Here is a 55,366-nt window from a genome sequence, read left to right on the forward strand (position 1 = left end):
CCGAGTGCGTACGCCCGCGCCGCCTCGACCGCCTCGCGCGGACGGCCGTCACCCGGCGCCATCGCCTCGAACAGCGGCAGCGCCCGCTCCGCGCAGTCGGCCGCCCACCGCGTGAGCAGGCGGCGCTCGTCGTCGCCCAGTTCCACTTCCCGGGGTTCGCTCCCTATCACCCACCACCCCCAGCTCGGATTGAGACCGGCCAGGGCGGCCGTCGTGGAGCCCTGAAAACCATGAGTCATGGGATTCAAGCGTATCCCTGAAAGTCCGGTTGAGACCTTCCGCTCGGTAGAGGTCCCCTTTCGCGGACGAGTCTCAAAGCGGGGTACCGATCAGCCGGTGCCCGTCCCCTGTTCCCGGACCCACAGCGCCAGCCGGGTCCGGTCCCGCAGCCCGAGCTTGCGCAGGATGTTCGTGACGTGGTTGCGCGTGGTGCCGTCCGTGATGAACAGCCCCCGCGCGATCTCCCGGTTGGTGGCCCCCGCGCCGACCATCCGCGCCACCTCCCACTCCCGTTCCGACAGTGGGGACTCCGGCCGAGGCTCCGCCGGTTCCCCCGCATCCGGCGCCCCGGCCGCGGCGGGTTCCGGGCCCCCGCCGCCCAGGGACGCCACCAGCCGCTCCGCGGCCGCCGACCCCAGCACCGTCTCCCCGCGCACCACCCGCTGCAACGCCGACACCAGCTCCTCCGGCGGCACGTCCTTGAGCAGGTGGCCGCGAGCCCCCGCCCGCAGGCACCCGAAGATGATGTCGTCGTCGTCGAACGTCGTGAGCACGATCGCGGGTACGTCCGGGTACTCCGCCCGCATCCGCTCGATCAGCGCCGACCCGTCCATCCGCGGCATGCGCGCGTCCACCAGCGCCACGTCCGGTAACCCGTCGGCCTCCGCCAGGAACTCCAACGCCTCCAGCCCGTCCCCGACGTCCCCCGCGACCTCGATCCCGTCCTCGAACTCCAGCAACTTGCGCAGCCCGTGCCGCAGCAGCACCTGGTCGTCCACGATGAGCACCCGCATCAGGCACCGCCCTTCCCGGCCGTACCGCTGGCCCCAACCGGAACCTCCACCCGTAACCGGAACCCCTGCTCCACGTTCCCCGCCGCGAACTCCCCGCCCACGTGCTCCACCCGCTCCGCCAGTCCCCGCAGCCCGAACCCGCCGCGCACCGCCTCCACCGGCGCCCCGCCCCCGTCGTCGGTCACCGACACCGCCACCGCCTTCGCCCCCACCTCGACCTCCACCAGCACGGTCTCACCGCCGGAGTGCCGCATCGCGTTCGTCAGCCCCTCCTGCACCGCCCGGTAGCACACCAACTCCGCCTCCTCCGGCAGTGTCGGCCACTGCCCGCCCCGCTGCTCGAACCCGATCCGCACACCCCCGCCCTGGAACGACTCCGCCAGCGACCGCATCGCGTTCGCCCCGGCCCGCCCCTCCAGGGCAAGCGGCCGCAGCGCCCGCACCCAGCGGCGGGTGTCGGTCAGCGCGTCCCCGGCCAGCGCCCGCGCCTGCCCGACCTCCTCCCACGCCTCCGCAGGCCTTCCGGCCTCCCGGAACCGCAGCGCGTTCGCCAGGCACAGCGACAGCGCGGTCAGATGGTGCCCGGTGCTGTCGTGCATCTCCCGGGACATGCGGGCGCGCTCCTCGGAGACGGTCAGCTCCCTGATCCGGCCCGTGCTGCGCCGCAGCTCCTCGTGCGCCGCCGCCAGCTCCCCGTGGGTGTGCTCCAGCTCCTCCAGCAACTCCCGGGTGCGCTCGGCCCGCTGCGCCGACACCAGCAGCCCCACCGATACCAGTCCCGACGCCACCACGATGAACAGCAGGCTCACCGCCATGATCACCCCGGCCAGGAAGGGGGTCCCCGGTACGAGCAGGGTCAGCAGCAGACTGAATCCGACGACGAGCGCGCCGTAGACGGCTCCCCCGGGGACCCCGAACACGATCACCGCGTTCACGGTTCCCACGCACAGCAAAAGGAACAATGTGTGATTGCTGGTGACGAAGGACAGCAGAGTGGCGACCAGGAAAATGCCACTGGCCATTCTGCGCGGCCACGGAGAATACGGCGACCAGGCCAGGAACGGCCACAGCGCCGCGCACGCGACCAGGGCCCCGATCCCCGTGGCGGCCAGGAAGAGGGTCGCGGGATCATCGATCCCCTCGCCGGTCACGGGGATCATCCCGGTCAGGAACACGGCGTAGACGGCCAGCGTGGTCAGCAGGGAGCCCCAGAACAGCAGGCCCACCACGCGCGGCGGCCGGCCGTCGGCCAGGCTGACCCAGCGGGACAGGTCGGGAAGGGGGGAAGGCGCTCTCATCGCCCGGATACTATCCCCCCACCTCCGGGAAAGGGGATTCCTGCCTGTCATGAATTCCCTGGAGCGCGACCATGACGCCGGTCATGTGAGGGTCTCCGGAAATCCCGTGATACCGGCATGACCGTAGGTCGATGTGAACTCCGCAGGCGTTTTCCTAATGTTCTTTCCAGAGGACGGCGAGAAACAGGGAGAAACCCATGGAGAACACGATCGACCGCCCGGCCCCCGTCGAGGAGCCGCGCCCGCCGGTCATCGGCCTGGTCGTCGCGGGCCTCGCGATCGCGGGAATGGCCGCGGTCTCCTGGATCGCCTGGCCCCACCTCGCGGAAACGGTGCACGGCGGGCGCTACGACCTCGACGGCAGTCCGAACATGGTGCCCCGGTGGCTGTTGGCGGCGGCGGTGCCGACCATCGCGGGGCTCATCTCGGCGCTGCTGGCCACGGCCCCGTTCCTGGAGGTCCGGATCAACCGGGCCTTCGACCTCCCGGTCCGCCGCCCACTGCGCGATGTGACCCGGGCGATGAACGCTACCATCGCCCTCATCGCCCTGTTCATGGTGGTGGTCCACATCCTCGCGGTGGCGAACGCCGTGGGCCTGGCGGTCCCGACGACCCAGGTGGTCGGGGTGTCCGTCGGAGTGTTCCTCATCGGGATCGCCCTGGTGGTCCCGGTGGTGCGCTCCGACTCCGGCCCGTTCGGGCTCTCCGCCGACCTGGTCCGCCTGTGGCACCGCGCCCGGTGGCCGGTCGCGGTCGCGGTGATCGCCGTGGGCGTCGTGCAGATCGCGGTCGCGCTGCTGGTCTCCGACGTCGTCGTGGTCTCGTCGGTCGCGCTGCTGCTCATCCCGGCGATGGCCTGCGGCCTGGCCGCCCCCCTCCTGTGGGACCGCCTCCGGGGCTGACCGGGGCCGACGAACCGCCCGAACCGGGTGGACGAACACATGAACGGCGGAGGTCCTCTGTGGCCCCCCGCCGTTCACTTCACATTCGTGGCATATCGGCCATGCCATTGCCTGATGGCCACTTCGCCGTCCGGATCAGATCCTCTCGGCGTTCACGACGATGCCGTCCTCGTCGCTGTACAGCCACTCCCCGGGGACGAACGTGACGTCCCCGAAGGTCACCGGTGCGTCCAGCCGCCCGGCGGCGTCCTTGGCGGACTTGCGCGGGTTGGAGCCCAGCGCCTTGACGCCCAGCTCCAGCTTCCCGAGCGCGACCGTGTCCCGCACCGCCCCGTGGACGACCACCCCGGCCCAGCCGTTGGCCACCGCGGCCTCGGCGATCATGTCGCCCATCAGGGCCGAACGCAGCGAGCCGCCGCCGTCCACCACCAGTACGGCGCCCTCGCCGGGGGTGTTGAGCACCTGCTTGACCAGGCCGTTGTCCTCGTGGCACTTGACGGTGCGGATCGGGCCCGAGAACACGGACCTACCGCCGTACTGCCGGAACTGCGCGGAGCAGCTGCGCAGGGTGTCGCCGTGGTCGTCGATGAGGTCCGCCGTGGTGAAGGCCGCGGTGTGGTGCTCGGTCATGTCGGCTCCGGTCTGAGGTGAAGCGGGTGGACGCCACTCAAGCTACCCAGGAGTAGTCCCCCGCCTCCGCCCGGCACCCCGGATGCGCGTCCGCGGTGCCCCCGGCGGCGCCGCGGGCCCCTTTCGGCGGGCTCCCCCTTCGTCCGCCCACCCCTTCGTGGCGGTCCGTTCCTCTCCCGTTCACTCTTTCGTGGAGGACGCCCGTCTCTTTCGTCGATCCCGGCCCTCTGCGGGCCTTTCGGTCCCCGATCCGGTGCCAGGATGGGGATCGCGGACGTCACCGAAACGTTTGAATCACGTCACCTTTCGGTCGATCGACCCCGCGTCGCGAACCCTTCCCCCACGCTCGCGCGACCCTCCCCGACGACACCCCTGGAGAGAGATGGTCTCCGAGATATTCGACATCAGCGCCGCCTGGTCCCGGGCCGTGATCGAGTTCGCCGCCGGACTCGACCCCCGGGTGCAGGAGGCCGCCCACATCGGCACCGACCTGTTCCTCGTCGCCTTCGCCGTCCTGTTCCTGGCCGCCTGGTGGCGCGCCCGCTCCGTCGACTCGCGGCTGGTGGGCCTGGCGCTGTTCGCGCCGGTCGCCACCGTCATCGCCTACGGCGTCAGCCGCACCGTCAAGTCGTTCGTCGAGCAGCTGCGGCCCTGCCAGGCCATGACCGACCTGACCACCATCGCCACCTGCGATCCCGTCGGCGACTGGTCCTTCCCGAGCAACCACGCCGCGATCGCTGGCGCGGCCGCTGCGGCGGTCGTCATCGCCTGGAGGCGCGTGGCCCCGATCGCCGCGGCCTTCGCGGTCCTGGAGGCGTTCTCCCGCGTCCTCGTCGGCGCCCACTACCCGCACGACGTCACCGTCGGCCTGCTGCTCGGCGCGGCCGTCGCCACCGCGGTCTCCCTGGCGGTGGCCCGCCCGCTGGCCGCCCTGGTCGACAAGATGGCGGAGAACGACCTCCTGCGGCCCCTGGTCCGCTCCGCCTCCGCCCCCGCCTCCGCCTCCGCCTCCGCCGGCGCCCCGCCCCTGCCCGCCGGACCGCGCGCACCCCGCGCCCGCAGCGGCCCGGACGACGAGAACAGCTCCACCGGCCCCCGCCCCTACGCCGACGTCTGACCCGGGTCCACCCCGACCCCCGCGCGACCAACGCCCCGGCCAGGACGGCCGGGGCGTTCGCCATGGCGCGTGTTCGCGTTCGCGGGTCCGTTGCGGGGGCGGGACCGAGAAGGGTTGCTTCGACCCCCTCAACCGGCACCCGGACGTCCGGGTGCACGCCGTTCGCACTCGCAAGGCCGAGCACCCCGGCGCGAGACCGTGTTCACGGTCGCCACCAGCGTGCTCGGGGACGAGTGCATCCGGGTGTGGGCCGTCTTCGGCGCCGGCGGCGTGGGATGTGCGCGATCTCGTCTCCCGTGCCCGCCGGGACGGAGTGGAGCCCGTCCCCTCCACTTCCGCCTTCGAGACCCGGCTCATCCTCCACCTCGACGACCACCGTGCCCCGCTCCTCTCCGGGGCCAAGGCCGAAAAGAGGTTCAAGGCACTCCTGCCCCGCTGGAGCAAGGGCGCGACCGACTTCACAGACTTCGCCGACGGCCTCGACCACGCCCGCACCCGGGCCGAGAAGCCTCCGGAAGGCTGTGATCCCTCCACCTCCGTGCACCGCCTGCTCCGGGCCGCCCGATCCCGTCGATCCGGCCGTCGGACGGGCGCCGCCCACCGTGCCGTGCGGGGCGGGTCACGGTCCCGCGGCGGGACACAGCTGACACACTGGTGAGGTGGGTACTCAACAGACTTCAGCAGAGCTCTTCGAGCGGGCCGCCGCCGTCGTCCCCGGCGGGGTCAACTCCCCGGTGCGCGCCTTCGGCGCGGTCGGCGGGACCCCGCCGTTCTTCGTCAAGGGCGAGGGCCCCTACCTCATCGACGCGGAGGGCCGGCGCTACGTCGACCTCGTCTGCTCGTGGGGGCCGCTCATCCTCGGCCACGCGCACCCCGACGTCGTGGCCGCGCTGCACGGCGCGGTGGACGCGGGCACCTCCTACGGCGCCCCCACCCCCGGTGAGGTCGAGCTCGCCGAGCTGATCGTCGAGCGCACCCCCGTGGAGAAGGTCCGCCTGGTCAACTCCGGCACCGAGGCGACGATGTCCGCGATCCGCCTGGCCCGCGGGTTCACCGGGCGCAGCAAGATCATCAAGTTCGCGGGCAACTACCACGGCCACGTCGACGCCCTGCTGGCCGCCGCCGGGTCGGGCCTGGCCACGTTCGCGCTGCCCGACTCCCCGGGCGTCACCGGCGCCAGCGCCGCCGACACCCTGGTGCTGCCCTACAACGACGTCGAGGCCGTCGAGCGGGCCTTCGCCGAGCACGGCGAGGACATCGCCTGCGTCATCGCCGAGGCCTGCCCCGCCAACATGGGCGTCGTCCCGCCGCGGGCCGGGTTCAACGAGCAGCTCAAGGGCATCGCCCACTCCTACGGCGCGCTGCTCATCCTCGACGAGGTCCTCACCGGCTTCCGGGTCGGCCCCTCCGGCTGGTACGGCCTGGAGGGGGTCGCCCCCGACCTCATGACCTTCGGCAAGGTCATGGGCGGCGGCCTGCCCGCCGCCGCGTTCGGCGGCCGCGCCGAGATCATGGACCGCCTCGCCCCCAACGGCCCCGTCTACCAGGCGGGTACCCTGTCCGGGAACCCGCTGGCCACCGCCGCCGGGCTCGCCACCCTGCGCGGGGCCACTCCGGAGGTCTACGCGCACATCGACCGGGTGTCCGCCCAGGTCGAGTCCGAGGTCTCCAAGGCCCTGAGCGCCGCCGGGGTGGAGCACCGGGTCCAGGGCGGCGGCAACCTGTTCACGGTGTTCTTCACCGACGCCGACATCGTGGACTTCGACACCGCGCGCACCACCGACACCGAGGCCTTCGCGGCCTTCTTCCACGCCATGCTCGACCAGGGCGTCTACCTGCCGCCCGCGGCCTTCGAAGCGTGGTTCTTCTCGTCCGCCCACGACGAGGCGGCGATCGGTAGGGTCCTGGAGGCCCTGCCCGCCGCCGCGCAGGCCGCGGCGCAGGCCCAGGGCTGACCCGCCGGGTCCGCACCGACACGTCCGGCGCCGCCCCGCACACCGGCCCGCCGGGCCCCACCACAATCCCCGAAGGAAAGACACGCGACCATGACGACGACCACCGTCGTGCACCTGCTCAGGCACGGCGAGGTGTACAACCCGGACAAGGTGCTGTACGGCAGGCTCCCGGACTTCCACCTCAGCGAGCGCGGGCAGCAGATGGCCGAGATGGCCGCCGAGTGGTTCGAGGGCCACGACATCGCCGCTCTGTACTCCTCGCCGCTGGACCGGACCCAGGAGACCGCGGTCCCGCTCCAGAAGATGTTCGACCTGCCGGTCACCCTGGACGACCGCCTCATCGAGGCCTCCAACAAACTCCAGGGCCTGTCGCTGTCCCGCAGCTCGGTGCGCGACCCGCGGGTGGTCAGCCGGATGTACAACCCGTTCCTGCCCTCCTGGGGGGAGCCGTACAAGCAGATCCTCGCGCGCATGGTCTCGGCCATCAAGGTCGCCCGCCGGGCCGCCTGGGGCCGGGAGGCGGTGTGCGTCAGCCACCAGCTGCCCATCTGGACGGCGCGTCGCGCCGCCGAGGGAAAGCGCTTGTGGCACCGCCCCGACCTGCGCGAATGCAATCTCGCCAGTGTCACCTCACTGACCTTCGTCGATGAGCGCCTGGCCAGTGTCAGCTACGGGGAGCCCGCGGCGTCCCTGTACGTCGACGGGCCCTCCGTCCCCGGGGCCTGACCCGGAGCGCGCACCCGGAGCGGTAAGCTGGGCCTTCGGGTGCGGTGGGTGTACGCCCATCGACGGCCGTTCCAGGACGGGCCCCGACCCCGCGGTCCGCGCACGGCGCACGACCCCGGGGCCTGCGCACCCGAACCCCTTGCCGGAACCGCCACGGCGGTGCGGCATGCTCTGTATCCATCGTCAGCGAGAGGGTGATCCCTGATGGGTTCCGTCATCAAGAAGCGTCGCAAGCGCATGGCGAAGAAGAAGCACCGCAAGCTGCTCAAGCGCACGCGTATCGCGCGTCGCAACAAGAAGTAGTACCGTCGCGGCGATCGTCGTCTCTCCGCGGGCGTGGGCGTGCTCCGGCATGTCCCGGACGCGGAGATATTCCCTATTTCGGCGATGCCTCGACCAACGTGACGGAATTTTCCGGTCGGGACATCGTTGTGTCTCACGGGTCGCGGCCACCGCTTCACCCCCGGGGGTGAACGGTCCGCGCACCGTCACTCATCGTCTCCTTCCAAGGAACGTGTCGCCATGGCTCGTGTCGTACTCGTCACCGGGGTGTCCAGCCCCCTGGCCGCCAGGGTCGCGCAGGCCCTGGGCGCGGAGCCCGGTGTACGCCGGGTGATCGGCGTCGATTCGGCGCCGCCCGCCGCCACGACGGGCTTCGACTACACACATGTCGACCTGCACGACGAAAGCCTGGGACAGATCGTCGCCGACTCCGGTGCCGATCTCGTCCTGCATCTGGGGCTGGACACCGCGCACAGCGCCAACCGCGAGGACAACGTCCTGGGGACGATGCGCGTGCTGACCGCGGCGCAGCGCTCCACGACCGTCCGCCGCCTGGTGGTCCGCTCCAGCGCCACCCTGGACGCCGACGACGCGGCGGAGGTCGAGCGGCACACCCGCGGCCTACAGCGCCGCCGCCCCGACCTGGAGGTGGCGGTCCTGCGGTTCGCCAACCTCATCGGGCCGGGTGTGGACACCCCGCTCACCCGATACCTCGACTCACGGGTCGTGCCCACGGTGCTGGGCAGCGACCCGCAGGTGCGCTTCCTGCACGAGGACGACGGTGTCGAGGCCCTGGTGCGCATGGCGGTCAGCGACGGCACCGGGTTCTTCGACGTGGCGGGCAAGGACAGCGTCCCGCTCTCGCAGTGCCTGCGCCGTATCGGCGGCCACCGGTTCCCGGTCCCGGCCTCCGGGCTGCGCGTGCTGCGCGGTGTGGCCCGCCGCGGTCGCATCGACTACGCGACCGCCAGCACCGCCCGCGCCGTGAGCGCGGGCCTGGCCGCCTCCCTGAACACCGGTGAACTGGAGCGGGTCCTGGAGTGGATCCCGGCGCACAGCTCGGTGGAGGCGTTCGAGTCCTACGCCGACGCCCGCGGCCCCCGCCGCCGCGACGGCCGCGGCCGCCCGCAGAGCTCCCGCCTGCGCCCGGTCCACGTGCTCGCCCTGGCCAAGGCCACTCTGGGACGCTGAGCCGGGTTCCGTACCCGATGGTGCCCCGCCGGGTGGTGTGACTCTTCCGGCCCCGTTCCCACGGATACGCGCGTCGGCGGCGCCGACCGGATCGGTGCGCCCCCGCCTTCGGCGACGCTCCGGGTCACCGTGCCGACAGGGCGCGATGACCGTCCGGCACCGGCCGACCATCGCGGCGACCCGCAAGGACGCACCCGCGCGAAAGCCACACCGCTCCAGGGGACATGACCCCGTACCCCGCGTCCCGTCGTCCCGCCCCCTCGCATCGCGCCGGGGCCTGCCCGCCTCCGGTCGGCGGCCGCCCCGGTCGGCGCCCCGTCACCGTGGCCGGGTTTCGGTCGCACGCGGGTGTTTCGGTCCGGCGGCGGTTTCCGAGGTTTCCCCGATTCGTCTCCGAGAGGCCCCTGAGCCTTCTCCGGATCTTCCACGGGCCCTCCGCCGGGCCCCGCCGCCCTACGCGTCCCAGAGGCCGCTCAGGCCCCCGGGACGGCTCTGCGCTGGCGGGCGGCGCGGATGGCGACGGCGCCCACCGCGGCGCCCACCGCCGCCGCGGGGACGGCCACCTTCAGCGCCCGGCGGTGCGTGCGGAAGTCGTGCACCGGCCACCCGTGGGTGCGCGCGTACCGGCGCAGGTCCCCGTCCGGGTTGACCGCGTTCGGGTCGCCCACCAGCGACAGCAGCGGCAGGTCGTTGGAGGAGTCGCTGTAGGCCGAGCAGTTCGCCAGGTCCCAGCCGTGCTTGACGGCCAGCTCCCGCACCGCCACCGCCTTGGCCGGGCCGTGCAGCAGGTCCCCGTTGAGCCGCCCGGTGTACACCCCGTCCACGCTCTCCGCCTCCGTGCCCAGCGCCCCGGTCAGCCCGAGCCGGCGGCGGATGATCTGGGCCAGCTCCACCGGGGTCGCCGTGACCAGCCACACCGGCTGCCCGGCGCTCAGGTGCCGCTGCACCAGGGCGCGGGTGCCCTCCCAGATGCGGTCGGCCATGGTCTCGTCGTAGATCTCCTCGCACAGGCCCACGAGGTCGTCGACGTCGTGTCCGGCGACGAACGCCAGCGCCGCCTCCCGGGCGGCGTTGATGTGGTCCGGCTGCTCGCTGCCGGTCACCCGGAACACGGTCTGGCCCCACGCGAAGCGCAGGAGGTCGCGGGTGGTGAACAGATCCCGCGCGGCCAGGCCGCGGGCGAAGTGGTAGATCGACGCTCCCCGCATCAGGGTGTTGTCCACATCGAAGAAGGCGGCCCCCGCCGGAGTCGGGGACACGACGTCGTGTGACACGGTTCTCTCCTGGCTCGGGTGGGGAGTCGGCGGCACCGTCCTCGACGGCCTGCTCCCCGTATGAATGCGAGCCTACGACCCCCGGTGGGCAGGACGGAGCCTCTGGGACACGGCGGTAATTCGCGTGATGAAGGTCACAGTAGGGAAAGCGGTTTTGCCCGTCATTCTGCGGGATCTTCCCTGAAAAGGTCCTCCCGTACCGGTAAGGAGTGCACACCCACCCGTTCACGTGCATCATCATTGTCGGGATGGTGATCGTAGGACTCGCATTCATGAGCGCGTTGGTGGGCTGGAGTGCCACCGCCGCGCTCGCCGCCTACGCCCAGCGGCGCCCCGGAGTGACCGTCATCGCGTGGCTCGTCGCGTCCCTGGGGATGACCGTGGGCCTGAGCGCGGCCGTGGTCGGCGTGCTGTTCGACTTCAACAACGCGACCTTCCGCCTGCTCCACATCGGTATCAGCCTGCTGGGCCCCCTCTACATGGCCTGGGGCGCCCTGGAGTACGGCGTCCGCTCCGCACAGGGGCGCTTCGCCTCGCGCCTGGTCCTGACCGCCTTCACCATCGTCCCCCTCGTGATCCTGAGCATGGACCGCATCAGCGGCCGGTTCGGTGACACCTTCCCGGCGCTGGGCGATCACTACGACCTCATCCCGCGTTCACTCGTCAACGTCGCACAGGTCGTCGTCGCGGTCCTCCTCATCACGGCCCTCATCGCCGTCGCCCGCCGCCCCGCAGGCCGCAACCTCCACCTGGGGATCCTCGGCCTGGTCTCACTGGCGGCGCTCCTGTCGGTCCTGGTGGGCCGGCTGGGCCTGGGCTTCGCGGGGCCGCTGCTCATGCTCGGCGCGGTCGCCGCGCTCTGGGGCGCCGCCGCGCTGGCGGCGCGCCCGCGGCGCGACCCCTACGACGAGGACGACGACTACTACGACGACGATTACTACGACGACGCCGACGGGGATCCCGAAGACGAACTCCTGGAGGAGCCCGTGCGCCGTAAGCGTCGCCACGCCGACCCGTACGACGACTACTACGACGGCCCGCCGGTGCGCCAGGCGCCGCCCGCCAAGCTGCGCGGCGTCATCACCATCTACACCCTCGCCGACGGGCAGGGCGCCGGCTTCGACCGGATCGTCGACGCCGTCGTCGGCGAGGTCTCCGCGCGTGAGCCCGACACCCTGCTGTTCGCCTGCCACACGGTGCCCAGCGCGCCGTTGCAGCGCATCGTCTACGCGATCTACCGCGACGACCTGGCCAAGGAGGAGCACGAGCAGCAGCCGCACGTGATCGAGTTCGGCCGCCGTGCGGGCGCCCACGTGGTCGCCACGAACGTGATCGAGCTCGCCCTCTCCGGCGCGGCCGCCAGCGACGGCCTGGCCGCCCTGCTGATGCCGCGCTGACCTCGGATATTTCAGAGGAACCCGCCCCGGACGAGAACCATTGCACTCTCCGGGGCGTCCAACGGTCGGTGAAGTAACCTTCCCTACAGGTTCCCCATGAACGGTGTCCCCCGGGCGCCGATGGCGTGTGACGATGACCGGCCGGTGCCACGGGCCGAGAGCCGCGCCGGAGCGAAAGAAAGTGTGCTGGGATTCCAGATGCGTAAGTTTCTTGTCGTCCTCCTCATCCTCCTGGTGGGCCTCGTCGTGGGCGCCGACATCGGAGGGCGCTCGCTGGCGCAGAACATGATCGCGGGCCAGGTGCGGGAGCAGTTCCAGATGGAGCAGGAGCCCACGGTCCGGATCGAGGGCTGGGCCTTCCTGCCGCAGGCCTTCGGCGGCACCTACGAGGAGATCGTCATCTCCGCCCCCTCCGCCACGTTCGGCGAGTACCCGGTGGAGCAGATCGAGGTCCACGCCATGGACGTCGACGCCCCGCTGTCGGAGCTCCTGTCGGACCCTCAGGTGACGGCCGGCCGGATCGACGGCTCGGCGGTCCTGCCCTACTCGATCCTCAACCCCTTCCTGCCCGAGGGCATCACGGTCTCCACCGAGGGCGGCAGGCCCTACGCCAGCGGCGAGCTGGCCGTGGTCGACCTGGGCATCAGTGTTCCGGTGTCCGCCGCCCTGGACATCTCCGTCCAGGACGGGGTCGTCTCGGCCACCCCCACCGACATCCAGGTGGAGGGCGCCCCCACCGACATCAGCGGGCTGGTCTCCGGCATGATGACCGTGTCCTTCCCGGTGCCGCAGATGCCCTTCGGGATGACCGTCACCGACGCCGAGGCCGTCTCCGGCGGCCTGCGGGTCGACGGCACCGCCGAGAACGTTCCGCTGATGGGCGCCGAGGCCGCCTGATGGACCCCGTCGGCCCGACCGTCCTCGCCGCCACCCTGGCCACGGCCACCGTGCTGGGGCTGCTGTGGCGGCGGGGACAGGGGCGCTTCCGTGAGCAGGGGCGGCCCGCCGCCCCCGCCGCGGCGGCGGCCACCGCGGCGGCCGCGGACACCGGTACGGCAGGGAAGGGAGCGGCCATGGCGGCCGACACCGACGGTTCCACCGTCCTGGGCGCCCGGGACATCGGCGCCGGACTGGGGGAGCGGGCCACGCTCGTGCAGTTCTCCAGCGCCTTCTGCCAGCCCTGCCGGGCCACCCGCCGCGTTCTGGAGGAGGTCTCCGGGATGGTCGAGGGCGTCGCGCACGTCGAGATCGACGCCGAGGCCCACCTGGACCTGGTGCGCCGGCTGAACATCATGCGCACCCCGACCGTCCTGGTCCTGGACGGGCGGGGCGCCGTGGTGCGCCGCGCGAGCGGCCAGCCCCGCAAGGCCGATGTGATCGCCGCCATCGGCGCGGCGGTCGCCTGACCCCGGAGATGGAACCCTCCGACCCTATTCCCGACTGGATGACCAGGGAATACGCCGGTTCCGGTGCGTGCGGCGGTTTCCCGGGCGGGGGCCGCACCCGTTCCCACCGGCCCGAATGCACCCCTGTGTGATCCAGGCCACCCGTGACAAACACGTTAAGGGGCCTGTAGCGTCAAGGACGTGACTTCCTTGACGAGCGCGTATCTCACGAAGCGACGGGCGGTGGACTTCTGCCGCGTCGCCGCCGCGCTCTGTCCGTGTCCCTAGGGCGCTCGGGCCGTACCGCGGCCCCCCGCCCCCTCGCGCGACCGACCCTCCTTCTCGTGCACGCAGGGACCATCAGTCATGCAGGTCGATCCTCGCGGACAGCGCTTCGCCGCCGCCCTGACCGTCCTCGTCCTGGCCGCCGCCCTCGCCCTCGCCCAACCCTGGATCCTCGGATTCCAGGCCGCGGTGTTCGCGACCGGCGTCCTGGCGGGGGTCCGCAACTCGCCCTACGCCCTGTTGTTCTCCGCCGTCGTACGGCCCCGGCTCGGACCGCCCTCTGAGACGGAGGACGCCCGGCCGCCCCGGTTCGCGCAAGGGGTGGGACTCGCCTTCGCCGCCCTCGGACTCATCGGATACCTGGTGGGCCCCGAATGGCTCGGCGTGGCCGCGACCGCCCTCGCCCTCACCGCCGCCTTCCTCAACGCAGCCTTCGGCTTCTGCGCCGGATGCGAGATGTACCTCCTCGGCCGCCGCCTCGCGGTGGCGGGGAAGTCGGCCTGAAATCCCCCGCCCCCGGACTCCGCGATCCGGCGGGCACAGCACACGCGACACCGCACGCAGCAGAAAAACAATCAGGAGGTTCCCCATGAGCCGCTCCGACGTCCTTGTGGACGCCGACTGGGTGGAGGCTCACCTGGACGACGACAACGTCGTTCTCGTGGAGGTCGACGAGGACACGTCCGCCTACGACAAGGGACACATCCCCGGCGCCGTCAAGATCGACTGGAAGACGGACCTCCAGGACCCGGTCCGCCGCGACTTCGTGGACAAGACCGGGTTCGAGAAGCTGTTGTCCGCCAAGGGCATCGGCAACGACGACCTCGTCGTCCTCTACGGCGGCAACAACAACTGGTTCGCGGCCTACGCGTACTGGTACTTCAAGCTCTACGGCCACGAGGGCGTCCGCCTGCTCGACGGCGGCCGCAAGAAGTGGGAGCTGGACTCCCGCGAGCTCGTCGAGGAGGTCCCCGAGCGGGCCGCCACCGAGTACCGGGCCCAGGACCAGGACCTGGCCATCCGCGCGTTCCGCGACGAGGTCGTCGAGGCCATCGGTACCAAGGACCTCGTGGACGTGCGCTCGCCCGACGAGTTCGTCGGCAAGCTGCTCGCCCCCGCGCACCTGCCGCAGGAGGCCTCGCAGCGCCCGGGCCACATCCCGACCGCGCGCAACATCCCGTGGGCCAAGACGGCCAACGAGGACGGCACCTTCAAGACCGCCGAGGAGCTCCGCGAGCTCTACACCCAGGCCGGTGTCGACCTGGAGAAGGACATCATCGCCTACTGCCGGATCGGCGAGCGCTCCTCGCACACGTGGTTCGCGCTGCACGAGATCGTCGGCCTGGAGAACGTCAAGAACTACGACGGCTCGTGGACCGAGTACGGCTCCCTGGTGGGCGTGCCGATCGAGCTGGGAGAGGCGGAGGCCAAGTGAGCGACAGCTGCGGAGCACCGGTCGGCGGGGTCGCCCTCGCCGACGTCGATGCCGGAAACCAGGCGGTCATCCAGGGCACGGTGACCCGGGACGGACAGCCGCTGCGCGGGGCGTACGCGCGCCTGCTCAACGCCTCCGACGACTTCGTCGGCGAGGTCGCCACCGGTGACGAGGGGACCTTCCGGTTCTTCGCCGCCGACGGCGACTGGAAGGTGCGGGTCCTGGCCTCCAAGGGCTTCACCGGCGAGTACCCGGTGACGGCCGAGGTCGGCAAGGTCATCGACCTCCAGGTCCAGGCCTGACCGTCAGGTAGGCGCACGGCGACACGGGGCGCCGGAGGGAACGGTTCGTTCCCTCCGGCGCCCCGTCGTGTTCTCCTTGTGGCATACGGCACGTTCCGTCGGTGGACGACCGCGAAACCGCCATGCCGGGCGTTTCGTCCCATCCCCCGTAGCAGGGCAGGGGACGCGGCGACGGGGCCGCGCGGAAAAGGGGAGCCGACAGGTGCGTTACACAGGGGTATGGGGACTCGCGGGAGCGATGGTCCTCCTGGTCACGGGGTGTACGGGGTTCCTCCCGGAACAGGCGCCGCAGGACCCGGGCGGCACGGCCGCGATCGACTGGGAACCCTGCCACTCCGAGGACGGGGAGGGAGCGCTCCCCGAGGACGGCGACCCCGAATGGACCGCCGCCCTGGAGTGCGGCACCCTGTCGGTGCCGCTCGACCACGACGACCCCGACGGGGAGACCATCGACATCGCACTGGCCCGGGTGCCCGCCTCCGGCGGCTCCGGAGAGCGGATCGGCTCGCTGGTGCTCAACCCGGGCGGGCCCGGCGAGTCCGGGGTGGAGATGCTGGCCTACCCGCAGTTCTCCGACGGGATCCGCGACGCCTTCGACCTGGTGGCCTTCGACCCGCGCGGGGTCGGCGACAGCGGCGGGTTCGCCTGCGGGAACTGGGACGGGTTCGCCGAGGCCCAGATGCGGGTGCAGGACCCCACCGCCGTCACCGACGCCGAACTGGAACGCCTGGCGGCGTCCGCCCGGTCCTACGCCGAGGACTGCACCGAGACCGTGGGCGCCGAGTTCCTCGCCGAGATCGGCACCGTCAACGTGGTCCGCGACCTGGACATGATCCGCGAGGCGCTGGGCGACGACGCGCTGAGCTACGTGGGCTACTCCTACGGCACCTACATCGGCGCCCTGTACGCGGAGATGTACCCCGCCTCCACCCGCGCCCTCGTCCTGGACGGCGCCGTGGAGACCGAACGGCCCAACCTGGAGGTCGCCGAGGACCAGGCCGCCGCGTTCCAGGAGACCTGGGAGCTGTTCGTCGCCGACTGCGCCGCCGCCGGGACCTGCCCGTTCAGCGGGCCCGTGGCCGCCGACACCGAGATGACACGGATCCTGGACCGGCTCGACGCCGACCCGCCCACCACCCGCGGCATGCCCGTGGACGGCCCCGCGCTGCTGGGGATGGTGGGTCTGGCGCTGTACGACGAGACCTCCTGGCCCGAGCTGGCCCGCACCCTGACCGCACTGGCCGAGGGCTCCGACGAGTCCGGCGAGCTGCTGGACGCGCTCTACGACACCACCTACGGGATCGGGGAGGAAGAGGCCGGGGAAGAAGAAGAGGACGGTACGGCCGGGGAGGCGGGGGAGCAACAGGACGTCCTGTACGCGGACGCCGAGGCCGCGCTCACCGCCGTCAACTGCGCCGACCGGGTGGACCCGACCGACGCCGAGGCGTACCGGGAGGCGGCCGAGGCGGTCGCCGCCGACACCCCGTTCTTCGGCCCGGACCTGGTGTGGGGCCAGTTGCCCTGCGCCTACTGGACCGAGACCGAGACCGCCCCGACCGGGTTCACCGCCCCCGACGCACCGCCGCTCGTGGTGGTCGGCACCGTCGGCGACCCGGCCACCCCGTACGGCTGGGCGCAGGAACTGGCCGACCAGCTGGCGACCGCGACCCTGGTCACCTACGAGGGTTCGGGCCACACGGTGTACGGCTACGGCCTGCCCTGCGTGGACGACCCGATCGACACCTACCTGCTGACCGGCCGGGCCCCCGACCCCGGTCTCAGCTGCCCCGCTTTCTAGCCGCCGCGGGCGGCCGCCCGCCCCGGTCGGCGGGCGGCCCCGGCTCCCGCCGACGGCCGACCGGCAGGTCGGGCCGGGGCCGCCGGGATCCACCGGACGCGGCGGGGCCGTCCACAGGCGGCGGGTCAGGCGGTGACAAGGCGGCCCGGCGGTGACACCATCGTCCACAAAGCGCGAGGCCCCGACCCCGTGCGATTTCCGAGTGATCCCGACCCCGGCCGTCCCTGCGGGCGGTCGCCCAGGAGGTGTTCGGACGGTGCCCCCCACCCCGCGGCCGGACGGCGCGGCCGCGCGCACCTATGTCGGCTGGCGGTACGCGGTGCTGCTGCCCCCACCCGGGCCGCCGCCGCGCCGACCGACGCCGGAGGAGGCCGCCGACCCCGCCGCGGAGGCGGAGGAGGCCCGGCGCGGGGCCGCGGACCGCACCGACCGCCCCCTCTACATCGCACTGGTCGGGCTCGGCACGTTCGCCCTGCTGTGCCTGGTGCTGTGGCCGCTGCGGGTGCTGCCCGCCACCCTCGCCGTCGGCGGCGTGCTGGCCTGCGCCGCCATCACCGTTCCGCTCGTCACCGCCCTGGTGCAGAGCCGCCGGGTCGCCGCCCAGCGGCTGGAGCTGGTCCGGGAGCGGCTGGCGGCCGAGCGCGCGGCCCGCGAACGCGAGCTGCACGACCGCCTGGACGGGCACGCCCGCGCGCACACCGCCTGGCAGGCGGCCTGCCGGGCGTTCGAGGCCCAGCCGCTCTGGCACGGGGTCACCGCCCCGCCCGACACCGACGCCGTCCTCGTCGTCGGCGGGGCCGACGCCGGCTGGTCGGCGCTGCTCACCACCATCGGGGTGTCCCGGCTGCGCGAGGGCGGCGACCTCACCGTCGTCGACCTCACCGGCCACTCCGTCACCCGCGACCTGGTCCGGCTGGCCCGGCGCTGCGCCGTGGCCCCGCGCCGCTGGGTGCTCCCCGCCGACCTGCCGAGCATGACCCTGGGCACCGACCTGGACGCCGGGCAGCGCGCCCGTATCCTCTCGGCCGTCGCCGCCGCCTCCGGGGGCGCCGACGACCCCGACGCCGACGAGACCCTGCTGCTGCGGCTCATGGAGGTGCTCGGCCCCCGCGCCGGGATCGCCGAGCTGATCGGCGGGCTGCGCGCCCTCATCACCCCCGAGGACGACGCCGCCGAGGACGACACGGCGCTCGCCCTGCTCACCCCCGACCAGCGCGCCCGGGTCCGCGAACGCTGCGCGGACGACCCCTGGGAGCGGGCCTGGGAGCTGGAGCGCCGCCTCTCCCCGTTCGAGGCGGTCGGCACCCGCGCGGAGGAGGGCGAGTACGCCCAGGTCAAGATCATCTCCACGGACCGGGCCTCGGGCGAGGTCGCCGCCCGGGTGTACGGCACCTACGCGGTGGCGGCGCTCAGCGAGCTGCTGGAGGTGCCCGGCGGGCCGGGGGCCTCCCGGCGACCGCGCGGCCCGCGCGGGCGCACCGTGGTGGTGTGCGGGGCCGAGACCCTGCCGGAGGGCGAGCTCGACCAGGTGCTGTCGGCGGCCGGGGTCGGCGGTGTGGAGGTCGTCCTCATGTTCCGCGACGCCGTGCCCGCCGCCCTGGACCGGTTCGCCTCCCCGGGCCGACTGCCCGTGGTGATGCGCCAGGAGACCCGGGGCGGGGCCGCCGCCGCGGCCACCGTGATCGCCGCGGCCGAAGCCGGCGACCTGGCCCTGCACCGGCTCACCGAGACGGTCGCGGAGGAGGTGGGGGACACCGCCATCACCCCGGAGGAGGACCCCGGCGCCGAGGTGGTCGCCGACGACCGCTACTTCGCCTCCCCGCACACCGAATCGGGAGCGGTCATCCGCAACGCGGCCGCCGCCGTCACCCCGCTGGACCTGGTCCGCCATGTGAGATCGGCCACGGTGTGGGGGGAGGCGACCTCGTCCCAGGAGTGGGCCGCCACCCCGCTGGACGCGGAGGGCGACGCCGACCGCCACACCCGCCCGATCGTCCCCGACGCTGAGACGCTGCTCGCCCTTCCGGCCACCGCGGCCGTGGTCCTGGGCCCCGACGGGCCTGTCCTCACCGACACCAATCCGGGTATTCTCACCCTGTCCACAGCAACACTGGCCACAGTGGACGACTCCCGGACCAGCGGTGACGAAAGCGACGGCGCGCCCGGACAGGCCGTGGGGGATCGTGACCGGCCGGAGCCGGTCCGGCCCCGTCTCCTCCCGCCCGCCGCCGTCCCCGACACGCCCGCCGGGACCGCCCCGGCACCCGCGGGGAGCGACGGCGCACCGGGCCGTGTACCGCCCAACCTCGGGCCACCGCCGGAGCGGCTGGACTGGCGGGTCCGATAGCCGATGGACAATAGTCTTGGCCCGACACATCGCCCGCCGCCGCAACGCATCGGCGCAGGTGATCAAGCGATCGTGGAGAACAAATGAGCGAGCTTCCCTTGCGCGCCCAACTGGCATCGGTACTGGGGAGGAGTGCGGCCGGCCTGTCCCGTGCCACGGGCCGCGGTGACGGCTCCGTGATCGGCGGCAAGATCGCGCTCAAGGTCGAACCCGACCTGCTCGCCAAACTCTCCAGGGGCCGCAGGCTCGCCCTGGTCAGTGCCACCAACGGCAAGACCACCACCACCCGGCTCATCTCCCACGCGCTGCGCGAGCTCGGCGACGTCGCCACCAACGAGCACGGCGCCAACATGCCGACCGGGCACATCACCGCGCTGTCCAACAACCGGGCCGCCGTCAACGGCGTCTTGGAGGTGGACGAGAAGTACCTGCCGCAGGTCCTGGTCGCCACCCGGCCCGCGTTCGTGGTCCTGATGAACCTCAGCCGGGACCAGATGGACCGCGCCTCGGAGATCAACCTCCTCGCCAAGCGCTGGCGCACCGCCCTGGGCAAGAGCGACACCCACGTCATCGCCAACGCCGACGACCCGCTCGTCGCCTGGGCGGGCATGGGCGCCCCGCAGGCCACCTGGGTCTCCGCCGGGCAGCGCTGGAAGGAGGACTCCTGGTGCTGCCCCGAGTGCGGCGGCCACCTCCGGCGCGACGAGGACCCGCACTGGGCCTGTCCCGAGTGCGGGCTCGCCCGCCCGCAGACCACCTGGGGCACGGACAACGGCTCCGACGTGCTCCTCACCCCGGAGGGGCGGCGCATCAAGCTCCGCCTCAACCTGCCCGGTGACGCCAACCGCTCGAACGCCGCCATCGCCGCCGCCACCGCGGCCGGGTACGGCCTGCACCCCGAGCGCACCGTGGAGCTCCTGCGCGAGATCACCTCGGTCGCGGGCCGCTACACCTCCGTGGTCACCATGGGCGTGGAGGTCCGCCTGCTGCTGGCCAAGAACCCGGCGGGCTGGCTGGAGTCCTTCGCCGTCCTGGACCCGCCCACCACCCCGGTGATCCTCTCCGTCAACGCGCAGATCCCCGACGGCAAGGACACCTCCTGGCTGTGGGACGTCGACTACACCGTCCTGCGCGACCGCCGCGTGTTCGTCATGGGCGAGCGCCGCACCGACCTGGCCCTGCGCCTGGAGACCGACGGCGTGCGGTTCGAGGTCGCCGACCGGGTGGACGAGGTGCTGGCCAAGCTGAAGGCCGAGCAGCCAGGCCTGACCAAGGTCGACCTCATCGCCAACTACACGGCGTTCCAGCAGATCCGCACGGCCTACGGCCGCGTCCAGTAGGAGACACCCATGACGAACACCAGCGCCCTGCGGATCGTGTGGATCTACCCCGACCTGCTGAGCACCTACGGCGACCGCGGCAACGTCCTCATCCTGCAACGGCGGGCCGAGCTGCGCGGTATCCCCACCGAGATCGTGCACGTCCACTCCAGCGACCCGGTGCCCGAGCAGGGCGACATCTACCTGCTCGGCGGCGGTGAGGACCGCCCGCAGATCCTGGCGGCCGACCGCCTGCGCGCCGACGGCGGCCTGGCCCGAGCCGCCGCCCGCGGCGCCTGCGTCTTCGCGGTCTGCGCCGGCTACCAGATCATCGGCGAGAGCTACGGCGACGACGAGGCCAACCCGTTGCCGGGCATCGGCATCCTCGACATCCGCAGCGGCCGCGGCCAGACCCGCGCCGTCGGCGAGATCGTCGCGGACGTGGACCCGTCCCTGGAGGTGGGCCGCATCACCGGTTTCGAGAACCACCAGGGCCGTACCGCGATCGGGCCGTCGGCCCGGCCGCTGTCCACCACGGTCCGCGGTATCGGCAACGACGACCGCACCGAGGGCGCCTACCAGGGCCAGGTGCTGGGCACCTACCTGCACGGCCCGGCGCTGCCGCGCAACCCGCAGCTGGCCGACCTGCTGCTGCGCTGGCGCGTGGGGCGGTTGGCCCCGCTGTCCCCGGCCTGGGGCGAGCGCCTGCACGAGGAGCGCCTCGCCGCGGCCCTGTCCTGACGGACACCGCACGACCACGAACGGCCCGGCGGGCACCTCCGCCGGGCCGTCGGCGTTCCCGTGGGCCGTCCGTTCTCCGCAGGCCCGGCCGCCGGACTCGGCCTCGGGACGGTTGCGGCGGCCTCCCGGTCGATGTGCGGCCGGTCTGGCCTCTGGTGTCCTGATTCGTTCGTAAGCGGTGCCAGATACCCCAGCCGTGGGGAACGGGACTGTCAGAGAACGGACACGTGTTCCGCGGCCCTGCGACAATCTCCCGGCGGGCGGGCGGCGCGCCCGGGACCGGTTCCGCGCGTATGGGCGGGGCGGGCGGCTAGGGTCGCCCCCATGAAGGCGATGGCGTTGCAGCAGTACGGCACGGAGGACTCCCTGCGGGAGACGGAGCTGCCCGAGCCCAAGGTGGCCCCGGGCGAGGTCCTGATCGGCGTGCGGGCGGCGGGGGTCAACCCCGTCGACTGGAAGCTCGCCGCCGGTGGGCTCGACCCGGTCATGGAGGCCGGGTTCCCCATGGTCCCCGGATGGGACGTGGCCGGGGTGGTCGAGGCGGTCGGCTTCGACGTCCCCGAGTACCGGGTGGGCGACGAGGTCTTCGGTTACATCCGCAAGGACTGGGCGCAGAACGGCGCCTACGCCGAGCGGGTGTCGGCGGGTGTGCGCCTGCTCGCCCCCAAACCGGCGTCGATGACCTGGGCGCAGGCGGCCGGTGCGCCCCTGGCGGGCCTCACCGCCCTCCAGGCGATCCGCCGGGTGGAGGTCCGCGAGGGCGACACGGTGCTGGTCCACGCGGCGGCGGGCGGAGTGGGCTCCCTCGGCGTGCAGATCGCACGGGCCCTGGGCGCCCGCGTCCTGGGCACCGCGAGCGAGCGCAACCACGACTTCCTGCGGTCGCTGGGGGCGGAGCCGGTGGCCTACGGCGAGGGCCTGGTGCGGCGGGTCCGTGCGCTGGCCCCCGCCGGGGTGGACGCGGTGCTGGACTTCGTCGGCGGGGGTGCGGCCGAACAGAGCCTGCCCCTGACCGGCGGCGCGCAGCGGGTGGTCTCGATCGCCGACGCGGAGGTGCAGCGGTTCGGCGGCCACTACCTGTGGGTGCGGCCCTCCTCCGAGGACCTGGTCGAGCTGGGCGGCATGGCCGAGGCCGGGGTGCTGACCGTGCACGTCGAGCACGAGCTGCCGCTGACCGAGGCGGCCCGGGCGTGGCGGCTGAGCAAGGAGGGACGGACCCGCGGAAAGATCGTTCTGACCGTTTGATTCCTGTTTGTCAGAAAACGGGCGGAATGAACGAAGTATGTTCTGTGTCACACAGGCATGGATGCCAGTGACCGCCGACGGGGGTCGCGCGGCGTACTCCGCGCCGCCGCGATCCCCGTCGCGGTGTTCATCGCCGCAACGGGCTGTGTCGCGACCGTGGCCGCCCTCACCGCCTCCCCGCTCTCGACCGTGCGGGTGACCGTGGGCGAGGAACCGGCCCCGCGGGCGCAGGACCCCGACCCGCCTGCCGCCGGGGCGGAGGAGTCCGGAGAGCCGCGGGCACCGACCCCCGAGCCCGGCGGACCCGACCCGGACGCAGCCGACCCGGAGGCCGAAGAACCGCGCGAGCCCGCCGCGCCGCAGTCGCCCGAGAGCGGACAGGACACCGCCGGTTCGCACACGGCGGACGTCCCGCCGGAGTCCTTCAACGGTGCCGAGGTCTACCACCACCCGTTCGGCGTGGTCGTGGAGCTCTGTTACACCGACTCCACCATCACCGACGGGATGGGATCCCACGCCGCCGCACCGGACGGGATGGAGTACCTCATCTACCGGCTCAACGTCACGAACCTGGGCGAGGGCCCGGCCGTCTTCGACCCGGTCGACTCCTACGGCGTCAGCACCGACGGCACGGTGTACCCCAGCGACCTCGACGCGGAGGTCACCGTGGCCTGGGACTACTTCTGGGGTCCCATCGTGCCGGACGAGACCGTCACCACGCACATCCTCTTCCTCGTCCCCACCGGGACCGAGATGGCCGAGGTCATGGTGGACGGCCTGAGCCCGCTCACCCCGAACTGAGCCCGCCCCGGCCGACCGCCTCCCGCACGCCCAGCAGCCACAGCACCCGGTCGTAGGCGCACAGGTGGTACACCACCAGCACCCCGGCGAACGCCGACGCCGCCGGCACCGCCCCGGCGGCCGCCAGCGCGGCCGCGGAGCCGAACAGCACCGCCCACTCCACCAGCAGCCGCACCGGCCGGGGCACCGGAATCGGGGCGTCGCCCGACCGGGACGGGTCGCCGGGGACCGCGAACACCCCCCACACCGTCGCCGCCAGCAGCGGCACGGCGAACGGCGCCGACCAGCGCAGGTCCGGCAGCAGCAGCCACACCGCGCAGCCCAGCGCCACCAGGGCGGTCAGCTCCAGCAGCAGCCGCACCACGAGCATCCACGGTCTCTGGGACACTGCCTCTCCTCTCTGGGGGGAAGGGAAGGTAAGGCCCCTGGCCAGGGGAGCCGGGAACTAGCGGGGGCGGCGGCGCAGGTCGATCTTGGCGTTGGCACCGGTGTCCGGGTCCACTACGACCTCCTGGCCCGCGGCGATCCCCTCCACCAGCAGATCGGCGTCGGTCGGCGCGGACCGCTTGACGACTCCCAGTGCGATCGGCCCCAGTTCGTGGTGGCGGGCCGAGGTGCCCACCCGCCCGACGGTGCGGCCGTCCAGCTCGATGGGGGCGCCCACCGTCGGCAGCCGCTCGGCGGTGCCGTCCAGGTGCAGCATGACCAGCCGCCGCGGGGGACGGCCCAGGTTGTGCACCCGGGCCACGGTCTCCTGGCCGGGGTAGCAGCCCTTGTCCAGGGCGACCGGCCGCCCGTCGCCCACCCAGTCCACCTCGTGCGGGATGGTGCGTTCGTCGGTGTCCAGCCCCGGGCGCACCCGGTGGTACTCGATCCGGTGCGCCTCGAAGGCCCACATCCCGGCCGGGCGGGTCCCGGCGGCCGTCAGCGCCTCGGCGGTCTCCACCAGTCGGTCGGCGGGCAGGAACAGATCGGTCCCCTCCGGCGTGACGCGCACCGGCACACCGTCCGGGGCGACGGAGCCGAGAGCCTCCGCGGTCTCGGGGCCCACCAGGGTCAGCACGGCGCGCTCCCCGCTCAGGTCCGCCACCTCGACCCGCAGCATGAACCGCATCGAGTCCAGGAACTTCGCCAGGGCGGCGCCCTCCCCGGGCTCGGTGTGGATCCACGTCGTGGTGCCGTCGTCCACCAGCGACAGGTGGTGGCGCAGGTGCCCCTGCGTGTCCAGGACCAGCGCCTCGGTACCGCTGCCGGGGGCCAGCCCCCGGGTGAGCTGGCTGGTGAGGTCGTTCAGCCAGGTGAGCCGGTCGGGGCCGGTCACCGTCACCACGCCCCGGTTGCTCCGGTCCACCCACGCGCTCGCCCGCTCGACGGCCCGGCCCTCGTGGGCCGGGTCGCCGTAGTGCGCGGCGACCCCGGAGTCGGGGGAGTCGGCGCCCACGGCGCCCGGTGTGCTCAGCAGCGGCGAAGTCATACCCCGAGACTATCCATCCGCCGGGACGACCGAAAACAAGCCTCTGAACTGCGGTTTCTTCGGCAGAAAAAACATTTGCCCCGAGGGTCCCGCAGAACGTACCTTCGGTGTCACGCAGGAAAGGAGGTGGTCCAGAAGATGAAGTCTTTTAGGACTGGCGAGGTGGCCGTCCGCTAGGACGAGCTCGCGTTCGCGCGACGTTCGTTCGCAGCGAATCCCAACGGACACCCGGATCCCGGGCCGCCGGAAATGGTCCGACCGGCCCCGCCCACACCGGCGGGAAGCGGCCCGGGGTCCGTCTCTTCATGCCAGGACCCCGGCGCCGGGTGCCGCCGGATCCCGTTACCGGTTCTCGGCGCCCTTGCCGACCTGCTTGAGCTGGGCCGACATGTACGAGCGCAGCGAGTGCCCGCGCGCCGCCAGGTCCCAGGCGTACCCCAGGGTCTCCCGGTTGTCGCCGAACAGGCCGTAGAGCCGGTGCGAGGCCGTCACGTCCAGGCCGGTGGAGGTGTGCAGCACCGCGTCCGTGGCCATCTCGACCCGGTTCGCGAACACGTTGCCCGCGTACGATTCGAGGAAGCCCTCGTTGTGCGTGATGAGCACCTCCAGGTGGACGACCGGAGCGCCCTCCTCGCGGTCGGCCGCGTCCTCCTCCGACAGCGCCCGCCAGTAGCCGGACTCCTCGGTGACCAGGTCGCCCAGGGTCCCGTCCGCGTTCATCCGCCAGGCCGAGCTGCGGTATTCGAGGTAGGGCAGGTTCGGCCGGTGCTCGAACACGATCTCCTGGCCGAACTGGAACTCCTCCTCGTCGGCGTAACCGGCGACGCCGACACCCTCCCAGCGGCCGAGCAGGAAGGACAGTTTCGCCAGATCGGCGTGTACATCAGCGTGCATGACATCAGAGCGTAGCGGTCCGCGGAGGCGGGGCGGCCACCGCCATTCCGGGGTAGCCGACTGGACATGCCCAATTGGCCCCGCTTTCTCGGAGAACTGGTAAAGATGGTGGGCGACGCGGTGTGTCCACGGGGCGTGTCGACCCGCCCGCGTCCTTACCTCCGAAGCACATCAAAGGGGCGGCCTGTGTTACTGGTGATCGGTTCTGTGCTGCTCGTGGCCGCACTGGTCCTGCTCCCGCTCACGGCCCTGGCCCTGCGCCGCTGGCGGCGCCAGCTGGGCCTGGCCAGGCTCGAACCGGCAGCCCTGGCGGCCCGCGACGGGCAGCGCGTCACCCTCACCGGGACCGCCGCCCCCGGCCCCGCCGGAGCGGTCTCCTCCGGGCTGGCCGGCGTGGAATGCGTCTGGCACGGCCACGAGGTCCTGCGTCACTACCTGCCCCTCCAGCAGGAGGGCGCGGTGCAGGAGCGCACCTGCGACTCCATCGCCGACTACGGCTCCGACGACCTGTTCGGCCTGGTCGCCGAGGGCCGCCCGCTGGACGGCGACCGGATCTTCGTCGACCCCCGCGACGCCCCCCGGCCACGGGAGGCCGAGCTGTGCCTGAAGCGCGTCGTGGGCCGTCCCCAGCCCGGTGTCGCCTCGCCCGCCGACGACCTGCTGCCCCGGGTCCGCGGGCGCATCTCCGGGGTGTTCCGCGGCGAGACCATCGAGTTCGAGTACCGCGAATGGGTCATCCGGCCCGGCGCCCGGATCCGCGTCACCGGTGAACTGCGGGCCCGGGACGGCCGCATCGTCCTGACGGCCCCGCGCGACGGCGCCCTCACCGTCGAACACGGTGTGGCCGAACGGTCCGAGCACACCTCCCCGCGCCGCCGCGAGGCGCTGCTGGTCACGATCGCCTTCGCGGTGACGGCCCTGTCCGGGGTGCTGCTGGTCCTGCTGGGACTGTGAGCGCCCGATAGGCTGACCGCCATGCCCCCTTCCCTAGTGATCAAGGTCACGGCCGGCGCCGACGACCCCGAACGCTGCAACCAGGGTTTCACCGTCGCCGCCACCGCCGTGGCCTCCGGGGTGCCGGTCTCCCTCTGGCTCACCGGCGAGGCCGCATGGTTCGCCGTCCCCGGCCGCGCCGAGGAGTTCTCCCTCCCGCACGCCGCCCCGCTGGCCGACCTGCTGGCCGCCGTCCTAGCGGCCGGGAGCGTCACCGTGTGCACCCAGTGCGCGGCCCGGCGCGGCCTCACCGAGGGCGACCTCATGGCGGGGGTCCGCATCGCCGGGGCCGCCGCCTTCGTCGAGGAGATCACGGCCGACGGTGCCAGGCCCCTCGTCTACTGACCCCGTCCTGGCGGCCGGGAGCGTCACCGTGTGCACCCAGTGCGCGGCCCGGCGCGGCCTCACCGAGGGCGATCTCATGGCGGGGGTCCGCATCGCCGGGGCCGCCGCCTTCGTCGAGGAGGTCACCGCCGACGGTGCCAGGCCCCTCGTTTACTGACCCCGTCCTGGCGGCCGGGAGCGTCACCGTGTGCACCCGGTGTGCGGCCCGGCGCGGCCTCACCGAGGACGACCTCATGGCGGGGGCCCGTATCGCCGGGGCCGCCGCCTTTGTCGAGGAGATCACCGCCGACGGCGCCAGGCCCCTCGTCTACCGACCCCGGTACCGGTCCCCGGACATGACGGTGCCCGCGCCCCCCGGGGGGCGCGGGCACGGGAAACGGTGGGTGCTACTTCTTGCCCTGGTTGGCGACCGCCTCGATGGCGGCCTCGGCCGCCTCCGGGTCGAGGTAGGTGCCGCCGGGGACCTTCGGCCTGAACTCGTCGTCCAGTTCGTACACCAGCGGGATGCCCGTCGGGATGTTGAGCCCGGCGATCGTGGCGTCGTCGATCCCGTCCAGGTGCTTGACCAGCGCGCGCAGCGAGTTGCCGTGCGCCGTCACCAGCACGGTCCTGCCCGCGGCCAGGTCCGGCACGATCTCGTCGTACCAGTACGGCAGCGCCCGGTCGAGCACGTCCTTGAGGCACTCGGTGCGCGGCAGCAGCTCCGGCGGCAGGTTCGCGTAACGGGCGTCCCCGGCCTGCGAGTACGGGTCGTCGTCGGCGATCGGCGGCGGCGGGGTGTCGTACGAGCGGCGCCAGATCATGAACTGCTCGTCGCCGTACTCTTCGCGCGTCTGCGCCTTGTCCTTGCCCTGGAGGGCGCCGTAGTGGCGCTCGTTGAGCCGCCAGCTGCGCCGCACCGGCAGCCAGTGCAGGTCGGCGGTCTCCAGCGCGAGGTTCGCCGTGCGGATCGCCCGCTTGAGCAGCGAGGTGTGCAGGACGTCCGGCGCCAGGCCGGCATCCTTGAGCAGCTCGCCGCCGCGGCGCGCCTCGGCTTCGCCGACGGCCGACAGGTCCACGTCCACCCACCCGGTGAACAGGCCCTTCGCGTTCCAGACACTCTCACCGTGTCGGAGCAGTACCAGAGTTCCCATGGGGCAAAGCCTAGTGCCTGAGGGTGAACGCACCCCGGCCCGGGGGAGGCCGTATCGCTTCGGACCCCCGTGCCGCTTCGGCCCGCCCGGCGTCCGCCGGCGCCTCGCCGTCGTGTTCAGCCCGTGTGGTCCTCGGGGGCGAGGTGGGCGAACGCGCGCAGGTTGCGCATGTCGTGGCCGCGTTCGGCGCGCCAACGCCACTCCTTGCGGATCGCGGAGGCGAACCCGCGTTCCAGCGCGCCGTTGAAGTTCTCGTCGGAGTAGGTGAGCACACAGCCCAGCAGCCGGTCCACCTCGTCGGGGGTGACGCCCGCCAGCGGCAGCCGCCCGCGGATGTACACGTCGCCGACCTCGTCGGCCGCGAACGCCATCCCGTACATGCCGGAGTTCTTGCCCATGAGCCACAGGTAGAACCCGGCGTGGTTCTCGTCCGGCCGGCGGCAGAAGAACGAGGTGAGGGTGAGGCTGTGCGGCCCGGCCTCCAACCACACCAGGGTCTTGAGCTTGGCCGTGCCCGGCAGGGTCACCAGGAACGACCCCTCCCGGGGGCGCTCCACCTCCAGCCCGGACTCGGCCACCGCGAGGGTGATCGCCTCGATCGCCGCCGTGCGCGCCGCTCGTTCTCCCACGTCGTTCCGTTCCTCCCGTTACCGCGCCGCGCGTCAGCGCGCGGCGGCCAGCGACAGCCCCGCGGGCACCGTGTAGGGGGTGACGCTCGCTCGGTACACGTCGAGCAGGTCGTCCACCGTCCGGTCCCAGCCCAGGGTGGCGGCGTGCGCCGGGGCCGCCTCGGCCAGCCTGTCACGCCGGGCGGGCTCGGTGATCAACCGGTGCAGCACCGTCGCGTAATCCGCCGGGTCGTGTCCGTCCACCAGGACCCCCGACCGGTCGCCGACGGCCGTGGTCAGCCCGCCGACCCGGGCCGCCACCACCGGGGTGCCGCAGGCCTGCGACTCCACCGCGACCAGTCCGAACGACTCCGAGTGCGAGGGGACGACCGTCGCCGTGGCCGCCCGGTAGTAGTCGGCCAGGCGCTCGCGCGACTGCGGCGGCTCCATGCGGATCACGTCGGCGACACCCAGCGAGCGCGCCAGGTCGGCCAGCATCCGGGGTTCGCGCATGCCGCCGCCGGACAGCCCGCCGACCACGCCCACGACCAGGCGGGAGCGCAGTGACGGGTCGCGTTCGATCAGGTGGGCGGCGGCGCGGACGAGCACGTCCGGGGCCTTGAGGCGCTGTACCCGGCCCACGAACAGCAGCAGCTCGGTGTCCGGCGCCAGCCCGATCCGCTCCAGCGCGGTGCGGCGCGGCCCCGGGGTGAACACCTCCAGGTCCACACCCGGCGGGATCACGCTGATCTGGTGGTCACGGGCCCCGTAATGCTCCTTGAGCTGGCGGGCCTCGTCGTAGGTGTTGGCGATGAGCCGGTCGGCCTGGTGCACCAGCTGGTCCTCGCCGTGCACCCGCGCCTCCGGCTCGGGCAGGTCGCCCTCGGCCAGGGCGGCGTTCTTGACCCGCGCCATGGTGTGCATGGACTGCACCATCGGCACGTTCCAGCGGCGGGCGGCGGCCACACCGGCCTTCCCCGACAGCCAGTAGTGGCCGTGCACGAGGTCGTAGCGGCCCGGCTCGTGGTCGGCCTCGGCGCGCAGCATCCCGAAGATGAACGGGCACAGGTGCTCGGCGAGGGTGTTCTTGTCGAGGTGGCCGTAGGGTCCGGCGGCCAGGTGGCGCACGGACACCCCCGGCGCGAGTTCGACGACCGGCGGCAGGTCGGGGGAGGCCGCCCGGGTGAACACGTCGACGGCGACGCCGCGCTCGGCCAGCCGCCGGGCCACCTCGACCACGTAGACGTTGAGGCCGCCCGCGTCGCCGGTACCCGGCTGATCCAGCGGAGAGGTGTGCAGACTGACCGTCGCCACCCGGGACGGAAGCGCCGCAGATCCACCCACGGGAACGATTCCAGACACCGCCGGTCCTCTCAGGTCGTGTTCACACCTTCGTCATCAACAGCGACGAAGGTACACAGTGTTCCTGAGCGGATGGTCCGAGGGGGCGGGTGTTGACGGCCCGGATCCTAGGGTGTAATGGTCCAGCCCGACACCAGGAAGTCGACCGTCGCGGGCAGTGCGGGCCCCCACGGGTCGACGGCGCGGGACCCGGAGTGATCCGTGTCCGGGGTGCCGGTGGCGACCGTCATACCGCGCTCGGCCAGGGCGTCGGCCAGCGGTCCGGTGCCGTCGCCGACCAGCAGGAAGCGGGTGGCCTCGGGTTCGGCGACCTCGCCGTCGGCCGGGTTCCAGAGCACCGCCTGGGAGACCTCGGGGGAGGCGGCCGCGGCCGGTGCCGCGTCGCCGACGCCGCCGACCGCGCGCAGGGTGCGCGGGCGCGCGTGGGCGCCCTCGACCGCGCGCACCGCGGCGCGGGTGAGGACGGTGGGCGCCCCGTCGGTGCGTTCGGGCACGGCGACCACGAACTCCACGCCGGTGCGGCACATCTCGCGGTCCAGCGCGGCCCGGGTGTCGTCGTCCACGGCGCCGCGGTGGTCGGTGTCCGACCCGTGCAGCAGGTAGAGGACGGGCAGATCGGCGCTGTCGGGTCCGACCGGTCGGCGTATCCACAGCTCCCGTTCGCCCGTGGGCGCGGTCTCGTCGGGGATCGTGGCGACCTCGGCCGGTGCGGACTGGACGCAGGCGGAGACCTGGCCGGGACGGGGGAGCGGGGCGGGCAGGCCCTCGTTCCGCGGCGGCAGCAGCGCGCTGCCCGCCAGAGCCGGGTCGGGGCCCAGGTGGGCGCCGACCCGTTCCACGAGTCCTTCGGGGGGCAGGGCGGCGAGCGCGCCGGCGGCCACGGCGACCAGGCCGGAGGAGACGAGCACGAAGGCGCGCTGGGAGAACGTGGAGAACACCGGTGGCCTCGGAGGGGCTCGGGGGTCAGGGACATCCCGTCGAAGAACCAGGGACGTCACTCATGGTAATCGCTTGAGTGTTCTCCGTGTGGAGAATCCGGGTGTCCCTCCCCTGGGACGCCTGTCACACCGTCAGTGCGTGCCGCAGTCGTAGGACCTCCGGGTACGGGCGCAGGTAGGTCTGCACGCGCAGCCACTCCGGTCCGTCCGCTTCCCCGTGGTGGCGCAGCAGCGCCGCCGGCGGGCTGAGCGGGGCCCGTTCCTTGCGGTGGTCCTCGATGGCCCGTCACACCGTCAGTGCGTGCCGCAGTCGTAGGTCCTCCGGGTACGGGCGCAGGTAGGTCTGCACGCGCAGCCACTCCGGTCCGTCCGCCTCCCCGTGGTGGCGCAGCAGCGCCACCGGCAGGCTGAGCGGAGCCCGTTCCTTGCGGTAGTCCTCGATCGCCGCGAGCAGGTCGTGCCTGCGTGCGTCGTCCAGGCCGTCACTGATCATCCCGAAGGCGTGCTGGAGCGCGTTGGCGTGCCTGCCCCGGCTCGTCCGCACCGCCAGCGCCCGGGTGAACGACCGTGTGTAGTCCCGCCGCGTCTCCTCCGGGTCGGTGTTCCCGGCCCCGGAAACGATCCGACCCGTCTCCCGGTACCCCTCCGGGGAGTGCGCCATCAGCTGGAGCTTGTGCCTGGTCTGGAAGGCCACCAGGTCGCGGGGCCGCCACTGCGACTCCCACAGCGAGCGCAGCCGGGCGTGCGCGAAGACCCTCTCCACGAACGCCTCGCGCAGCGCCGCGTCCGACAGCCGGCCCTGCTCCTCCACCGGCAGGTCGGGCAGCAGCTCGGTGAGCCGGGCGGCGAACGCCCCGCGCCCCTTGCCGTCCACCCGATGCCGGTCCCCGTCGAACACCGGCAGGGCCAGCAGCCCGCAGCTGGGCGACTTGTTCTTGAGCACGTACCCGTCCAGGGCGCGCAGCTCCTCCAGCCGGGCGTCGGCGATGCCCGCCAGCTCGTCGGTGCGGTCCGACCCGTCCCCGCTGGAGATCACCCGGTCCTGCCCGCCGCGGCGCTGGAGGTGCAGGGTGGGTCGCGGAGTGCCCAGGCCGATCTCGGCCTCCGGGCACACCTCGGTCCACTCCACGTACCGGTCGAGCTCGTCGGTGAGGAAGCGGTACCGGGAGTGCCCGCCGTTGTACCGGACGGGGACGCCCAGCAGACAGCTCGATGCCCCGATCCTGGGCCTGACCTCGGTTTTCTCCGCACACGGAGTGAGAGTGTCCATGTTCTTCCCCTACCCGTTCCCGCGGCCGCCCGCCGGCGGCCGAGACCATTGCTCTCACAGTGTCATTCGTTCACCGAGAGTGAGAGGATCGGGTGTCATGGAACACACCGTCGTCCTGTTCACCCAGGACCTGCGCCTGCACGACCACCCCGCCGTGTCCGCCGCGCTCCGCGACGGCGACACCGTGCTCCCGGTGTTCGTGCTGGACCCCGCCCTCCTGGCCCGCTCGGCCCGCAACCGGGTCCGCGCCCTGCCGGGAATCCTCCGCGAGCTGCGCGGGGACCTGCGCGCCCGCGGCGGCGACCTGGTCGTACGGCGCGGCGACACCGCGACCCGGGTCGCGGCCCTGGCCGCGGAGACGGGGGCCCGCACCGTCCACCTCACCGAGGGGGTCACCCGGGCCGCCGCCCGGCGGGAGGCGCGGCTGCGCGACGCCGGGCTGCGCGTGGTGTCCCACCCCGGCCTCACCGTGGTGCCGCCCGGTGACGTCACCCCGGCCGGGGGCGACCACTACAAGGTGTTCACGCCCTACCTGCGCGCCTGGGAGGCGCATCCCCGGCGGGCCGTCCTCCCGGCCCCGCAGGCCGTGCCAATCCCCGGGGGCGTGGACCCCGGGGAGATCCCCGACCACCTGGACGAGGGCCGCGGGGAGCCCGCCGATCGGCCGATCGCCCTGGGGGAGAAGGCCGCCCGCCGCCGGCTGCGCTCCTGGCTCGACGGCGGCCTGGCCCACTACGGGGACCGGCACGACGACCTGCCCGCCGGAGCGACCTCGCACCTGTCCGCCGACCTGCGCCTGGGCTGCCTCTCCCCGTTGGAGGCGGCATCGTCGGCCCGGGACGAGCCGGGCGGCGCCGCGTTCGTCCGCCAGCTCGCCTGGCGCGACTTCCACCACCAGGTCACCGCGGCCTTCCCCGACATCGCCGTACGCGACTACCGGCCCCGGGACACCCGCTGGCGCGACGACCCCGCGGCGCTGAAGGCGTGGAAGGAGGGCCGAACCGGGGTGCCCATCGTGGACGCGGGCATGCGCCAACTGCTGAGCGAAGGGTTCATGCACAACCGCACCCGCATGATCACCGCCGCGTTCCTCACCCGTACCCTCGGGATCCACTGGCGGGAGGGGGCCGAGCACTTCGCCGACCACCTGCTGGACGGGGACGTCGCGAACAACCACGGCAACTGGCAGTGGGTCGCCGGAACCGGGAACGACACCCGCCCGAACCGGTCGTTCAACCCGCTGCGCCAGGCGCGCAGGTTCGATCCCGAGGGCGTGTACGTGCGCCGGTACGTCCCCGAGCTGGCCGGCCTGCCCGGCCGCGCCGCGCACACCCCGTGGGACTCGCCGTCCGCGGACGGCGACTACCCGCCGCCCATCGCCTCCCCCGGATCCTGAGCCCGGGGCCGGGGCTCACTGGACACAGAACTCGTTGCCCTCGACGTCCAGCATCACCAGGTGGTGCGTCCCCGGTTCCCGGACCGTGCGCACCGCCGTGGCGCCCAGGCCCACCAGTCGCTCGGCCTCGGCGTCGCGCCGTTCGGGGCCCGCGTTGATGTCGACGTGCCAGCGGTTCTTGACGGTCTTGGGCTCGGGGACCTGCTGGAACAGCAGGCGGCGGCCGCTGGCCGGGTCGCGCACGGCGGCCGCGGTGATCCACGCCCGCCGACCGTTCACCAGGGTGGTGTGCTCCTCCGGTTCGATGACCCCGTCGGCGGCCAGCCGCTCGATGAGGTCCTGGTGGTCCTCCACCTCGTACCCCAGCGCCGCCGACCAGAAGGCGGCCATCCGGTGCGGCTCGGCGCAGTCCACGGTGAGCTGCCAGTCGTGTGCCATGTTCGCTTCCCTTCGGTGCGGATACCCGCACCCTTCCTACCGTTCGCCTGCGACGGTCGGGGCGGCTCCGCGCGGGACGCGCTCAGGAGGGGTCGAAGGCGGTCCGGAAGGTCGCGAACGCCGCGTCGTCGAACAGCACGACCCGGATCCGCGGCACCCGCACCGGCGCGGTGTGCAGGGCCTCGGCGGTGATCCGGGCGGCGTCCGCCATCGGCCACCGGTACACCCCGGTGGAGATCGCCGGGAAGGCCACCGACTCCGCGCCCAGTCCGGCGGCCACCCGCAGGGATTCGGTGTAGCAGGAGGCCAGCACGGCGGAGCGGTCCTCTGTGGTGCTGTACACCGGGCCGACGGTGTGGATCACCCAGCGGGCGGGCAGCAGGCCGGCGGTGGTCGCCACGGCCTGCCCGGCGGGCAGGCCGCCGCCGTACCGGGAGGCCCGCAGCGCCCGGCACTCCTCCAGGATCGCCTTGCCGCCCTTGCGGTGGACGGCCCCGTCCACCCCGCCGCCGCCCAGCAGGGAGCTGTTGGCGGCGTTGACGATCGCGTCCACCCGCTGCTCGGTGATGTCGCCCCTGACGACGGTGATCCGACTGTGCTCCTGGGTGCCCATGGTCCTCGTTCCCCCGGTTCCGGGACGGTGCGGTGCGGAAGTATCCCATCCCGCGGTGGACGCGGAGCGACACAAAGGCGAGTCACCTCACAGATTCCTCAGGTCGCATCGGCGCCACAGGGCCGGATCGGGGCGCCGCCCTTCCGGTTTCGGGGACGGAGGACCCTTGTCCTATGGGACACCACGATTTAACGTGGGGGTACGACAGGGTGTAGTACGACCACAAGTAGACTCAAGGTCATGAATCGGCTCGGCGAACTTGAACGCGCAGTGATGGATGTACTGTGGGCACGAGATGAACCAATGACGGTTCGTGAGGTCGGTCGAGAGCTCGCCGAGCGGGATCTCGCGCACACGACCGTCATGACCGTGCTCGACCGACTGGCCAAGAAGAAGGTCGTCTCCCGGGCACGCGAAGGTCGTGCGTGGCGGTACCGCCCGGCAGCCAGCCGGGAGACCTACGTGTCCGAGCTGATGTTCGACGCTCTCGGGCAGACCGGTGATCGTGACGCGGCCCTGGCCGCCTTCGTCCAGTCGATGGACGGCAAGGAGGCGGACGCGCTCCGGCGCGCACTCGCGGAAATCGATCAGCCAAGGAACTAGTCCGTATGGTCAGTGCAGCCCTCCTCTCTCTCGTCGCGGTCGGCTGCCTCGTCGCCATGGCGCTCCTGCACCGGGCGAAGTGGCCCTCGCGCGGGCCCTACACGGCCGTGATCACCTGGCAGGCACTCGGCCTCGCCTGGGGTGTGTCCACCATCGGGGCGCTCCTGGCCTTCGGACTCTCCTCGTACCGGCTCGGCGCCGCGGGCGGACTGCTCGCCCTGGCCACCGACATCGTCACCGGCCGCCTGGTCCTCGCCGAGCTCGCCCAGGGCATCCAGGGCGTGCTGCACCTACTGGCCGTCGTGCTCGCCGTCGTACTCACCCTGGTGCTCTTCTACGGCCTGGTCGCCTCCTTCGTGCAGGTGGTGCGGGTGCGCCGACGCCACCACGACCTGCTCGAACTCGTGGCCCGCGATCACCCGGACGTCCCCGGCGCACGGGTCATCGAGCACCCGGCCGCCGCCGCGTACTGTCTTCCGGGCGTGCTCCGCTCCCAGGTCGTGATCAGCGAGGGCGCCCTGGCCGTCCTCGACAACCGGGAGCTGGCGGCCGTCCTGGCTCACGAGCACGCCCACCTCCGCGAGCGCCACGACCTGGTGCTGCTGCCGTTCTCCTCCCTCAAACGCGCCTTCCCCCGGGTGCGCCTGGTGCGCACCTACTACGAGACCGTCGCGCTGCTCATCGAGATGTGCGCCGACGACCAGGCCCGCCGCACCAGCTCCTCCCGCGAGCTGGCCATGGCGCTGCTGCGGTTCGGCGCCGCCGGCCCCGCCCCGGTGCCGGCCGGGGCCATGGCGGCCGTCAAGGAGGCCGAACCCGGAGTGGTGCGCCGGGTCAACCGCCTGCTGCGGCCCGACGACGAGCTCTCCTACCACGCGGGCGCCGTCATCATGGGCGCCTCGGCCTTCCTGCTGGCCTCGGTCACCTGCCTGTGGCACATCACCATCTGAGCGGTCCCCCGGCAGTCGCCTCCCCGCCGCCGGTGTGACCTTCCCCCGAGCGGGCCGCCGCCGGGCACGATTCGCACCTCCTGGCCGTTTACCGTGGAGGACGGGCGGACCTCCCGTTCCTCACGAACGTCGTCGGGAGTGTGTTGTGGCAATGATCTGGTACGTCATCTACCTGGTCACCTTCGTGGCCAGCCTGTACGCCCTGATCGAGGCACTCCGGACGCCGGCCGCAGCATTCGAGATCATGGACAAGCAGAGCAAGAAGCTCTGGGTCACCCTCACCGGTGTCGCCACCGGCCTCTCCGCGCTCGCGGTGTTCTTCAACGTGGCCATCTTCATCCTGCTGTGCCTGGTCGCCACCCTCATCTTCCTGCTCGACGTGCGCCCCGCCGTCAAGGGCGTGGGCGGCGGCCGCAACGAGGGCCCCTACGGGCCCTGGTAGGCCTGTTCCAGCTCCGTGAGCATCCGGCGCAGCGCCTGTGCGTAGTCCGGGTCGTCCGTGTAGTACGAGTGACCCATGATCTCCGGGCGCCGCGCCTCGCCCGGCGGCGCGTCGTAGGCGCGGGGGTCGGGCAGCGGCCGCTCCGGCTCCACCACCGCGGCCCCCGTCCCCGAACCCAGCCGCACCGGCCCCGCGATGGCGTCGGTGGCCCGCCACAGGTTGCGCCACCCCGCCACCCGGCCGTTCAGGTCCGCGAACGGCTCCGGCCCGAAGAAGGCGGGGAAGTACCGCGCGTACAACCGGTCCAGCGGCGACCCGTGCGTGATCAGCGCGACCCGGCCCAGGCAGTCGTCCGGTAGCTGCCACACCGTGGCCGCCGCCAGCACCGACCCCTGCGAGTGCCCCGACAGCACCACCGCGGTGCCCTCGCGGGTCATCCGCGCCACCCGCGCCACCAGCTGCGGCACCGCCCGCTCGGCGTAGGACGGCGGGGCCAGCGGGTGCGCCACCCGTGGCCAGAACGTGCCCACGTCCCACAGGGCGCCCACCGCCTGCCGGGTCGGCCGGTCCCGGTAGGCGCTGCGGCCGATCCACACCAGGGCGACGAGCGCCGCCCCGCCCAGCAGCGACCCGGCGCCGATGAGCACCGACACCGCCCCCTGGGCGACCACCCGCACCCGCCCGGCCACCGCCGCCGCGGCGGGCTCGGGCCCGTTGGGGGTCAGGTGCCCGGACAGGATCGAGTACAGCACCAGGGCGCCCAGAGCCACAGCCGGGAGCAGCAGCGCCACCAGCACCCCGGGCACCACCTCGGTCATCCGGCCCAGGGCCCGCGCCCGGGCGATGTCCCACGTCCGCCGGTCCCGCACACTGCGCTCGTAGTCCTCGGTGACCGAGGTGAGATGCGCCCGGGTGTCCCGCCGCAGCCGCACCGCGAGCACCGCCGCCACGGCCGCCGCCAGCACCGCCTCCAGCGCGATCGCCAGCTGTAGCCAGGAGTACACGGTGGGGGTCTCCATCGGCAGGCAGTCCGCTCCGGGGGTGGACAGCGCCCGGCAGCCGCTCAGCCACTGCGCCCCCTGGTACACCACCGCGGCCGAGAACGCCCCGCCGGCCAGCGCACCCAGCGCCGCCGTGGCCGGCCCGGCCATCCCGCGCATCGCCGTCCCGCGGTGCGCCCGGGCGGAGACGTACAGCACCACCGCGGCCGCCAGGGTCAGCAGCACCAGCGCCACCTGGACGGTGAACAGGGCGTTGAGCACCGACGCGTGCCCGGGCAGCCGCCCCTGGGCGGTCCACCCCGGCCGTGGCCACAGCACGTACACCGCGGTCGCGGCGAGCAGCACCAGGGTGGTGTCGCGCAGTATCCGGCACAGGCGGTCGGCCCGCGCGTTCCACCGCGGGTCCACCCCGGGGACCAGCACGCTGGCCGCGCTCGCCAGGGCCACCGCCCCCAGCGCCCCGACCAGCGCCGCGCCCCAGGCGCGGGCCGGTCCGCCGGCCGCGTCGTACAGCAGCGCGGGCACCGCCACCAGCAGGGACAGCACCCCCAGTGACACCGCGATGTGCGCCGACCGCAGCCGCGCCATGATCTCGCTGTTGCGCCACAGGTCGGGGTGGCTCAGCGGAGCCCCGGGGCCGTACACCGGTGGCATCGGGGAGGAGACCACCTCGTAGTCGGCCGCGGTGTGCCGCGACAGCCGCCACAGCACCGCCACCACCGCCAGCGGCACCAGAGAGCCCACCACCAGGGCCGGACCGGTCGCCGACAGCACCGAGTCGGGCGACGCCCAGAAGGACAGCCACGGCCGTGCCCGCACGCACTCCTCGCCCAGTCCGGCGGCGCACTGCCACCCGAGCAGGTCCACGCCGATCCCGGCGGCCGCCACCGTGATGAGCACGGTCAGGGACAGCGCCAGCAGCCGCATCCCGGCCCCGTACACGTTGTCGGCGACCCGCGCCGCCCCGCGCAGGTCGCGGGTCGCCCGCCCCGGGCGCATCCAATACGCCACGTTGACCAGCATGAACGGCAACAGCAGCAGCCAGAAGGCGCGCGAGGAGCTGCCCGAGGTGAGGTTGCCCCAGGCGAAGATCTCCCGCCGCACCCCGGGCACGGTCTCGGTGTCCGCGCCCCGCCGCCAGCGGAAGAACCCGGCGAGCCGGTCACCGCCCACCCGCATGGCGGGCTCGACGTCCAGCAGCTCCTCGGCCTGACCGCCGCTGACCCCGTGCACGCGCAGCTCCACCCGCCCGCGCCCGGACCCCGCGGCGGTGCCGGCACCGCCGGGGTGCGCGCCGGGACCGTCCGCGGGCACCGGCGGCTCCGCGGCGGCGGGGGAGCCGGGGGTCCGGGGGTCGGCGGCGGAGAGGGGGCCGGGGGATCGGAGGGGCTTGGTTTGATCCGACATGCCAGCATCCTGCCACGCTCCGTGTCCGCGCGGCAGCGCCGATCCCCACCCTGTGGACAACCCGGGGATCCCGCCCCGCCGCCCGGAGCCGCGGCCGGCACCGCCGCCCCCGGCCGCCCCCGGAGGCGGCCGACCCGGCCCGCTCCGCCCGACCGGTCAGTCGACCAGGGAGGGGTCGTCGACGGCCCAGGTGTTGCAGGCCCCCGGGGTCTGCTCCTCCCAGCCGGCGAGCGTCCAGTGCACGCTGTTCTCCGCCGAACCGTGCGTGCGCTCGCTCTCCGGGCCGCCCTCCCGGTCGGCGGTCGCCTGCGCGTCGGCGAGCAGGGTGTCCAGGTCGTCCCCGGTCAGCGGGTAGCCCACCCGCACCGACCCCAGGAACGCCCCGGCCAGGCAGTTCGCCTGCAACTCGCTGCGCCGCGTCCAGCCGTTGCGCGCCAGGTCGCCCCGCTCCAGGCCCCGCTGTTCGTGGTAGTACTCCAGCAGCCCCGACTCGCCCTGCACGTGGTGCCCGTACTCGTGCGCCAGCAGCGAGGCGTACACGACACCGTCGCCCGCCCCGTTCCACTTGTCCACCACGTCGGCGACCCCGATGTAGATGCTCGCGCTCGCCCGGCAGTAGAAGGCCCCCGCCTGCGACGGGTAGCTCCGGCAGGGGCTCACCCCGGGCTCCTCCCAGAACACCCGGCGCGGCGGCGTGAACGGGATGCCCGCCCGGGCGAACTGGGTCTCCCAGGCGTCGTCCAGGCAGTCCGCGACGGAGTTCAGGAACGCCCCCATCGACTCCGGGTCGTCCGCCGCCAGCTCCGGCGCCGGGCACGGGCGCGGGCTCAGCCGCCCCGTGTCGTACAGCGGATTGGCCACCAGCGCCGTGTGCCCCGTGGGCCGCTCCGGCGCCTCCACGGCGCCCGGCAGCGGCCCGGAACGGTCGCCCCCGGAGGGCCCCCACCCGGCCCCGGAGTCGGAGCCGACGGCCGGGGCGCCGGACACGTCCGCCGCACCGCCGCCGGACTCCTCGACGGTCGTCCACGACAGCAGGGTGAGCGCCAGCAGGATCACCAGCAGACCGGTGACCATGGTGAAAACACGGCGGTCGGCGCGCCGCGCCCGTTCCGCCGCGGACACCTCACCCGAACCCGGCACCGCCGACCGTCCCGTTCTCACCGCGCGGCCCGGCCCGGCCCGCGCACCGCCGCCTTCACCGCACCAGCTCCTCGGGTGCCTCCCACGTGTTGCACGCACCCGGATCCACCCGGTCCATACCGTGCGCGGTCCATAGCCGCCCGTTCTCCCCGCTGCCGTGCGTGTGCCCCAGCCCCCGGTCCGAACGCCGGACGACGTCGTCGAGGATGTTCTCCCGGCCCCGCGGGCCGAACCCCAGGTGCTCCTCGGCCGAACCGAAGAACACCCCGCCCAGGCAGTTGGCCTGGAGCTCGTTGCGGCGGGTCAGCTCGTCGGCCGTGGTCTGCGGCACCCCCGCGCGGGCCGAGTGGAACTCCGCCAGGATCCGCGACTGCCCCTGCACGTGGTGCCCGTACTCGTGGCTGATGATGAACGTGTACGCCTCCGGCCGGTCACTGCCCGCCGACGCCGCCACGATGTCCTCCACCCCCAGGTAGAGGCCCTGGTTGGCCTGGCAGTAGAACGCCGCCGTGTTCCCCGTCGGGAACGCCCCGCAGGGGCTGTGCCCCTCGGTGTACCAGTACACCCGGTTGGGCGCGGTGAACTCCATCCCGGCGTCCGCGAAGTAGAAGCCCCAGGCCCGGTCCAGGCAGTCGGCGATGGCGTGCGCGAAGTCCTCCACCGACTCCGGGTCCTCCTCGTCCAGCGCGGGGGCCTCGCAGGTGACCTCGCCCAGCTCCCCGGCCAGATAGAGCGGATTGTCGGTGAGCGCCGACGCCCCCGTGGCCGGCCTCGCGTCGCCCGCGTCGGCCACCGGTCCCCCCGGGGCCACCGGGTGCGACCAGGCGGCGTCCGTGCCCGGCAGCATCGCGGAGATGGCCAGGAACCCGGTCAGGGCGACCGCCGCCAGCCCGGTGCCCAGGGTGAGCGACACACCGAGCCCCATCCGCTGGAAGAACCCGGGCCGCTCCGACCAGTCCCCGACCGGGGGTCCGCCTCTCACCGGCCGAGCCCTTCCGCGCCCCGGATCCGCCGGTGCGCGGGGTTCGTGCGCGGACCGCCCGGGTACATCGCGGGCCGGGTGGACCGGATAGGCTCTCGCATCATGTGGTGGGTCGGCTCCTGGCGCCAGGCCGTCGCGGCTGCGACGGCCCTGTTCGTGTTCTCCTCGTTGCCGGCGGCGCCCGCCGCGGGGGCGGTGGACGCGGCCCCCGCCGCGACGGTGGCGACACCGGCCACCACAGTACCGGCCGCCGGTCCGAGCGTCATCGGGCACCGGAGCGCCGACGACCCACTGATCACCAACACCGTGGAACTGGAGCTGGACGCACTGGGCGTCCTGCACGCCGAGGAGACCATCGCCTTCGAGGGCAGGGCCCCCGACGTGTTCGTGCGCGGCCTCACCGAGACGATGCTCTACGACACCGAGCACGACCGCCGGTTCGACGTCAACGGGGTGAAGGTCACCGGCCCCGACGGGCGGGCGCTCGACGCCGTCACGGAACACCGCGACGGCGCGCTCGTGGTCGAGATCCCCACCCGCGGCCTGGACGAGGTCGTCCTCACCTACCGGGTCGGTGGGACCGTCAGCGAGGTGTCCGGGGGCGTGCAGATGGAGTGGCGCGCCGTCGGCGCCTACAGCCACACCGTCGAGGCCACCGACGTCACCGTCACCGCCCCGCTGCCGCCCGAGGCGCTGTCCTGCCTGGCGGGCGAGCCGCGCAGCGCCATGTACTGCACCGCCTCCGACATGGGGCCCGAGTCCGCGCTCGCGCACTTCCTCCAGGCCGACATGGAGCCCGCCGACCGCCTGGACATCGTCGTCAACTACCCGCCCGGCACCGCCGAGGGCGAACCCATCCTCACCCGCCGCTGGTCGCTGGCCTCGGCCTTCAAGGTCACACCCGCCACCGCGAGCGTGTTCGGGGTGCTGCTGGTCGTCCTCGTCGGCGGCCTGGCCGTGCTCATCCGGGTCCGCGGCCGGGACGAGCGCGCCCTGCGCAAGGAGGCCGCGGCGGGCGACCACGCCCCCGTCACCGAGGAGCACGGCCGGGTGCGGTTCGCCCCGCCCGACGACGTCCACCCCGGCCAGATCGGCACGCTGATCGACGAGCGGGTGGACATCGCCGACCTCACCGCCACCGTTCTGGACCTGGCGGTGCGCGGCTACATCCGGTTGGAGGAGCAGCCGCACGAGCACTTCACCTCCGTGGACTGGCGGCTGGTACGCCTGGACGGCCCGCCCGGGGAGACCCTGCTGGCCTCGGAATGGCTGCTGTTGGACGCCCTGTTCGGGGACCGCCCCACGGTGAAACTGTCCGAACTCGGCTCGCCCCGGGCCTCCGCCGACTTCCCGGCGCGCATCGACCGGGTCCGCGAGGAGCTGTACCGCGACATGGTGCGGCTCAAGTGGTTCGCCCGCTCGCCCAGCCGGGTGCGCACCCTGTGGAGCACCGTCGGGATGGCGGTCACCACGGTCGGTGTGATCCTCACGGTGGTGCTGGCCGTGTTCACCACCGCGGCCTTCACCGGCCTGGCGGTGGTCATCGCCGGGGCCGCCATCACCGCCGGGGCCCAGTACATGCCGGCCAAGACCAAGCTGGGCAGTTCGGTGTACGCCCACACCATGGGCTTCCGGCGCTACCTGCTCAGCCCGCGCGCGCAGACGGCCCCGCCCGGCCAGCGCGTCGAGCTCTACTCGCGCTACCTGCCCTACGCCGTCATCTTCGACGACGTCGACCGCTGGTCGGACATCCTGGCCGAGGCCGCCCTGAGCGACCTCACCCCGGAGGAGCTGACCGGTGACGGCCTGGCCTGGTACACCGGTCCGCGCGAGTGGCGGATCGGGGACTTCTCGGACTCCATCAGCGCGTTCGTGGTGTCCCTGACCGGCATCATCACCAACACCCGCAGGCTGCGGGTGCTCAACCAGCTCCAGCGTTCCGAACGCCGGTAGGGACTCCACAGTCGGGAAAGCAAAGGGGGAGCGGCCCATGCGCTCGGTCGTGCAGCGGGTTTCGCACGCGTCGGTGACGGTGGACGGCGAGGTGGTCGGGGAGATCACCGAACCCGGCCTGATGGCCCTGGTGGGGGTGACCCACACCGACACGGAGGCCGACGCCGCCAGGCTCGCCCGCAAACTGTGGACGCTGCGCATCCTGGAGGACGAGCGGTCGTGCTCCGACGTCGACGCGCCGCTGCTGGTCGTCAGCCAGTTCACGCTCTACGGCGACGCCCGCAAGGGCCGCCGTCCCACCTGGCAGGCGGCCGCGCCCGGCCCGGTCGCCGAACCCCTGGTGGACGCCGTGGTCGAGGAGCTGCGCGGACTGGGCGCCACGGTCGCCACCGGGGTTTTCGGCGCCCGCATGTCGGTGGGCCTGACCAACGAGGGCCCCTTCACCGTCCTCCTGGAGGTCTGACCCGCCGCCGAGAACGGCCGCCCGTTCCGCACCGGTGGACGGCCTGCCTCACCGGCCTCATCGCGGACACGAACACCCCGGACGCCGCGCCGCGGATCGCCGACGCGGACGTGCGCCCGTGCGGCCTGCGCGAGGAGCGGACGTCCGGACGACCGCGGTGGCCTGCCGGGCCCAGGGGGCCGGAAACGGCACGTCCCGGCCACCGGGCTGGAAGGCCCGGAACCGGGACGTGAGGGGGCGGTGGTCCGTTCGGGGAGAGGGACGGGGATCAGACGTCGGCGGTGACCGGCTCGAACTTGTAGCCCAGCCCGCGCACCGTGACGATGTACTTGGGGCTGCCGGGGTCGTCCTCGATCTTGGCGCGCAGCCGCTTGACGTGCACGTCGAGGGTCTTGGTGTCGCCGACGTAGTCGGCACCCCACACGCGGTCGATGAGCTGCATCCGGGTCAGCACCCGACCGGCGTTGCGCAGCAGCACCTCCAGGAGCTCGAACTCCTTGAGGGGAAGCTGCACGTTGTCGCCGCGCACGGTCACCACGTGGCGGTCCACGTCCATCCGGACCGGACCCGCCTCCAGTGCCGTGGGCAGCCCGGGCTCGTCGATGACCTCCCCGCCCCGGCGACGCAGCACCGCGCGGATGCGGGCCACCAGCTCCCGGGAGGAGAAGGGCTTGGTCACGTAGTCGTCGGCGCCCAGCTCCAGACCGACGACCTTGTCGATCTCGGAGTCCTTGGCGGTCAGCATGATCACCGGAACGCTGGACTTCTGCCGCAGGCTCCGGCACACCTCGGTGCCCGACAGTCCCGGCAGCATCAGGTCCAGCAGGACCAGGTCGGCGCCGGTGCGGTCGAAGGTCTCCAGGGCCACGGTCCCGGTGGGGGCCACGGCGACCTCGAAGCCCTCCTTGCGCAGCATGTAGGACAGGGCGTCGCTGTAGGACTCCTCGTCCTCGACCACGAGTACACGAGTCACTGTGCCGCCTCCTGACGGTCGGTGTTCCGGGTGGCGTCCAGCCCCCGGTCGTCGGGTCTGGGCAGACGCAGAGTGAACGTCGACCCCGACCCCTCCTTGCTCCACACGGTCACTTCTCCACGATGGTGGGTCATGATGTGCTTGACGATCGCCAGGCCCAGTCCGGTACCTCCGGTGGCCCGGCTCCGAGCGGCGTCCACACGATAGAACCGCTCGAAGATCCTTTCCAGGTCCTGCTGGGGGATGCCGATCCCCTGGTCGGCGACGCTGATGTCCACGGTGGAACGCGTCAGCGCGACCGACACGGCGACCCGGGTGTTCTTGGGGCTGTACGAGACGGCGTTCGTGATCAGGTTGCGCAGCGCCGTGCCCAGCAGCCCCTCGTCGCCCAGGACGGTGATGCCCTCGGCTCCGCTGCCCACCAGTTCGATGCCCTTGGCGTCGGCGGGCATGCGCACCGCGTCCAGGGCCTCCTCCACCACGCCGCCCAGGTCCACCCGGGTGGGCTCGGCCATCGGCTCCGCGCCCTGGATGCGCGAGAGCGTGATGAGGTCCTGGATGAGCGCGGTCAGCCGCGACGCCTCCGTCTGCATGCGGTCGGTGAACCTGCGCACGGCCTCGGGGTCGTCACTGGCGTCCTGTACGGTTTCGGCCAAGAGTGACAACGCACCGACCGGCGTTTTCAGTTCGTGGGAGATGTTCGCCACGAAATCCCGGCGCACCGCCTCCACCCTCCGGTGCTCGGTCTGGTCCTCGGCCAGCACCAGCACCAGCCCGGTGCCGCCCAACGGCGCCACCCGCACGGCGAAGGACGTCGCGTCGGGGCCGAACTTGCGCACGGCCACCTCGATCTCGGTCTCCCGGATGACGCCGTCGCGCCGCACGCGGCGGGCGAGGGAGAGCAGCTCGTCGATGACCAGCTCCTCACCTCGGACGATACCGAAGGCCCGAGCGGCCGAGGAGGCGCGCAGCACCCGGTCGGCGGAGTCCAGGACCACGGCGGAGGAAGGGAGCGCGGAGAGGACCTCGGCGATGCCCGGCGGCAGCGTGGTGCCGTCGTTGCGCGGCGGAGCGGGCAGCGGTCGCTCGGTGGCGCCGGCGCGAAAGAACGAGCCCGCGAGGACGCCCACGACGACGCCCGCGACGAGTCCGATGATGCCGGTCAGAGCGGCGAGAAGTTCCCCTTGCACGTTTCGATCGTAAACGTGCGGACTGGACCTTTACCCGGTCAGGGCCTGTGTCATGGTCTAGGTTCTTCCAGCGTTCACCGACTCTTGTCCGACTCTTCAGGAAACCACTGGGAGCATTGACACCATGCGCGATACGTACCACGAGGACCTCGACAGCCTGAGCGAGCGCCTCATCGAGATGACCCGCCTGGCCAGACACGCCATCGCCAGGGCCACCACGGCCCTGCTGGACAGTGACCTGGACGCGGCCCAAGAGGTCATCTCCGGTGACGAGAAGATCAACCGACTCGACCAGGAGGTCGAGGAGACCGCGTTCAGTCTGATGGCCCGGCAGCAGCCGGTCGCCTCCGACCTGAGGACGATCATCACCTCGCTGTACATGCGCGGAGACCTGGAGCGGATGGGCGACCACGCCGTCCACCTGGCCAAGATCGCCCGCCGCCGCCACCCCGACTCGGCGATCCCCGAGCCGGTCCGCTCCATCGTCCTGGAGATGGGCCACCAGGCGGAGATGCTGGTGACCAAGGCCGGGGAGGTCATCCGGCACCGCGACCCCGACACCGCGCTGGAGCTGGACGAGGACGACGACCGGATGGACCGGCTGCGCCGCAAGCTCCTCCAGCGCATCCTCACCCCCGGCTGGGAGTACGGGGTGGAGGCCACCATGGACGTCACCCTGGTGGGGCGGTTCTACGAGCGTTTCGGTGACCACGCGGTGCACGTCGCGGACAACCTCGTCTACATGGTGACGGGGGAGCGACGCGAGGACTACGAGCCGGAGAGCTGAGCCGGGGTGTGCGCCGCCCGCGGGACCCGGGTCCGGGGGGAGCCGGTCTCGGGGGCGCGTGCGGCCCCGGCATGGTGATACGAATCTCTTCCCGGCTGCTCCGGCGGTGCGCGGAGCCGGCTTCGCGCACCCCCGCGCGAGGGTCGTCGAACCCTTCCGGTAAAGGGCCGTCGGGCCTCCCGGACCTGCACGGATCGGACTCTCTTGACCGGTCGGGTAGACTTTGTCAAGCCCTAAAAAGTGGGGCTTGACCTGCGTGTTCGCAAACCTAATAGGTACGTTAAGTCACAGATTCATGGTATCCTTGTGGTAGCGGAAGGGGTACCTGTCACATGGCTTTCAAGGTCGGCGACACTGTTGTCTACCCCCATCATGGGGCTGCTCGTATTGAAGCGATCGAGACTCGCACCATTAAGGGCGAGGACAGAACCTACCTCGTTCTGAGGGTCGACAAGGGCGATCTGACGGTGCGCGTGCCGGCCGCGAACGCCGAGGATGTCGGCGTTCGTGACGTGGTGGGGCAGGAGGGCCTGGACAAGGTCTTCGAGGTGCTGCGTGCACCGCACACCGAAGAGCCCACCAACTGGTCGAGGCGCTACAAGGCCAACCTGGAGAAGCTCGCCTCCGGCGATGTCAACAAGGTCGCCGAGGTCGTGCGCGACCTGTGGCGCCGGGACAAGGAGCGCGGTCTCTCCGCCGGTGAGAAGCGGATGCTCGCCAAGGCGCGCCAGATTCTCGTCAGCGAGCTCGCCCTCGCGGAAAAGACCAACGAGGACAAGGCCGAAGCCCTCCTCGACGAGGTTCTCACGAACTGAAGCACGGTCGCGGAATCACATAATTCATGACGAAAATTCCTCGGGTGGGCGTCGGCACCGACGTCCATCCGTTTTCTCCTGGACGCACCCTTTTTCTCGCCGGTTTGGAATGGCCGGGAGAGGAAGGCGTCAGTGGTCATTCCGATGGTGATGTCGCCGCGCACGCCGCATGTGATGCATTGTTCTCCGCGTGCGGCCTGGGCGACCTGGGGTCCAACTTCGGCACCTCGGAACCCCGGTGGAAGGGCGCCTCGGGCGCCGTGCTGCTCGCCGAGACGGTCGCCCGCGTGCGCGCGGCCGGTTTCGAGGTCGGCAACATCGCGGTGCAGATCGTCAGCAACCGGCCCAAGTTCGCGCCCCGGCGCGCGGAGGCCGAGAAAACGCTGACGGAGATCGTCGGGGCGCCGGTGACGGTGTCGGCCACCACCACCGACGGACTGGGCCTCACCGGGCGCGGCGAGGGCATCGCGGCCATCGCCACCGCCCTGTGCGTTCCCGTGGACTGACCTCCCGAACAGCCCGTCAACGCCCCGCGGCCCCCGGCCGCGGGGCGTTCTTCTTCACACCGCCGCAACATCCCTGCCGCTACCCTCCTGAGCCGGACATGTGTTGTCCAAGTGTCATAAAAGGTTCAAGGGGGAACATGACGGACGTCAACGAGGTCGTTCCGGCCGTCCGGCCCGAGGCACCGGAGCCCGGGCGGCGTGCGACGCCGCCCGACCGGTGGGCGCCCTGGCGGCGCGGAGCGGTCGTCGCGGTGCTCACGGCGCTGGTCGCCCTCGCGGTCGCCGTTCCCGCACTGGTCCCCGACACCCCGGCGCACCTGGGCGGACTCTGGGAGACCGTGCTGCCCTGGAGCGTGCTGCTGGTCCCCGTCGCCGCGGCCGCGGCGCTCGTACGGCGCTCGATCCCCGCCGGTCCGGCGGCCCTGCTCCTGCTCGCCGTTTGGCTGTCGGGACCCGGGAAGCCGTTGATCACCCCCGACCCCGGGGTCGAACCCAACCTGACGGTGGTCACCCACAACGTGAACGCCGCCACCACCGACACCGGGTCCGTGAGCGGGGTGCTGCTGTCCGCCGCCCCCGACCTGGTGGCTCTGGAAGAGGTCACCTGGGAGCAGTGGGAGGACTACGACGCGGAACTCACCGGGTCTCTGCCGTACTCCGTGCGCGAGGGCACCGTCGGCCTGTGGAGCCGCCACCCCATCGTCGGCGCCGAGCCGGTGGACACCGGGATGGGGTGGGCCCGGGCGCTGCGCGCGGAGGTGGACGGGCCGGGGGGCGTGTTCGCGGTGTACGTGGTGCACCTGGCGTCGGTGCGGATGGGCTCCTCCGGCTTCGACGTGGAGCGCCGCAACGCCGGTGTGAGCGCGCTGGGGGAGGCGGTCTCCCGGGAGCCCCTGGAGCGGGTGGTGCTCATGGGCGACCTGAACGCGAGCACGGACGACCGGGGGCTGGAACCGCTCACGTCGCGGATGGACTCGGCGCACGAGGCGGGGGAGGGGCTCGGCTTCAGCTGGCCCGCCGACTTCCCGATGGTGCGGATCGACCACATCCTCACGCGCGGGACGACCGCCGCGCAGGCGTGGTCGCTGCCGCGGACGGGCAGCGACCACGTACCGGTCGCCGCCCGGCTCCGGCTCTGAGGCCGGTCACTCGTCGGGGCGCAGGGGTTCGCTGCGCACCCGCCGGGAGGGCGGGCCGGAGGCGAAGTCGGGCATCGGCGGCCGCGGGGGCTTGAGGACCATGGGCCGCTTCTCCAGCTCGGGTCGGCGGCGCAGGGGTTCGGTGGTGCGCTCGGCGTCGTCGTCGGTGTCGTCCTCCCGCGGACGGGCCGCGCCGGGCGGTACGGCGGGTGCGCCGGGCCCGGACTGCCGGGTCCGGCCGGAGCCGGACTCGGGCGCGGGGGCCGCCGGGGAGGTCGCGGGCACCCGGTCGTCGGGGTCCTCGGGCGTGTGCGGGTCCTCGGCCGCCGGAGCATCGGACGCGCTCCGCGCACCGGCCCGGGCGGTACGGGAGGGCGCGGGCCACAGGGGTTCGTCCTCGCCCGCGGGGGTGGCTTCGGCCGTGTCCACGGGTTCGGCGGTCGGGGGGTGCGGGTCGTCGTCCCCGGCCTGCTCGGCGGTCGTCGGCCCCGTCGCCGAGACGCGGATCCGAGGCGTGACGGGCCACAGGTCGTCGTCGGCGGCGGACGGTGCGGTGGCGGCCGGGACACCGTGGCCGGTGTCCGCCGGGCGCGGGTCGGCGGCAGGCGGGGACCAGACCGGGCGGTCGTCGGAGAGGTCGTCCGACAGCACGGAGCGGGAATCGGCCATCGGGTCGTCCGGAATGCGGAAGGCCGCGCGGACGGCGGGACCGGTGTCGTGGTCCAGCGCGGGTGCGGGCACCTCCTCCGGCTCCTCCGGGGCGTCCTCCTCCGGGGGCGTCCAGACCGGCGGAACGTATTCGGCGCGGGTCCAGGTGTCCTCGTCGTCCTCCGGCGGCTCCCAGCTGACGCCGAAGGCGGGCGTGTCCGCGGGCTCCTCCTCCGGGGTCTCCTCCCGGGGTTCCTCCTCCGGGGCCTCCTCCTCCACGGCCTCCGGGACGCCGTCCTGCGCGGGCGCCCCGGCGACGGCGGGCTCCGGGACCGGTGCGGTCCCGGGCGCCTCCGCCTCGTCGGTGACCGGGTCACCGGGCAGCGGGTCGTGCTCGAAGCCCTCGTCCGCGGGGCCCGTCGACACGGGCGCCCGCACCGGTGCGGGCTCGGGCTCCGACTCGGGTTCGGGCTCGGAGGCGATCGGGACCAGCGGCGGGTTCTCGGCGGCCTCCTTGATGGGGTTGCCCCCACCGCTACCGCGGCGCGGCAGCGGCAGGGTCGGCACCGAGACCTCCGGTTCCGGGTCCTCAGGCTCGGGGGCCGCCTCCTCGCTCCGCGCGGCGGCGGGCTCCGGGGCGGCGACGGGCTCGGGCCCGTCCGCGTCGGGGCGACCGGCCTCCTCCGGCTCCGCGGGAGGGGTCGCCGAGGGGCCCAGCCCCAGGCCCATCAGGCGCTCCTCCAGCGAGCGTCCGTCGTCCTCGGCGGTCGGCGGCTCCTCGTCGTACACCACCGCGCGGGCGGGCAGCACCGTCGTGCGGTCGTCCGACGGTTCGGGCAGGGGGCCGCCGGTGCGGCGTTTGCGCCGCAGGTGGGCGCGGGCCGCCATCCACAGCAGCAGGGCGACCAGCAGCGCCACCAGCGGGGCCACCGCCACGATGACGTTGGCGACCCGCTGCGGGATCGACTCGATCAGCCCCAGGTTGTTGAGCACCATGACCGCCCCGGCGAACAGCACCAGCAGCGGGATCAGCACCAGGTCCACCCAGGCGCGGCGGCGCGGCGGCGCGTCACGCAGCAGGTAGCTGGTCCAGCACGCCATGAGCAGCAGCAGCGTGTACGTCACCGGGAACACGTGGACGAGCAGGCCGCCGCGCGGGTGACCGTATTCGGCGAGCCGGAAGACACCGTTATAGGAGATCAGGAGGGCGCACAGGCCGATCAGCCCGACGAACAGGGCGCCGCCGGCGAGAGCGCCGGCTCCCGCGCCGCGACCCGTGGGGCTGCCGTTGCGTGTTCCTGCGCCGGGGGAATCGTTGTAAGGGGCCATCGCCTTCGCAGCGTAGTCGAGGAGATGCCGTTAACACGAGATTCCGTCCGATTCCGGTGGCTTCGCGACCGCGGGCACCAGCGGCGTTCCGTGGTGTTATGTCGGAATATGCAGCATCTCGTGACCTGCCGTTCCGTGATCACGACGCATTGTTCCGGGCTATCTCACACATCAGGTGACCGAATACGGTTCTCCATATTTGGGTGCTTCGGGACGTCCGATGAGGAAATCCCGGGTACCGGGACCCACTCGCCGCCCCGTGTCACCTCCATGGGGGGTCCCGGTTTGTGACGCCGGTGCGAAGGGAAAGACGATACGCTTGACAACGTGAGTCTGCGCTTCTATGACACCAGTGCCCGACAGGTCCGCGACTTCGTCCCCCTGCGCGAGGGACACGCCTCCCTGTACCTGTGTGGTGCCACGGTGCAGGCGCCGCCCCACATCGGTCACATCCGGTCCGGGTTGAACTTCGACATCCTGCGCCGCTGGCTGACCCACAAGGGCTACGAGGTCACCTTCTGCCGCAACGTCACCGACATCGACGACAAGATCATCAGGGTCGCCGCCGACGAGGGCGTGCCCTGGTGGCAGGTCGCCGAGCGCAACCAGCGCGCCTTCGCCCACGCCTACGACGTGCTGGGCTGCCTGCCGCCCACCGTCGAGCCGCGCGCCACCGGCCACGTGCCCGAGATGGTCGAGCTCATGGAGCGGCTCATCGACGCCGGACACGCCTACGTCGCCGACGACGGCTCCGGGGACGTCTACTTCGACGTGCGCTCCTTCCCGCCCTACGGGGACCTGTCCAACCAGCGGCTGGAGCAGGTGCAGCCCGCCGCCGACTCCGACCCCGACCGGGACAAGCGCGACCCCCGCGACTTCGCCCTGTGGAAGGGCGCCAAGCCGGGCGAGCCCACCTGGCCCACCCCGTGGGGGCGCGGCCGCCCGGGCTGGCACCTGGAGTGCTCGGCGATGGCCACCAAGTACCTCGGCCCCGCCTTCGACATCCACGGCGGCGGCCTGGACCTGGTCTTCCCGCACCACGAGAACGAGATGGCCCAGTCCCGCGCCGCCGGTGACGCCTTCGCGCAGTACTGGCTGCACAACGGGCTGCTCAAGATCGGCGGCGAGAAGATGTCCAAGTCGCTGGGCAACTCGATGCGCATCCCGCAGATGCTGGAGAAGGTGCGCGCCGTCGAACTGCGCTACTACCTCGGCCAGGCGCACTACCGCTCCACCATCGACTACTCCGACGAGGCGCTCCAGGAGGCCGCGGTCGCCTACCAGCGCATCGAGGGCTTCCTCACCCGCGCCGTCGAGGTGCTGGGCGAGGTCGTCCGGGCCGAGCGGGTGCCCGCCGAGTTCGCCGCCGCGCTCGACGACGACCTGGGCGTCTCCCAGGGGCTCGCCGTCGTGCACGGGCACGTCCGCGAGGGCAACACCGCCCTGGCCCAGGGCGCCAAGGAGAAGGCCGCCGAACTCGCCGGGGAACTGCGCGCCATGCTCGACGTGCTGGGCCTGGACCCGCTGAGCGGGCAGTGGTCCTCCGGCGACCAGGGGCTGCGCGAGGTCGTCGACGCGCTCGTGGCCGTCGCCCTCGAACAGCGCCAGGCCGCCCGCGGCCGCAAGGACTACGCGGCCGCCGACGCCATCCGCGACGGGCTCTCCGCCGCGGGTGTGGTGGTGGAGGACACCCCGCAGGGTCCGCGCTGGGACCTGCGGCGGGGCTGAGGGCAGCGCACACGGACAGGGGCGGGGCGGCCCCCCGATCTCCACGGTAGGCCGCCCCGCCGTCTGCCGCCACGGGTGTGCGGGGGCTGTGGACAACACGTGCGGTACCGCCTCGGCGGTACCCTGGGGGTTTGCCGCCGCCATCGGCGACGCGGCACCCCAACGGCCGGAGAACGCTTCCGGCATGCTCGCGATACGTAGCGGAGGGACGGCGACCATGCCGGCGAAGAAGAGCAAGAAGGGCCCCACCAAGGGCAGCGGAGGCAAGGGCCGCCGGTCCCTGGAGGGCAAGAAGGGCACCCTGCCCGCCGAGCAGCGGCACTGGTACGACGGCAAGCAGCGCTCCAAGGCGATCCGCCGGGCCAAGGAGGTGGAGGCCTCCGGCGCCGCTCCGCGACCGGCCCGTTCGGGCGAGCCCGAGCGCCGCCGGGTCGACTCCGACCTGCTCGTGGGCCGCAACCCCGTGCTGGAGGCGCTGCGCGCGGGCATGCCCGCCAGCCGCCTCTTCCTCTCCAACAGCCTCGACTCCGACGACCGCGTCAACGAGGCCGCCCGCCTCGCCGGCGAACAGGGCGTGGAGGTGCTGGAGGTCACCCGCGCCGAGCTCGACCGGCGCTGCGACAGCAACGGCCAGCCGGGCGCCGTCCACCAGGGCATGGCCCTCCAGGCGCGGCCCTACCGCTACCTGGTGCCGGAGGACCTGCTCGAACGCGCCCTGGGCGCGGACGGGCCGCCGCTCATCGTCGCCCTCGACGGTGTGACCGACCCGCACAACCTGGGCGCGATCGCCCGCTCCGCGGCCGCGTTCGGCGCCGACGGCCTGCTCATCCCCGAGCGCCGCTCCGCCGGTGTCACCACCACCGTGTGGAAGACCTCGGCGGGCACCCTGGCCCGGCTCCCGATCGCGCAGGCCACCAACCTCACCCGGGCCCTGGAGGCCTTCAAGAAGGCGGGCCTGTTCGTCGTCGGCCTCGACGCCGACGGCGACGCCGCCATCCCGGGCCTGGACCTGGCCACCGGCCCGCTGGTCGTGGTGGTGGGCTCCGAGGGCAAGGGCCTGTCCCGCCTGGTGCGCGAATCCTGCGACGTGATCGCGAGCATCCCGATCCGCAACGCCGAGTCGCTCAACGCCTCCGTCGCCGCCGGGGTGTCCCTCTACGAGGTCGCCCGCCTGCGTGCCGAGCAGCGGGACTCCTGATCCCCTCCGCCCCCGGTCCCCCGCAACGGGACCGGGGGCGGGCTTTTCCGAGTAGGCCGAAACGCGCCTCACCCGGTACCATTCGGGTGGACGCGGCTCCCCTCGGAGCCCGACGCCCCGCCGGCGTAGCTCAATTGGCAGAGCAGCCGCCTTGTAAGCGGCAGGTTAGGGGTTCAAGTCCCCTCGCCGGCTCTCACATGGTCTGACCTGGGACATCTCCAGGCGGAACACATCACTGCACGTGTGTGACCGCTTGGAGAGCCACCGCTTATGGCTATTCGCTACCTCCGCCGAGGACCGCGCAACCTGGCCGCCGGACCGCTGAAGCCGCACATCGACTCCTTCGTCCTCTACCTGCGGGCCGAGGGCAGGAGTCGCAAGACCATCACGCTTTACTCGCAGGCCGCCTCCTGGTTCGCGGCCGAGCACCTGCTGACCGGCGGTCAGCCCACTGACACCGACCGTCGCTTCGACACCGCCGATGACACCAGCGCCGACCTGGTGACCTTCGAGTCGGTACGGGACTGGGAACTGGTCGGCCGGGTGCACCTGCGCTCCTGGCTGGTGCGGCTGCGGCACCGCCAGCACACCGACTCCTACGTCAACAACCAGTACCGCTGCCTCCAGCAGTTCTTCCGGTGGCTCTCCGCGGAGGAGGAGATCCCCAACCCCATGGCCAAGATGCGCCCGCCGAAGATCGCGCCCAAGCCTGTGCCGGTTTTCTACGAAGGCGACGTCGACCGCATCCTGAAGATGCCCAAGGGGACCGACCGCTGCGCGGCCAAGCGCGTGGACGTCTGCAAGCTCCGTGACAGCGCCATCCTGCAACTGCTCAAGGACACCGGCCTGCGCCGCCAGGAGATCGCCAGGCTGCGCGTGGGCGACGTCTCCATCGCCGACCGCAGGGCCGTCGTCACCGGCAAGGGGGGCAAGACCCGCTACGTGAAGTTCACCCACCCCACCGCCCGCACCCTGGACAGGTACCTGCGCTGGCGCACCAAGCAGCCGGACGCGCACCTGCCGCACTTCTGGCTGTCGCAGAAGGGCGGCCCGCTGACGGAGTCGGGCATCTACCAGATGGTGCGCCGCCGGGCCCGCCGGGCGGGCGTGGACGACGTCTACCCGCACCGCTGGCGCCACGACTTCTCCCACCGCTACCTCGATCGCGGCGGCGAGGAGGGCGACCTGATGGAGCTGAACGGCTG

General features: G+C 72.8%; 56 protein-coding genes, 1 tRNA gene and 1 pseudogene (1 of these 58 cut by a window edge). 36 read left to right on the forward strand and 22 right to left on the reverse strand.

The genetic code is table 11. The annotated features are described in order from the left end of the window. The 3 genes from QJS33_RS00005 to QJS33_RS00015 all read right to left on the reverse strand — a co-directional run. On the reverse strand, positions 1 to 239 hold a 239-nt coding region (locus QJS33_RS00005; RefSeq protein ID WP_372339551.1), incomplete at its 3' end, for a putative immunity protein. 90 nt (positions 240 to 329) lie between these two features. After that, complete coding sequence (locus QJS33_RS00010) at positions 330 to 1,013, reverse strand: response regulator transcription factor (RefSeq protein WP_306365710.1); 684 nt, start codon at positions 1,011 to 1,013, stop codon at positions 330 to 332. After that, a complete protein-coding gene (locus tag QJS33_RS00015; RefSeq protein WP_306365711.1) occupies positions 1,013 to 2,311 on the reverse strand; it encodes a sensor histidine kinase in 1,299 nt (432 codons plus the stop codon). The genes QJS33_RS00010 and QJS33_RS00015 overlap by 1 nt, the downstream gene beginning before the upstream one ends. A 197-nt stretch (positions 2,312 to 2,508) precedes the next feature. On the opposite strand from QJS33_RS00015, the gene QJS33_RS00020 reads away from it, so the two are divergent. Continuing rightward, a complete protein-coding gene (locus QJS33_RS00020; protein ID WP_306365712.1) occupies positions 2,509 to 3,213 on the forward strand; it encodes a hypothetical protein in 705 nt (234 codons plus the stop codon). A 135-nt stretch (positions 3,214 to 3,348) separates the two neighbouring features. On the opposite strand, the gene rraA is transcribed toward QJS33_RS00020, so the two are convergent. Next, a complete protein-coding gene (rraA, locus tag QJS33_RS00025; RefSeq protein WP_306365713.1) occupies positions 3,349 to 3,843 on the reverse strand; it encodes a ribonuclease E activity regulator RraA in 495 nt (164 codons plus the stop codon). A 382-nt stretch (positions 3,844 to 4,225) separates the two neighbouring features. Here rraA and QJS33_RS00030 point away from each other — a divergent pair, with 382 nt between their 5' ends. The 5 genes from QJS33_RS00030 to QJS33_RS00050 all read left to right on the forward strand — a co-directional run bounded on the left by QJS33_RS00030 (position 4,226) and on the right by QJS33_RS00050 (position 9,114). After that, complete coding sequence (locus tag QJS33_RS00030; protein ID WP_306365714.1) at positions 4,226 to 4,960, forward strand: phosphatase PAP2 family protein; 735 nt, start codon at positions 4,226 to 4,228, stop codon at positions 4,958 to 4,960. Between the two features lie 659 nt (positions 4,961 to 5,619). Beyond that, positions 5,620 to 6,915, forward strand: coding sequence for a glutamate-1-semialdehyde 2,1-aminomutase (gene hemL / locus QJS33_RS00035; protein ID WP_306365715.1), 1,296 nt, complete (start codon positions 5,620 to 5,622; stop codon positions 6,913 to 6,915). A gap of 90 nt (positions 6,916 to 7,005) precedes the next feature. Then, complete coding sequence (locus tag QJS33_RS00040) at positions 7,006 to 7,641, forward strand: histidine phosphatase family protein (protein ID WP_306365716.1); 636 nt, start codon at positions 7,006 to 7,008, stop codon at positions 7,639 to 7,641. A gap of 204 nt (positions 7,642 to 7,845) precedes the next feature. Then, positions 7,846 to 7,944, forward strand: a complete 99-nt coding sequence (locus tag QJS33_RS00045; protein WP_017621272.1) for a 30S ribosomal protein bS22 — start codon at positions 7,846 to 7,848, stop codon at positions 7,942 to 7,944. 219 nt (positions 7,945 to 8,163) lie between these two features. Next, positions 8,164 to 9,114, forward strand: a complete 951-nt coding sequence (locus QJS33_RS00050) for an NAD-dependent epimerase/dehydratase family protein (RefSeq protein WP_306365717.1) — start codon at positions 8,164 to 8,166, stop codon at positions 9,112 to 9,114. 473 nt (positions 9,115 to 9,587) lie between these two features. Here the strand turns inward: QJS33_RS00050 and QJS33_RS00055 are convergent, their stop codons facing one another. Further along, positions 9,588 to 10,388 (reverse strand): HAD family phosphatase, encoded by an 801-nt coding sequence (locus tag QJS33_RS00055; protein WP_306365718.1) that lies wholly within the window; start codon positions 10,386 to 10,388, stop codon positions 9,588 to 9,590. 272 nt (positions 10,389 to 10,660) lie between these two features. Here QJS33_RS00055 and QJS33_RS00060 point away from each other — a divergent pair, with 272 nt between their 5' ends. The 13 genes from QJS33_RS00060 (at position 10,661) to QJS33_RS00115 (ending at position 23,443) form a co-directional block, all read left to right on the forward strand. Next, a complete protein-coding gene (locus QJS33_RS00060) occupies positions 10,661 to 11,785 on the forward strand; it encodes a putative quinol monooxygenase (protein WP_306365719.1) in 1,125 nt (374 codons plus the stop codon). A gap of 198 nt (positions 11,786 to 11,983) precedes the next feature. Then, a complete protein-coding gene (locus QJS33_RS00065; RefSeq protein WP_306365720.1) occupies positions 11,984 to 12,682 on the forward strand; it encodes a DUF2993 domain-containing protein in 699 nt (232 codons plus the stop codon). After that, entirely contained in the window at positions 12,682 to 13,191 is a 510-nt protein-coding gene (locus QJS33_RS00070; RefSeq protein ID WP_306365721.1) for a thioredoxin family protein, read from the forward strand. Before QJS33_RS00065 ends, QJS33_RS00070 begins: the two co-directional genes overlap by 1 nt. A 180-nt stretch (positions 13,192 to 13,371) precedes the next feature. Then, entirely contained in the window at positions 13,372 to 13,458 is an 87-nt protein-coding gene (locus QJS33_RS31315) for a putative leader peptide (RefSeq protein ID WP_355267795.1), read from the forward strand. A 78-nt stretch (positions 13,459 to 13,536) separates the two neighbouring features. Beyond that, complete coding sequence (locus QJS33_RS00075; protein WP_306365722.1) at positions 13,537 to 13,959, forward strand: DUF4395 domain-containing protein; 423 nt, start codon at positions 13,537 to 13,539, stop codon at positions 13,957 to 13,959. A gap of 85 nt (positions 13,960 to 14,044) precedes the next feature. Then, entirely contained in the window at positions 14,045 to 14,890 is an 846-nt protein-coding gene (locus QJS33_RS00080; protein ID WP_306365723.1) for a sulfurtransferase, read from the forward strand. Then, complete coding sequence (locus QJS33_RS00085) at positions 14,887 to 15,192, forward strand: DUF1416 domain-containing protein (RefSeq protein ID WP_306365724.1); 306 nt, start codon at positions 14,887 to 14,889, stop codon at positions 15,190 to 15,192. The genes QJS33_RS00080 and QJS33_RS00085 overlap by 4 nt, the downstream gene beginning before the upstream one ends. Before the next feature lie 238 nt (positions 15,193 to 15,430). Then, positions 15,431 to 16,990 carry an alpha/beta hydrolase gene (locus QJS33_RS00090; protein ID WP_306365725.1) on the forward strand — a complete coding sequence of 520 codons (1,560 nt, stop codon included), beginning with the start codon at positions 15,431 to 15,433 and terminating at the stop codon, positions 16,988 to 16,990. A 319-nt stretch (positions 16,991 to 17,309) separates the two neighbouring features. Next, on the forward strand, positions 17,310 to 19,337 hold the full coding sequence (locus QJS33_RS00095) for a hypothetical protein (protein WP_306365894.1): 2,028 nt from the start codon (positions 17,310 to 17,312) through the stop codon (positions 19,335 to 19,337). A gap of 83 nt (positions 19,338 to 19,420) precedes the next feature. Beyond that, positions 19,421 to 20,677: a MurT ligase domain-containing protein gene (locus QJS33_RS00100; RefSeq protein WP_306365726.1), complete on the forward strand. Its 1,257-nt coding sequence runs from the start codon at positions 19,421 to 19,423 to the stop codon at positions 20,675 to 20,677. A gap of 9 nt (positions 20,678 to 20,686) precedes the next feature. Then, positions 20,687 to 21,397 carry a type 1 glutamine amidotransferase gene (locus QJS33_RS00105; protein WP_306365727.1) on the forward strand — a complete coding sequence of 237 codons (711 nt, stop codon included), beginning with the start codon at positions 20,687 to 20,689 and terminating at the stop codon, positions 21,395 to 21,397. A gap of 324 nt (positions 21,398 to 21,721) precedes the next feature. Continuing rightward, complete coding sequence (locus QJS33_RS00110) at positions 21,722 to 22,642, forward strand: NADP-dependent oxidoreductase (protein WP_306365728.1); 921 nt, start codon at positions 21,722 to 21,724, stop codon at positions 22,640 to 22,642. 57 nt (positions 22,643 to 22,699) lie between these two features. Next, positions 22,700 to 23,443: a DUF4352 domain-containing protein gene (locus QJS33_RS00115; protein ID WP_306365729.1), complete on the forward strand. Its 744-nt coding sequence runs from the start codon at positions 22,700 to 22,702 to the stop codon at positions 23,441 to 23,443. On the opposite strand, the gene QJS33_RS00120 is transcribed toward QJS33_RS00115, so the two are convergent. The 3 genes from QJS33_RS00120 to QJS33_RS00130 form a co-directional block, all read right to left on the reverse strand. Continuing rightward, positions 23,430 to 23,831, reverse strand: a complete 402-nt coding sequence (locus QJS33_RS00120) for a DUF2568 domain-containing protein (RefSeq protein ID WP_306365730.1) — start codon at positions 23,829 to 23,831, stop codon at positions 23,430 to 23,432. The two genes, QJS33_RS00115 and QJS33_RS00120, sit on opposite strands and share 14 nt — an antisense overlap. A gap of 57 nt (positions 23,832 to 23,888) precedes the next feature. Continuing rightward, the gene (locus tag QJS33_RS00125) at positions 23,889 to 24,917 is read right to left on the reverse strand and encodes a folate-binding protein YgfZ (protein ID WP_306365731.1); all 1,029 of its coding nucleotides are present in this window, start codon (positions 24,915 to 24,917) and stop codon (positions 23,889 to 23,891) included. 342 nt (positions 24,918 to 25,259) lie between these two features. Continuing rightward, positions 25,260 to 25,811, reverse strand: coding sequence for an FABP family protein (locus QJS33_RS00130; protein WP_306365732.1), 552 nt, complete (start codon positions 25,809 to 25,811; stop codon positions 25,260 to 25,262). Between the two features lie 186 nt (positions 25,812 to 25,997). Here QJS33_RS00130 and QJS33_RS00135 point away from each other — a divergent pair, with 186 nt between their 5' ends. The 3 genes and pseudogenes from QJS33_RS00135 to QJS33_RS00145 all read left to right on the forward strand — a co-directional run. Beyond that, positions 25,998 to 26,765, forward strand: coding sequence for a GIDE domain-containing protein (locus QJS33_RS00135; protein WP_306365733.1), 768 nt, complete (start codon positions 25,998 to 26,000; stop codon positions 26,763 to 26,765). A gap of 21 nt (positions 26,766 to 26,786) precedes the next feature. Then, positions 26,787 to 27,149: a DsrE family protein gene (locus QJS33_RS00140; RefSeq protein ID WP_306365734.1), complete on the forward strand. Its 363-nt coding sequence runs from the start codon at positions 26,787 to 26,789 to the stop codon at positions 27,147 to 27,149. After that, positions 27,148 to 27,306: pseudogene (locus QJS33_RS00145) on the forward strand (DsrE family protein); the annotation flags it as partial. The gene QJS33_RS00140 and the pseudogene QJS33_RS00145, both read left to right, overlap by 2 nt. Before the next feature lie 229 nt (positions 27,307 to 27,535). Here QJS33_RS00145 and QJS33_RS00155 read toward each other — a convergent pair. The 6 genes from QJS33_RS00155 to QJS33_RS00180 form a co-directional block, all read right to left on the reverse strand. Next, positions 27,536 to 28,282: a phosphoglyceromutase gene (locus tag QJS33_RS00155; RefSeq protein ID WP_306365736.1), complete on the reverse strand. Its 747-nt coding sequence runs from the start codon at positions 28,280 to 28,282 to the stop codon at positions 27,536 to 27,538. Between the two features lie 116 nt (positions 28,283 to 28,398). Further along, entirely contained in the window at positions 28,399 to 28,911 is a 513-nt protein-coding gene (locus tag QJS33_RS00160) for a YbjN domain-containing protein (protein WP_306365737.1), read from the reverse strand. Positions 28,912 to 28,944: 33 nt separating this feature from the next. Next, positions 28,945 to 30,252 (reverse strand): D-inositol-3-phosphate glycosyltransferase, encoded by a 1,308-nt coding sequence (gene mshA, locus QJS33_RS00165; RefSeq protein WP_306365738.1) that lies wholly within the window; start codon positions 30,250 to 30,252, stop codon positions 28,945 to 28,947. A 107-nt stretch (positions 30,253 to 30,359) separates the two neighbouring features. Further along, the gene (locus tag QJS33_RS00170) at positions 30,360 to 31,190 is read right to left on the reverse strand and encodes an esterase (RefSeq protein WP_306365739.1); all 831 of its coding nucleotides are present in this window, start codon (positions 31,188 to 31,190) and stop codon (positions 30,360 to 30,362) included. Positions 31,191 to 31,314: 124 nt separating this feature from the next. Beyond that, positions 31,315 to 31,470 carry a DUF1722 domain-containing protein gene (locus tag QJS33_RS00175; protein ID WP_306365895.1) on the reverse strand — a complete coding sequence of 52 codons (156 nt, stop codon included), beginning with the start codon at positions 31,468 to 31,470 and terminating at the stop codon, positions 31,315 to 31,317. Positions 31,471 to 31,476: 6 nt separating this feature from the next. After that, positions 31,477 to 32,460, reverse strand: a complete 984-nt coding sequence (locus QJS33_RS00180; RefSeq protein WP_306365740.1) for a DUF523 and DUF1722 domain-containing protein — start codon at positions 32,458 to 32,460, stop codon at positions 31,477 to 31,479. A gap of 97 nt (positions 32,461 to 32,557) precedes the next feature. Here QJS33_RS00180 and QJS33_RS00185 point away from each other — a divergent pair, with 97 nt between their 5' ends. Further along, positions 32,558 to 33,856 (forward strand): deoxyribodipyrimidine photo-lyase, encoded by a 1,299-nt coding sequence (locus tag QJS33_RS00185; RefSeq protein ID WP_306365741.1) that lies wholly within the window; start codon positions 32,558 to 32,560, stop codon positions 33,854 to 33,856. Positions 33,857 to 33,871: 15 nt separating this feature from the next. On the opposite strand, the gene QJS33_RS00190 is transcribed toward QJS33_RS00185, so the two are convergent. Both QJS33_RS00190 and QJS33_RS00195 read right to left on the reverse strand, forming a co-directional pair. Continuing rightward, entirely contained in the window at positions 33,872 to 34,294 is a 423-nt protein-coding gene (locus QJS33_RS00190) for a VOC family protein (protein WP_306365742.1), read from the reverse strand. Positions 34,295 to 34,376: 82 nt separating this feature from the next. Next, on the reverse strand, positions 34,377 to 34,907 hold the full coding sequence (locus QJS33_RS00195) for an O-acetyl-ADP-ribose deacetylase (protein WP_306365743.1): 531 nt from the start codon (positions 34,905 to 34,907) through the stop codon (positions 34,377 to 34,379). 240 nt (positions 34,908 to 35,147) lie between these two features. Between QJS33_RS00195 and QJS33_RS00200 the strand changes: the two genes are divergently transcribed. The 3 genes from QJS33_RS00200 (at position 35,148) to QJS33_RS00210 (ending at position 36,902) form a co-directional block, all read left to right on the forward strand. After that, a complete protein-coding gene (locus QJS33_RS00200; RefSeq protein ID WP_306365744.1) occupies positions 35,148 to 35,510 on the forward strand; it encodes a BlaI/MecI/CopY family transcriptional regulator in 363 nt (120 codons plus the stop codon). A 5-nt stretch (positions 35,511 to 35,515) separates the two neighbouring features. After that, on the forward strand, positions 35,516 to 36,460 hold the full coding sequence (locus QJS33_RS00205; protein ID WP_306365745.1) for a M56 family metallopeptidase: 945 nt from the start codon (positions 35,516 to 35,518) through the stop codon (positions 36,458 to 36,460). Between the two features lie 151 nt (positions 36,461 to 36,611). Continuing rightward, complete coding sequence (locus QJS33_RS00210; RefSeq protein ID WP_306365896.1) at positions 36,612 to 36,902, forward strand: DUF2516 family protein; 291 nt, start codon at positions 36,612 to 36,614, stop codon at positions 36,900 to 36,902. Here QJS33_RS00210 and QJS33_RS00215 read toward each other — a convergent pair. The 3 genes from QJS33_RS00215 to QJS33_RS00225 form a co-directional block, all read right to left on the reverse strand. After that, positions 36,887 to 39,310, reverse strand: coding sequence for a hypothetical protein (locus QJS33_RS00215; RefSeq protein ID WP_306365746.1), 2,424 nt, complete (start codon positions 39,308 to 39,310; stop codon positions 36,887 to 36,889). The genes QJS33_RS00210 and QJS33_RS00215 overlap by 16 nt on opposite strands. 156 nt (positions 39,311 to 39,466) lie before the next feature. Continuing rightward, positions 39,467 to 40,384, reverse strand: a complete 918-nt coding sequence (locus tag QJS33_RS00220) for a neutral zinc metallopeptidase (RefSeq protein WP_306365897.1) — start codon at positions 40,382 to 40,384, stop codon at positions 39,467 to 39,469. Positions 40,385 to 40,505: 121 nt separating this feature from the next. Then, positions 40,506 to 41,375: a neutral zinc metallopeptidase gene (locus QJS33_RS00225; RefSeq protein WP_306365898.1), complete on the reverse strand. Its 870-nt coding sequence runs from the start codon at positions 41,373 to 41,375 to the stop codon at positions 40,506 to 40,508. Positions 41,376 to 41,534: 159 nt separating this feature from the next. Between QJS33_RS00225 and QJS33_RS00230 the strand changes: the two genes are divergently transcribed. Next, positions 41,535 to 43,385, forward strand: a complete 1,851-nt coding sequence (locus QJS33_RS00230; protein ID WP_306365747.1) for a DUF2207 domain-containing protein — start codon at positions 41,535 to 41,537, stop codon at positions 43,383 to 43,385. A gap of 37 nt (positions 43,386 to 43,422) precedes the next feature. Continuing rightward, positions 43,423 to 43,848: a D-aminoacyl-tRNA deacylase gene (gene dtd, locus QJS33_RS00235; protein ID WP_306365748.1), complete on the forward strand. Its 426-nt coding sequence runs from the start codon at positions 43,423 to 43,425 to the stop codon at positions 43,846 to 43,848. Positions 43,849 to 44,116: 268 nt separating this feature from the next. Here the strand turns inward: dtd and QJS33_RS00240 are convergent, their stop codons facing one another. Both QJS33_RS00240 and QJS33_RS00245 read right to left on the reverse strand, forming a co-directional pair. Next, positions 44,117 to 44,821 (reverse strand): response regulator transcription factor, encoded by a 705-nt coding sequence (locus QJS33_RS00240; protein ID WP_220564603.1) that lies wholly within the window; start codon positions 44,819 to 44,821, stop codon positions 44,117 to 44,119. Next, complete coding sequence (locus QJS33_RS00245) at positions 44,818 to 46,011, reverse strand: sensor histidine kinase (protein WP_372339552.1); 1,194 nt, start codon at positions 46,009 to 46,011, stop codon at positions 44,818 to 44,820. The genes QJS33_RS00240 and QJS33_RS00245 overlap by 4 nt, the downstream gene beginning before the upstream one ends. Positions 46,012 to 46,135: 124 nt before the next feature. Between QJS33_RS00245 and phoU the strand changes: the two genes are divergently transcribed. The 4 genes from phoU (at position 46,136) to QJS33_RS00265 (ending at position 49,258) form a co-directional block, all read left to right on the forward strand. Further along, a complete protein-coding gene (gene phoU / locus QJS33_RS00250; protein WP_306365749.1) occupies positions 46,136 to 46,798 on the forward strand; it encodes a phosphate signaling complex protein PhoU in 663 nt (220 codons plus the stop codon). Positions 46,799 to 47,130: 332 nt separating this feature from the next. Further along, positions 47,131 to 47,613 carry a CarD family transcriptional regulator gene (locus tag QJS33_RS00255; protein WP_026129182.1) on the forward strand — a complete coding sequence of 161 codons (483 nt, stop codon included), beginning with the start codon at positions 47,131 to 47,133 and terminating at the stop codon, positions 47,611 to 47,613. A gap of 26 nt (positions 47,614 to 47,639) precedes the next feature. Next, a complete protein-coding gene (ispF, locus tag QJS33_RS00260; protein WP_306365750.1) occupies positions 47,640 to 48,119 on the forward strand; it encodes a 2-C-methyl-D-erythritol 2,4-cyclodiphosphate synthase in 480 nt (159 codons plus the stop codon). Positions 48,120 to 48,256: 137 nt separating this feature from the next. After that, on the forward strand, positions 48,257 to 49,258 hold the full coding sequence (locus tag QJS33_RS00265; RefSeq protein WP_306365751.1) for an endonuclease/exonuclease/phosphatase family protein: 1,002 nt from the start codon (positions 48,257 to 48,259) through the stop codon (positions 49,256 to 49,258). 6 nt (positions 49,259 to 49,264) lie between these two features. On the opposite strand, the gene QJS33_RS00270 is transcribed toward QJS33_RS00265, so the two are convergent. Continuing rightward, positions 49,265 to 51,235: a DUF2637 domain-containing protein gene (locus QJS33_RS00270; RefSeq protein WP_306365752.1), complete on the reverse strand. Its 1,971-nt coding sequence runs from the start codon at positions 51,233 to 51,235 to the stop codon at positions 49,265 to 49,267. 327 nt (positions 51,236 to 51,562) lie between these two features. Here QJS33_RS00270 and cysS point away from each other — a divergent pair, with 327 nt between their 5' ends. From cysS to QJS33_RS00290, 4 genes are all read left to right on the forward strand, one after another. Further along, positions 51,563 to 52,963 (forward strand): cysteine--tRNA ligase, encoded by a 1,401-nt coding sequence (gene cysS, locus QJS33_RS00275; protein WP_306365753.1) that lies wholly within the window; start codon positions 51,563 to 51,565, stop codon positions 52,961 to 52,963. Positions 52,964 to 53,180: 217 nt separating this feature from the next. Next, complete coding sequence (gene rlmB / locus QJS33_RS00280) at positions 53,181 to 54,161, forward strand: 23S rRNA (guanosine(2251)-2'-O)-methyltransferase RlmB (RefSeq protein WP_306365754.1); 981 nt, start codon at positions 53,181 to 53,183, stop codon at positions 54,159 to 54,161. Positions 54,162 to 54,280: 119 nt separating this feature from the next. Continuing rightward, positions 54,281 to 54,353 (forward strand) — tRNA-Thr (locus tag QJS33_RS00285). Between the two features lie 78 nt (positions 54,354 to 54,431). Next, positions 54,432 to 55,366: the 5' portion of a tyrosine-type recombinase/integrase gene (locus tag QJS33_RS00290; protein WP_306365755.1), read on the forward strand. Its footprint extends 88 nt past the window's final position; the window shows 935 of its 1,023 coding nt (coding positions 1-935); the start codon lies at positions 54,432 to 54,434; its stop codon lies beyond the right edge, outside the window.

This window comes from Nocardiopsis sp. CC223A (assembly GCF_030766825.1).
GTDB lineage: Bacteria > Actinomycetota > Actinomycetes > Streptosporangiales > Streptosporangiaceae > Nocardiopsis.

Coding starts and splice junctions, on each gene's coding strand:
- QJS33_RS00010 (WP_306365710.1), bottom strand. CDS start 1,013: ATGCGGGTGCTCATCGTGGACGACCAGGTGCTGCTGCGGCACGGGCTG.
- QJS33_RS00015 (WP_306365711.1), bottom strand. CDS start 2,311: ATGAGAGCGCCTTCCCCCCTTCCCGACCTGTCCCGCTGGGTCAGCCTG.
- QJS33_RS00020 (WP_306365712.1), top strand. CDS start 2,509: ATGGAGAACACGATCGACCGCCCGGCCCCCGTCGAGGAGCCGCGCCCG.
- rraA (WP_306365713.1), bottom strand. CDS start 3,843: ATGACCGAGCACCACACCGCGGCCTTCACCACGGCGGACCTCATCGAC.
- QJS33_RS00030 (WP_306365714.1), top strand. CDS start 4,226: ATGGTCTCCGAGATATTCGACATCAGCGCCGCCTGGTCCCGGGCCGTG.
- QJS33_RS00040 (WP_306365716.1), top strand. CDS start 7,006: ATGACGACGACCACCGTCGTGCACCTGCTCAGGCACGGCGAGGTGTAC.
- QJS33_RS00045 (WP_017621272.1), top strand. CDS start 7,846: ATGGGTTCCGTCATCAAGAAGCGTCGCAAGCGCATGGCGAAGAAGAAG.
- QJS33_RS00050 (WP_306365717.1), top strand. CDS start 8,164: ATGGCTCGTGTCGTACTCGTCACCGGGGTGTCCAGCCCCCTGGCCGCC.
- QJS33_RS00060 (WP_306365719.1), top strand. CDS start 10,661: ATGAGCGCGTTGGTGGGCTGGAGTGCCACCGCCGCGCTCGCCGCCTAC.
- QJS33_RS00065 (WP_306365720.1), top strand. CDS start 11,984: ATGCGTAAGTTTCTTGTCGTCCTCCTCATCCTCCTGGTGGGCCTCGTC.
- QJS33_RS00070 (WP_306365721.1), top strand. CDS start 12,682: ATGGACCCCGTCGGCCCGACCGTCCTCGCCGCCACCCTGGCCACGGCC.
- QJS33_RS00075 (WP_306365722.1), top strand. CDS start 13,537: ATGCAGGTCGATCCTCGCGGACAGCGCTTCGCCGCCGCCCTGACCGTC.
- QJS33_RS00080 (WP_306365723.1), top strand. CDS start 14,045: ATGAGCCGCTCCGACGTCCTTGTGGACGCCGACTGGGTGGAGGCTCAC.
- QJS33_RS00090 (WP_306365725.1), top strand. CDS start 15,431: ATGGTCCTCCTGGTCACGGGGTGTACGGGGTTCCTCCCGGAACAGGCG.
- QJS33_RS00100 (WP_306365726.1), top strand. CDS start 19,421: ATGAGCGAGCTTCCCTTGCGCGCCCAACTGGCATCGGTACTGGGGAGG.
- QJS33_RS00105 (WP_306365727.1), top strand. CDS start 20,687: ATGACGAACACCAGCGCCCTGCGGATCGTGTGGATCTACCCCGACCTG.
- QJS33_RS00110 (WP_306365728.1), top strand. CDS start 21,722: ATGAAGGCGATGGCGTTGCAGCAGTACGGCACGGAGGACTCCCTGCGG.
- QJS33_RS00115 (WP_306365729.1), top strand. CDS start 22,700: ATGGATGCCAGTGACCGCCGACGGGGGTCGCGCGGCGTACTCCGCGCC.
- QJS33_RS00125 (WP_306365731.1), bottom strand. CDS start 24,917: ATGACTTCGCCGCTGCTGAGCACACCGGGCGCCGTGGGCGCCGACTCC.
- QJS33_RS00130 (WP_306365732.1), bottom strand. CDS start 25,811: ATGCACGCTGATGTACACGCCGATCTGGCGAAACTGTCCTTCCTGCTC.
- QJS33_RS00140 (WP_306365734.1), top strand. CDS start 26,787: ATGCCCCCTTCCCTAGTGATCAAGGTCACGGCCGGCGCCGACGACCCC.
- QJS33_RS00155 (WP_306365736.1), bottom strand. CDS start 28,282: ATGGGAACTCTGGTACTGCTCCGACACGGTGAGAGTGTCTGGAACGCG.
- QJS33_RS00180 (WP_306365740.1), bottom strand. CDS start 32,460: ATGGACACTCTCACTCCGTGTGCGGAGAAAACCGAGGTCAGGCCCAGG.
- QJS33_RS00185 (WP_306365741.1), top strand. CDS start 32,558: ATGGAACACACCGTCGTCCTGTTCACCCAGGACCTGCGCCTGCACGAC.
- QJS33_RS00190 (WP_306365742.1), bottom strand. CDS start 34,294: ATGGCACACGACTGGCAGCTCACCGTGGACTGCGCCGAGCCGCACCGG.
- QJS33_RS00195 (WP_306365743.1), bottom strand. CDS start 34,907: ATGGGCACCCAGGAGCACAGTCGGATCACCGTCGTCAGGGGCGACATC.
- QJS33_RS00200 (WP_306365744.1), top strand. CDS start 35,148: ATGAATCGGCTCGGCGAACTTGAACGCGCAGTGATGGATGTACTGTGG.
- QJS33_RS00205 (WP_306365745.1), top strand. CDS start 35,516: ATGGTCAGTGCAGCCCTCCTCTCTCTCGTCGCGGTCGGCTGCCTCGTC.
- QJS33_RS00210 (WP_306365896.1), top strand. CDS start 36,612: ATGATCTGGTACGTCATCTACCTGGTCACCTTCGTGGCCAGCCTGTAC.
- QJS33_RS00215 (WP_306365746.1), bottom strand. CDS start 39,310: ATGTCGGATCAAACCAAGCCCCTCCGATCCCCCGGCCCCCTCTCCGCC.
- QJS33_RS00220 (WP_306365897.1), bottom strand. CDS start 40,384: ATGGTCACCGGTCTGCTGGTGATCCTGCTGGCGCTCACCCTGCTGTCG.
- QJS33_RS00225 (WP_306365898.1), bottom strand. CDS start 41,375: ATGGGGCTCGGTGTGTCGCTCACCCTGGGCACCGGGCTGGCGGCGGTC.
- QJS33_RS00230 (WP_306365747.1), top strand. CDS start 41,535: ATGTGGTGGGTCGGCTCCTGGCGCCAGGCCGTCGCGGCTGCGACGGCC.
- dtd (WP_306365748.1), top strand. CDS start 43,423: ATGCGCTCGGTCGTGCAGCGGGTTTCGCACGCGTCGGTGACGGTGGAC.
- phoU (WP_306365749.1), top strand. CDS start 46,136: ATGCGCGATACGTACCACGAGGACCTCGACAGCCTGAGCGAGCGCCTC.
- QJS33_RS00255 (WP_026129182.1), top strand. CDS start 47,131: ATGGCTTTCAAGGTCGGCGACACTGTTGTCTACCCCCATCATGGGGCT.
- ispF (WP_306365750.1), top strand. CDS start 47,640: ATGACGAAAATTCCTCGGGTGGGCGTCGGCACCGACGTCCATCCGTTT.
- QJS33_RS00265 (WP_306365751.1), top strand. CDS start 48,257: ATGACGGACGTCAACGAGGTCGTTCCGGCCGTCCGGCCCGAGGCACCG.
- QJS33_RS00270 (WP_306365752.1), bottom strand. CDS start 51,235: ATGGCCCCTTACAACGATTCCCCCGGCGCAGGAACACGCAACGGCAGC.
- rlmB (WP_306365754.1), top strand. CDS start 53,181: ATGCCGGCGAAGAAGAGCAAGAAGGGCCCCACCAAGGGCAGCGGAGGC.